General features: G+C 59.1%; 45 protein-coding genes and 2 pseudogenes (2 of these 47 running past the window's edge). 23 read left to right on the forward strand and 24 right to left on the reverse strand.

All coding sequences use genetic code 11. From position 1 onward, the window contains the following. From ACI77H_RS20330 to ACI77H_RS20360, 7 genes are all read right to left on the reverse strand, one after another. On the reverse strand, nt 1-1,296 hold the 5' portion of the coding sequence (locus ACI77H_RS20330; RefSeq protein ID WP_407013519.1) for a putative bifunctional diguanylate cyclase/phosphodiesterase. The gene continues 786 nt to the left of window position 1, outside the view; the window shows 1,296 of its 2,082 coding nt (coding positions 1-1,296); it begins with the start codon at nt 1,294-1,296; the stop codon falls past the left edge of the window. A 219-nt stretch (nt 1,297-1,515) separates the two neighbouring features. Beyond that, nucleotides 1,516-2,991: an efflux transporter outer membrane subunit gene (locus ACI77H_RS20335; RefSeq protein WP_407013520.1), complete on the reverse strand. Its 1,476-nt coding sequence runs from the start codon at nt 2,989-2,991 to the stop codon at nt 1,516-1,518. Further along, nucleotides 2,988-6,095 (reverse strand): efflux RND transporter permease subunit, encoded by a 3,108-nt coding sequence (locus ACI77H_RS20340; RefSeq protein ID WP_407013521.1) that lies wholly within the window; start codon nt 6,093-6,095, stop codon nt 2,988-2,990. The genes ACI77H_RS20335 and ACI77H_RS20340 overlap by 4 nt, the downstream gene beginning before the upstream one ends. After that, entirely contained in the window at nt 6,092-9,196 is a 3,105-nt protein-coding gene (locus ACI77H_RS20345) for an MdtB/MuxB family multidrug efflux RND transporter permease subunit (RefSeq protein WP_407013522.1), read from the reverse strand. The genes ACI77H_RS20340 and ACI77H_RS20345 overlap by 4 nt, the downstream gene beginning before the upstream one ends. After that, the gene (locus tag ACI77H_RS20350) at nt 9,193-10,509 is read right to left on the reverse strand and encodes an MdtA/MuxA family multidrug efflux RND transporter periplasmic adaptor subunit (protein ID WP_407013523.1); all 1,317 of its coding nucleotides are present in this window, start codon (nt 10,507-10,509) and stop codon (nt 9,193-9,195) included. The genes ACI77H_RS20345 and ACI77H_RS20350 overlap by 4 nt, the downstream gene beginning before the upstream one ends. 178 nt (nt 10,510-10,687) lie before the next feature. Beyond that, nucleotides 10,688-11,188 (reverse strand): thiol peroxidase, encoded by a 501-nt coding sequence (gene tpx, locus ACI77H_RS20355; RefSeq protein ID WP_008030203.1) that lies wholly within the window; start codon nt 11,186-11,188, stop codon nt 10,688-10,690. Nucleotides 11,189-11,546: 358 nt separating this feature from the next. Further along, on the reverse strand, nt 11,547-13,841 hold the full coding sequence (locus ACI77H_RS20360) for a hypothetical protein (RefSeq protein ID WP_407013524.1): 2,295 nt from the start codon (nt 13,839-13,841) through the stop codon (nt 11,547-11,549). 257 nt (nt 13,842-14,098) lie between these two features. Between ACI77H_RS20360 and ACI77H_RS20365 the strand changes: the two genes are divergently transcribed. Further along, nucleotides 14,099-14,524, forward strand: coding sequence for a YciI family protein (locus ACI77H_RS20365; RefSeq protein ID WP_407013525.1), 426 nt, complete (start codon nt 14,099-14,101; stop codon nt 14,522-14,524). Between the two features lie 375 nt (nt 14,525-14,899). On the opposite strand, the gene ACI77H_RS20370 is transcribed toward ACI77H_RS20365, so the two are convergent. Further along, nucleotides 14,900-15,865, reverse strand: coding sequence for a hypothetical protein (locus ACI77H_RS20370; protein WP_407013526.1), 966 nt, complete (start codon nt 15,863-15,865; stop codon nt 14,900-14,902). 332 nt (nt 15,866-16,197) lie between these two features. Between ACI77H_RS20370 and ACI77H_RS20375 the strand changes: the two are divergent. Further along, nucleotides 16,198-16,380: pseudogene (locus ACI77H_RS20375) on the forward strand (hypothetical protein); the annotation flags it as partial. Nucleotides 16,381-16,416: 36 nt separating this feature from the next. After that, a pseudogene (locus ACI77H_RS20380) lies at nt 16,417-16,634 on the forward strand (hypothetical protein); the annotation flags it as partial. A gap of 94 nt (nt 16,635-16,728) precedes the next feature. On the opposite strand, the gene ACI77H_RS20385 reads toward ACI77H_RS20380, so the two are convergent. Then, nucleotides 16,729-17,400 carry a DUF3313 domain-containing protein gene (locus ACI77H_RS20385; protein WP_407013725.1) on the reverse strand — a complete coding sequence of 224 codons (672 nt, stop codon included), beginning with the start codon at nt 17,398-17,400 and terminating at the stop codon, nt 16,729-16,731. Between the two features lie 214 nt (nt 17,401-17,614). Here ACI77H_RS20385 and ACI77H_RS20390 point away from each other — a divergent pair, with 214 nt between their 5' ends. Further along, a complete protein-coding gene (locus ACI77H_RS20390; RefSeq protein WP_407013527.1) occupies nt 17,615-19,966 on the forward strand; it encodes a tetratricopeptide repeat protein in 2,352 nt (783 codons plus the stop codon). A gap of 137 nt (nt 19,967-20,103) precedes the next feature. On the opposite strand, the gene ACI77H_RS20395 is transcribed toward ACI77H_RS20390, so the two are convergent. Both ACI77H_RS20395 and ACI77H_RS20400 read right to left on the reverse strand, forming a co-directional pair. Further along, nucleotides 20,104-20,583: a DUF934 domain-containing protein gene (locus ACI77H_RS20395; RefSeq protein WP_407013528.1), complete on the reverse strand. Its 480-nt coding sequence runs from the start codon at nt 20,581-20,583 to the stop codon at nt 20,104-20,106. Further along, complete coding sequence (locus ACI77H_RS20400; RefSeq protein ID WP_407013529.1) at nt 20,580-22,253, reverse strand: nitrite/sulfite reductase; 1,674 nt, start codon at nt 22,251-22,253, stop codon at nt 20,580-20,582. The genes ACI77H_RS20395 and ACI77H_RS20400 overlap by 4 nt, the downstream gene beginning before the upstream one ends. A gap of 263 nt (nt 22,254-22,516) precedes the next feature. Between ACI77H_RS20400 and ccoN the strand changes: the two genes are divergently transcribed. Together ccoN and ACI77H_RS20410 are read left to right on the forward strand one after the other, a co-directional pair. After that, on the forward strand, nt 22,517-23,944 hold the full coding sequence (gene ccoN / locus ACI77H_RS20405) for a cytochrome-c oxidase, cbb3-type subunit I (protein ID WP_407013530.1): 1,428 nt from the start codon (nt 22,517-22,519) through the stop codon (nt 23,942-23,944). Between the two features lie 15 nt (nt 23,945-23,959). Beyond that, entirely contained in the window at nt 23,960-24,181 is a 222-nt protein-coding gene (locus tag ACI77H_RS20410) for a cbb3-type cytochrome c oxidase subunit 3 (protein ID WP_407013531.1), read from the forward strand. 130 nt (nt 24,182-24,311) lie between these two features. Here ACI77H_RS20410 and ACI77H_RS20415 read toward each other — a convergent pair whose 3' ends face one another. Together ACI77H_RS20415 and ACI77H_RS20420 are read right to left on the reverse strand one after the other, a co-directional pair. Continuing rightward, complete coding sequence (locus ACI77H_RS20415) at nt 24,312-24,806, reverse strand: hypothetical protein (protein ID WP_407013532.1); 495 nt, start codon at nt 24,804-24,806, stop codon at nt 24,312-24,314. Nucleotides 24,807-24,876: 70 nt separating this feature from the next. After that, a complete protein-coding gene (locus ACI77H_RS20420; RefSeq protein ID WP_407013533.1) occupies nt 24,877-25,644 on the reverse strand; it encodes a helix-turn-helix domain-containing protein in 768 nt (255 codons plus the stop codon). Between the two features lie 78 nt (nt 25,645-25,722). Between ACI77H_RS20420 and ACI77H_RS20425 the strand changes: the two genes are divergently transcribed. After that, nucleotides 25,723-26,415: an aspartate/glutamate racemase family protein gene (locus tag ACI77H_RS20425; RefSeq protein ID WP_407013534.1), complete on the forward strand. Its 693-nt coding sequence runs from the start codon at nt 25,723-25,725 to the stop codon at nt 26,413-26,415. Nucleotide 26,416: 1 nt separating this feature from the next. Here ACI77H_RS20425 and ACI77H_RS20430 read toward each other — a convergent pair whose 3' ends face one another. The 3 genes from ACI77H_RS20430 to ACI77H_RS20440 form a co-directional block, all read right to left on the reverse strand. Further along, complete coding sequence (locus ACI77H_RS20430; RefSeq protein ID WP_407013535.1) at nt 26,417-26,938, reverse strand: GNAT family N-acetyltransferase; 522 nt, start codon at nt 26,936-26,938, stop codon at nt 26,417-26,419. Between the two features lie 91 nt (nt 26,939-27,029). After that, complete coding sequence (locus ACI77H_RS20435) at nt 27,030-28,010, reverse strand: LysR substrate-binding domain-containing protein (RefSeq protein ID WP_407013536.1); 981 nt, start codon at nt 28,008-28,010, stop codon at nt 27,030-27,032. Between the two features lie 75 nt (nt 28,011-28,085). Further along, nucleotides 28,086-28,526, reverse strand: a complete 441-nt coding sequence (locus ACI77H_RS20440; RefSeq protein ID WP_407013537.1) for a carboxymuconolactone decarboxylase family protein — start codon at nt 28,524-28,526, stop codon at nt 28,086-28,088. Between the two features lie 202 nt (nt 28,527-28,728). Between ACI77H_RS20440 and ACI77H_RS20445 the strand changes: the two genes are divergently transcribed. The 4 genes from ACI77H_RS20445 (at nt 28,729) to ACI77H_RS20460 (ending at nt 32,145) form a co-directional block, all read left to right on the forward strand. Further along, nucleotides 28,729-30,162 (forward strand): PLP-dependent aminotransferase family protein, encoded by a 1,434-nt coding sequence (locus ACI77H_RS20445; protein WP_407013538.1) that lies wholly within the window; start codon nt 28,729-28,731, stop codon nt 30,160-30,162. 123 nt (nt 30,163-30,285) lie between these two features. Beyond that, nucleotides 30,286-30,579 carry a putative quinol monooxygenase gene (locus tag ACI77H_RS20450; protein WP_407013539.1) on the forward strand — a complete coding sequence of 98 codons (294 nt, stop codon included), beginning with the start codon at nt 30,286-30,288 and terminating at the stop codon, nt 30,577-30,579. A 218-nt stretch (nt 30,580-30,797) separates the two neighbouring features. After that, nucleotides 30,798-31,208, forward strand: a complete 411-nt coding sequence (locus ACI77H_RS20455) for a cupin domain-containing protein (RefSeq protein WP_407013540.1) — start codon at nt 30,798-30,800, stop codon at nt 31,206-31,208. A gap of 226 nt (nt 31,209-31,434) precedes the next feature. Continuing rightward, nucleotides 31,435-32,145 (forward strand): ATPase, encoded by a 711-nt coding sequence (locus tag ACI77H_RS20460; RefSeq protein ID WP_407013541.1) that lies wholly within the window; start codon nt 31,435-31,437, stop codon nt 32,143-32,145. Nucleotides 32,146-32,328: 183 nt separating this feature from the next. Here ACI77H_RS20460 and ACI77H_RS20465 read toward each other — a convergent pair whose 3' ends face one another. Beyond that, nucleotides 32,329-37,233, reverse strand: a complete 4,905-nt coding sequence (locus ACI77H_RS20465) for an NAD-glutamate dehydrogenase (RefSeq protein ID WP_407013542.1) — start codon at nt 37,231-37,233, stop codon at nt 32,329-32,331. 503 nt (nt 37,234-37,736) lie between these two features. Between ACI77H_RS20465 and ACI77H_RS20470 the strand changes: the two genes are divergently transcribed. The 12 genes from ACI77H_RS20470 to ACI77H_RS20525 all read left to right on the forward strand — a co-directional run bounded on the left by ACI77H_RS20470 (nt 37,737) and on the right by ACI77H_RS20525 (nt 54,519). Continuing rightward, nucleotides 37,737-38,090 (forward strand): hypothetical protein, encoded by a 354-nt coding sequence (locus ACI77H_RS20470; protein WP_407013543.1) that lies wholly within the window; start codon nt 37,737-37,739, stop codon nt 38,088-38,090. Between the two features lie 726 nt (nt 38,091-38,816). Then, nucleotides 38,817-40,004, forward strand: coding sequence for a YcaO-like family protein (locus ACI77H_RS20475; protein ID WP_407013544.1), 1,188 nt, complete (start codon nt 38,817-38,819; stop codon nt 40,002-40,004). Between the two features lie 26 nt (nt 40,005-40,030). Further along, nucleotides 40,031-41,734 carry an ATP-binding cassette domain-containing protein gene (locus ACI77H_RS20480; protein ID WP_407013545.1) on the forward strand — a complete coding sequence of 568 codons (1,704 nt, stop codon included), beginning with the start codon at nt 40,031-40,033 and terminating at the stop codon, nt 41,732-41,734. Between the two features lie 169 nt (nt 41,735-41,903). Beyond that, nucleotides 41,904-42,863 (forward strand): MoxR family ATPase, encoded by a 960-nt coding sequence (locus tag ACI77H_RS20485; RefSeq protein ID WP_020800601.1) that lies wholly within the window; start codon nt 41,904-41,906, stop codon nt 42,861-42,863. Nucleotides 42,864-42,868: 5 nt separating this feature from the next. Continuing rightward, entirely contained in the window at nt 42,869-43,813 is a 945-nt protein-coding gene (locus ACI77H_RS20490; protein ID WP_407013546.1) for a DUF58 domain-containing protein, read from the forward strand. After that, nucleotides 43,810-44,304, forward strand: coding sequence for a DUF4381 domain-containing protein (locus ACI77H_RS20495; RefSeq protein WP_407013547.1), 495 nt, complete (start codon nt 43,810-43,812; stop codon nt 44,302-44,304). Before ACI77H_RS20490 ends, ACI77H_RS20495 begins: the two co-directional genes overlap by 4 nt. After that, entirely contained in the window at nt 44,297-45,376 is a 1,080-nt protein-coding gene (locus ACI77H_RS20500; RefSeq protein ID WP_407013548.1) for a vWA domain-containing protein, read from the forward strand. Before ACI77H_RS20495 ends, ACI77H_RS20500 begins: the two co-directional genes overlap by 8 nt. Further along, on the forward strand, nt 45,373-47,109 hold the full coding sequence (locus ACI77H_RS20505; protein WP_407013549.1) for a tetratricopeptide repeat protein: 1,737 nt from the start codon (nt 45,373-45,375) through the stop codon (nt 47,107-47,109). The genes ACI77H_RS20500 and ACI77H_RS20505 overlap by 4 nt, the downstream gene beginning before the upstream one ends. Then, nucleotides 47,106-48,746 carry a BatD family protein gene (locus tag ACI77H_RS20510; RefSeq protein WP_407013550.1) on the forward strand — a complete coding sequence of 547 codons (1,641 nt, stop codon included), beginning with the start codon at nt 47,106-47,108 and terminating at the stop codon, nt 48,744-48,746. Before ACI77H_RS20505 ends, ACI77H_RS20510 begins: the two co-directional genes overlap by 4 nt. 297 nt (nt 48,747-49,043) lie before the next feature. Next, nucleotides 49,044-50,288 carry an exonuclease SbcCD subunit D C-terminal domain-containing protein gene (locus ACI77H_RS20515; RefSeq protein ID WP_407013551.1) on the forward strand — a complete coding sequence of 415 codons (1,245 nt, stop codon included), beginning with the start codon at nt 49,044-49,046 and terminating at the stop codon, nt 50,286-50,288. Next, a complete protein-coding gene (locus tag ACI77H_RS20520) occupies nt 50,285-53,926 on the forward strand; it encodes an AAA family ATPase (RefSeq protein ID WP_407013552.1) in 3,642 nt (1,213 codons plus the stop codon). The genes ACI77H_RS20515 and ACI77H_RS20520 overlap by 4 nt, the downstream gene beginning before the upstream one ends. After that, nucleotides 53,923-54,519, forward strand: coding sequence for a glutathione S-transferase (locus ACI77H_RS20525; RefSeq protein ID WP_407013553.1), 597 nt, complete (start codon nt 53,923-53,925; stop codon nt 54,517-54,519). Before ACI77H_RS20520 ends, ACI77H_RS20525 begins: the two co-directional genes overlap by 4 nt. A gap of 66 nt (nt 54,520-54,585) precedes the next feature. Here the strand turns inward: ACI77H_RS20525 and ACI77H_RS20530 are convergent, their stop codons facing one another. The 7 genes from ACI77H_RS20530 to ACI77H_RS20560 form a co-directional block, all read right to left on the reverse strand. Continuing rightward, on the reverse strand, nt 54,586-54,843 hold the full coding sequence (locus tag ACI77H_RS20530) for a hypothetical protein (protein ID WP_407013554.1): 258 nt from the start codon (nt 54,841-54,843) through the stop codon (nt 54,586-54,588). Continuing rightward, a complete protein-coding gene (locus tag ACI77H_RS20535) occupies nt 54,840-55,052 on the reverse strand; it encodes a hypothetical protein (protein ID WP_407013555.1) in 213 nt (70 codons plus the stop codon). Before ACI77H_RS20535 ends, ACI77H_RS20530 begins: the two co-directional genes overlap by 4 nt. A 115-nt stretch (nt 55,053-55,167) precedes the next feature. Next, nucleotides 55,168-55,293 (reverse strand): hypothetical protein, encoded by a 126-nt coding sequence (locus ACI77H_RS20540; RefSeq protein WP_407013556.1) that lies wholly within the window; start codon nt 55,291-55,293, stop codon nt 55,168-55,170. A 212-nt stretch (nt 55,294-55,505) separates the two neighbouring features. Beyond that, the gene (locus ACI77H_RS20545) at nt 55,506-55,685 is read right to left on the reverse strand and encodes a hypothetical protein (protein ID WP_407013557.1); all 180 of its coding nucleotides are present in this window, start codon (nt 55,683-55,685) and stop codon (nt 55,506-55,508) included. 155 nt (nt 55,686-55,840) lie between these two features. After that, nucleotides 55,841-57,010 carry a lactonase family protein gene (locus ACI77H_RS20550; protein ID WP_407013558.1) on the reverse strand — a complete coding sequence of 390 codons (1,170 nt, stop codon included), beginning with the start codon at nt 57,008-57,010 and terminating at the stop codon, nt 55,841-55,843. Further along, a complete protein-coding gene (locus ACI77H_RS20555) occupies nt 57,003-57,299 on the reverse strand; it encodes a DUF5629 family protein (RefSeq protein ID WP_407013559.1) in 297 nt (98 codons plus the stop codon). The genes ACI77H_RS20550 and ACI77H_RS20555 overlap by 8 nt, the downstream gene beginning before the upstream one ends. A 200-nt stretch (nt 57,300-57,499) precedes the next feature. Beyond that, nucleotides 57,500-57,671, reverse strand: the 3' portion of a protein-coding gene (locus tag ACI77H_RS20560; protein WP_407013560.1) for an aldehyde dehydrogenase (NADP(+)). 1,409 nt of this gene lie beyond the right edge of the window; 172 of the gene's 1,581 nt are visible here — the last part of the coding sequence; its start codon lies off the right edge, out of view; it ends in the stop codon at nt 57,500-57,502.

Here is a 57,671-nt window from a genome sequence, read left to right on the forward strand (position 1 = left end):
GCGCGCGTTGCTGTTCATCGAGGCGTCAAAGAAGCTGTAACCGTTTTTGCCCGCACCCTTGGCGTGATACATCGCCGCGTCGGCATTCATCAGCAGTTCCTCGGCCGTTTGACCGTTACCCGGATAGAGGGCGATGCCGACACTGGCGGAAATCTGCAAATGATGTTCGGCGACGCGGAACGAGCGCGAAATCATTTCGACCTGACGGGCTGCCAGGTTCAAGGCGTCATGTTCGTCGCGCAGTTGCACCAGCAAGACAAATTCGTCGCCGCCGATTCGCGCCAGCGTGTCCTGGCTGCGCAGATCCTCGCGCAAGCGCAAGCCGACTTCCCGCAGCAGAAGGTCGCCCATGTGGTGGCCGAAGGCGTCATTGACCGGTTTGAAACCGTCCAGATCGATGAACATCAATGCAAAACAACCGCCCTGCTCCTCTACCTTCGACATAGCCTGATCGATACGGTCGGCCAGCAACACTCGATTCGGCAGGCCGGTCAGGGGGTCATGCAGCGCCAGTTGGGTGAGTTCACGATTGGCTTCGGTCAGCGAGTGGGCCAGATCGGCAGTGCGCGCCTCCAGGCGCGCATCGAGAATCGAGGTGAGCAAGGCAATGCTCAGCACCGCCATCGTGGTGATCAGTACCAGGCTGTCCAGGCCCTTGCCGTTCAAACCGCTGATCGCCGCGCCACAAAAACTGCCGTCTGGGAAACGCGCAGCGGCCATGGCGGTGTAGTGCATACCAACAATGGCAATGCCCATGATCACGGCGGCGCCGCCTCGAAGCAGGCCGACATAAGGCGTGTGCCGGCGCAGGCGAAAGGCGATCCATAACGCAGCACCCGACGCCCCGACGGCGATGAGCAGAGAGGCACTAAATAGTGTCGGGTCGTAATCGATACCCGGCTGCATGCGCATGGCGGCCATGCCGGTGTAGTGCATGGCACTGATACCAGCGCCCATCGCCAGTGCTCCAAACCCCAGTTGCCAGCCCGGCAGTTGTGGCTGGCTGACCAGCCACAGGGCAAAGCCGCAGGACAGAATCGCGGTCAGCAGCGACAGGGCCGTCAGGGTGATGTCGTAGCCGAGGTCAATGGGCAGTTCAAACGCGAGCATGCCGATGAAATGCATCGACCACACGCCGATGCCCATGGCAAAAGCCCCGCCCACCGTCCACAAATGCACAGCCCGACCTCTGGCGGTGGCAATGCGCCCGGTCATGTCGAGCGCGGTATAAGAGGCGAGAATCGCGACGCAGAGCGAAATGATAACCAGCGTGGGTGAATAGTTACCGATGAGCATTGGATTTCTCGCGACTACCCCGCCGTACTGCTTCCGTTCTCGGGGGGCGAATCGGGCGATTGTACTGACTGCGCAAAAGAACGCACTGAGAAAATTAGCAAAGGGCCATCAAGCCGATGAAACGCTTGTTTGATTGCTCGAAATATCTCTGAATAGTTGCTCCAGAGCCCCGCCTTCCCGTCGTCCCCCGCGCCCCTGCAGCAATAAGGAAATACGGGGTCAGTTGTCGAGTTCGAGCTGGCCGTCCCAGCCACCGCCCAACGCCGCGATCAATTGCACGCTGGCGATCAGTCGGCTCTGCAACAAATCCAGCATGGTCCGTTCATTGTTTAGCGCCGTGGCCTGCACCACCACCACATCCAGATAAGCAATCAACCCGGCCTTGTACTGGTTCTGGGTCAGGCGCAGGGACTCACGCGCCGCATCCAGTGCCTGTTGACGCACGGCGGATTCGTTTTCCAGGACCTTGAGCTGAACCAGATAGTTTTCCACCTCACGGAACCCGTCGAGCACGGTCTGGCGGTACTTGGCCACTGTCTCGTCATAGGCGGCTTCGCTGCGGTCAACTTCCGCCGAGCGCTGACCGCCGTCGAACAAGGTCATCGCCAGTTGCGGGCCGACCGACCAGAAGCGGTTCGGCACACTGATCCAGTTCGAAGTGGTGCTGCTGCTGTAACCGCCGTTCAAACTCAACGTGAGATCGGGATAGTAAGCCGCCTTGGCCACACCGATGTTCGCGTTGGCGGCCATGACCGAGCGCTCGGCCGAGGCGATGTCTGGGCGGCGTTCCAGCAATTGTGAAGGCAGGTTCAGCGGCACTTCGGGCAGCAGCGGGATGTCCGTCGCTTCCGCGAGGCTGAACTCGGCGGGCGGCAGTCCGATCAGCACGGCAATGGCGTTCTCGAACTGGGCGCGCTGCCAGATCAGATCGACCAACTCGGCCTCGGTGCTTTTGAGCTGAGTGGTGGCCTGAGCCACCGCGTCCTTGCCGGAAACGCCGGCGCGGTACTGGTTTTCGGTCATTTTCAGCGAGCGCTGATAGGCCTCGACCGTTGCTTGCAGCAAGCGCTTCTGCTCATCGATCACGCGCAATTGCAGGTAGTTCTGCACCAGTTCCGACTGCTGGCTCAGGCGCATCGCTGCCAGATCGGCAAAACTCGCCTCGGCGTTGGCGGTGTCGGCTTCCAGCCCACGGCGCAGCTTGCCCCAGACGTCGGCCTCCCAACTGACCCCGGCTTGGGCCGTGTAGGTGTTGCGAATACCGCTGGAGGAACTGCTCAGGCTCGAACTGCTGCTACCGGTGCCCTGGCTGGAACGGTTTTTCCCGACGGTCAGGTCCACGGTCGGAAAAAACGCACCGCGGGCACTGCGCACCAACGCCTGGGCCTGACGGTATTGGGCTTCGGACTGGGCAACCGTCTGGTTGGCGCTGTTGAGCTTCTCGATCAGCCCGTTCAATTGTTGATCACCATACAATTCCCACCAGGCACCGCGGGCCAGGGAATCGCTCGGGTTGGCCTGACGCCAACCGGCCGCTTCCTTGTACTGCACCGGCGCGGCAGCTTGCGGGCGCTGGTAATCCGGGCCGATGGCGCAGGCACTGAGCAGCGCCACGCACAGCGACAGGCTCAACAAACGCGAGCCTCGGGCCGTGATCAGCGGTGCAGACAGGTTGATAAGCGAACTGTCAGTCATAGCGGAGTTTCCAGAGCAGCATCGGTACGCACCCCACGCCATTTATTGAAACGATGGCGCAGTTTGTCGAGATAAAGGTAAACCACCGGGGTGGTGTAAAGGGTCAGCACCTGACTGAAGATCAGCCCGCCGATGATGGTCAGGCCCAGCGGCTGACGCATTTCTGCACCTTCAGCACGGCCCAGCAGCAGCGGCAACGCCCCGAGGATCGCCGCCAGCGTGGTCATCAGAATCGGCCGCAGACGTTGCAGGCAGGCGCTGCGGATCGACTCCAGCGGTTCCAGGCCCTGGTGCCGCTCGAGTTGCAATGCGAGGTCAATCATTAGAATGGCGTTCTTCTTCACCACCCCGATCAGCAAAAACAGCCCGAGCAACGAGATCAGGCTGAACTCACCGCCCAATGCATAGATCGACAGCAATGCGCCGACCCCGGCCGACGGCAACGTTGAGAGAATCGTCAGCGGGTGAATGTAGCTTTCATACAGCACGCCCAGCACCAGATACACCGCCACCAGCGCGCCAAGAATCATCCACGGCTGGCTCTTCTGCGTCGCGGCGAAAGCGTCGGCCGTCCCGGCCATTTTCACGATCACATCTTCCGGCATGCCAAGTTTGGCAATCGCCCGTTCGATGGCCGCGGTGCCCTGCTCCACCGTCACGCCTTCAGCCATATCGAAGGCAATGCTTTCGGAGGCGAACTGACCTTCGTGGCTGACGCGGTCGTCTTCAAGGCTGTTTTCGTAATGGGCGATGGTCGATAGCGGAATCCGCGCGCCATCGGCGGTGATCACCTGAACCTGCTTGAGGGTGATCGGGTCCTGGGCGTATTTAGGATTGACCTCCATGACTACCTGATATTGGTTGAGGCTGTCGTAGATCGTCGAAATCTGCCGCTGGCTGTAGGCGTTGTTCAGCACGGCGGTGACCATGTCCATATCGACGCCGAGGCGCTTGGCCTGATCGCGATCGACGATCAAGGTCACTTGTTGCGCGCCGCGTCCTTCACGGGCATCAATCGCGGTCAGCTCCGGCAACGCCTTGAGCGCGGTGACGACTTTCGGGTACCACTGGCGTAACTCGCCAAGGTCGGCGCTTTGCAGGATGTAGGAATACTGCGAGGAGGTCTGTTCACGACCACCGCCAAACTGCAGGTCCTGATCCGCCATGAGCATCAACTGGGCGCCGGCGACTTTGGGCATTTCCTTGCGCAGGCGCTCGATGACTTTTTGCGCAGATACGCCCCGCTCCTTGATTGGCTTCAGACGCACCAGCATGAAGGCGTTGTTGGTGCCGTTAGTGCCGCCGATGAACCCGGCGACGCTTTCCACCGCCTCGTCCTTGAGCACGGCACGGCGGAAGATTTCCATTTTTGGCTGCATCACGCTGAATGAAAGACCATCATCGCCGCGCACGAAACCGATCAGTTGGCCGGTGTCTTGCTGAGGTAAAAATGTTTTAGGAACAACCACATACAACGCAATGTTAACGCCAACTGTCACAATCAGGCTGAGCAACGTCAGACGACGGTGGCGCAGCACCCAGTCAAGGCTGGTGGCGTATTTGCCGACCATCCACTCGTTGGCGCGCTGACTCCAGCGCTGCAGACGGTTTTCCTGTCCTGGCGTATGTGGCTTGAGCCAGCGGGCGCACAGCATCGGCGTCAGGGTCAGCGAGACCACCAGCGAGACCACGATGGACGCGGCCAGCGTGATGGAAAACTCACGGAACAGGCTTTCGATGATGCCGCCCATGAACAGGATCGAGAGGAACACCGCCACCAGCGAGACGTTCATCGACAGCAGCGTAAAGCCGACTTCCTGAGCCCCGAGGTAGGCGGCCTTCATCGGCGGCACGCCTTCGTCGATGTGCCGGGTGATGTTCTCCAGCACCACGATGGCATCGTCCACCACCAGCCCGGTGGCCAGAATCAGTGCCATCAGCGACAGGTTATTCAGCGAAAACCCGTACAGGTACATCACCGCGAAGGTGCCGACCAGCGACACTGGCACCGCGAGGGTCGGAATCAGCGAGGCGCGGAAGTTACCGAGAAACAGAAACACCACCAGAATCACCAGCGCCACAGCGATCAGCAGGGTCATTTCCGCTTCGTGCAGGGTTGCCTTGATCACTGGCGAGCGGTCCATGGCCAGGTTCAGTTTGACGCTGGCCGGCAGCACGGCTTGCAACGCCGGGAGCTGGGCCTTGATCTCGTTGACCGTCTCGATGATGTTGGCGCCGGCCTGGCGGTTGATCACCAGCAGCACCGCCGCGTCGTCGTTGAAGAAACCGCTGTTGTAGCGGTCTTCGACGCCGTCGCTGACTTTGGCCACATCCTTCAGGCGCAGGGCTGCGCCGCCGTTGTAGTGAATGATCAGCGACTCGTAATCCTTGGCCTTTTCCAGTTGATCGTTGGCCTGAACCTGCCACAAGCGCTGGCCGTCTTCGACCGAGCCTTTCGGCCGGCGCACGTTGGCGTTGGCGATGGTGTTGCGCACATCGTCCAGCGCCACGCCGTACTGGTTGAGCGCTTGCGGTTCGAGTTCGATACGCACCGCCGGCAAGGAGCTGCCGCCGATCTGCACTTCACCGACGCCCTGCACCTGAGACAGGCTCTGCGACAGGATCGTCGAGGCCAAATCGTAGAGCTGGCCCTTTTCCAGCACGTCCGAGGTCAGCGACAGCACCATGATCGGCGCCTGGGACGGGTTGACCTTCTTGTACGTCGGCATGCTGCGCATCCCGCTTGGCAGCAGGTTACGCGAGGCATTGATCGCCGCTTGCACTTCCCGCGCCGCGCCGTTGATGTCGCGATCGAGGTCGAATTGCAGAATCACCCGGGTCGAGCCCTGGCTGGAGCGGCTGCTCATGGTGTTGACCCCGGCGATGGCGCCGAAGGAACGTTCGAGCGGCGTGGCCACGGTCGAGGCCATCACCTCGGGGCTCGCACCGGGCAGACTGGCCTGGACCACGATCACCGGGAAGTCCATTTGCGGTAGCGGCGACACCGGCAGCAAACCGAAGCTCACCCCGCCCAGCAGCATGATCGCCAGGCTCAGCAACAGGGTGGCGACCGGGCGCTTGATGAAAGGTCCGGAGAGGTTCATGGCTGTTCGACCACTTCCACGGGCTCGGACTGACGGCCCCAGCGCCGACCGAGGCGGTCGAAGTACAGGTAAATCACCGGTGTAGTGAACAGCGTCAGCACTTGACTCACCAACAAACCACCGACCATCACCAGACCCAAGGGTTGACGCAACTCAGCGCCGGAACCGGTGGCGAGCATCAACGGCACCGCGCCAAACAACGCCGCCAGCGTGGTCATCAGAATCGGCCGGAACCGCAGCAATGCCGCCTGATAGATCGCCGTCTCCGGGTCCATGCCCTGGTTACGCTCAGCGTCGAGGGCGAAGTCGATCATCATGATCGCGTTCTTCTTCACGATACCAATCAGCAGGATGATGCCGATGATCGCGATCATCCCCAGGTCATTGCCACTCAACAGCAACGCCAACAAGGCGCCGACCGCCGCCGAGGGCAAGGTCGAGAGAATGGTGATCGGGTGGATGTAGCTCTCATAGAGCACGCCGAGCACGATGTACATGGTCACCACCGCCGCCAGAATCAGCAGCAAGGTGCTCGACAACGACGCCTGGAACGCTTCGGCCGCCCCCTGGAACTGGGTCTGCACGCCAATCGGCATGCCGATGTCCTTTTGCACTTGCTCGATGATTTCCACCGCATGCCCCAGCGCCACGCCGGGCGCGAGGTTGAAGGACATCATCACCGCCGGGAACTGGCCGATGTGGGTAATCGCCAGCTGCGCCTGACGTTCCTCGATGTTCGCCAGGCTGGACAGGCGCACTTGCCCGCCATCGGTGGTCTTGACGTGAATCTGGTTCAGCGCGTCCGGGCCGATTTTCTCGCCGGACTGCGACTGCAGGACCACGCGGTACTGGCTGGCCTGGGTGTAAATGGTCGAAATCTGTCGTTGGCCGAAGGCGTCGTACAGCGCATCGGTGATGTTCGACACCGATACGCCGACCCGCGACGCGGCATCGCGGTCGATCACCAGATAGACCTGCAAGCCTTTGTCCTGAAGGTCGCTGGCGACATCGGTCAGCTCCGGTCGTTGCGCCAATGCTTCGACCAGGCGACCGCTCCACAGGCTGAGCAACTCTGAATCCGGTGAGGACATGCTGAATTGGTACTGCGTGCGGCTGACCCGGTCTTCGATGGTCAGATCCTGCACCGGCTGCATGAACAGACGGATACCGACCAGTTTGTCCAGCTCCGGTTGCAGGCGGGCGATGACCTCGGTCGCGCTCAAGTCACGATTGCTGTGGGATTTGAGGTTGATCAGCAAACGGCCGCTGTTCAACGTCGAGTTATCGCCATCGACGCCAATATAGGACGACAGACTCTCGACGGCCGGATCCGCCAGAATCACCTTCGCCAGTTCCTGCTGCCGCTCACTCATCGCCGCAAAGGAAATCGACTGCGGCGCCTCGGAAATGCCCTGAATCACCCCAGTGTCCTGCACCGGGAAGAAGCCCTTGGGCACGACCATATAAAGGAACACGGTCAACGCGAGGGTGCCGATCGCTACCAGCAACGTCAGCGGCTGATGCTTGAGAACCCACTTTAACTTGCGCCCGTAAGCCGCGATCATCCAATCAATTGTGGCGCCACTGGCCCGATAGAAACGGCCCTGTTCTTCTTCCTTGGGCTCACGCTTGAGCAGCCGTGCGCACATCATCGGCGTGAGGGTCAACGACACGACCAGGGAAATCAGGATCGCCACCGCCAACGTGATCGCAAACTCGCGGAACAGGCGCCCCACCACGTCGGCCATGAACAGCAGCGGGATCAGTACGGCGATCAGCGACAGCGTCAGGGAAATCAGGGTAAAGCCAATCTGCTTGGCGCCCTTGAGCGCCGCGTTCAACGGGCTGTCACCCTCTTCGATGAAGCGGGAAATGTTCTCCAGCATGACGATTGCATCGTCCACCACGAAACCGGTGGCGATGGTCAGCGCCATCAGGGTCAGGTTGTTTACCGAGAAACCGGCGAGGTACATCACGCCGAAAGTGCCGATCAACGACAGCGGCACGGCCACCGACGGAATGATCGTGGCGCTGGCCCGGCGCAAGAACAGGAACGTGACCATCACCACCAGCGCGATGGCGATCAGCAGTTCGTGTTGCACATCGGTGACGGAGGCGCGGATGGTCTGGGTGCGGTCGGTCAGCACCGTGACCTCGAGGCCCGCCGGCAGGTTGTCGGTGATGCTCGGCAGCAACGCCTTGATCCGGTCGACTACTTCGATGACGTTGGCGCCGGGCTGGCGCTGGATGTTCAGCAATACGGCCTGGTTTTCATTGGCCCACGCCGCCAGGCGTTCGTTCTCCGCGCCATCGACGATTTCGGCGACGTCCTTGAGCCGCAACGGCGCGCCGTTGGCGTAGGCCAGGATCAGGTTGGCGTAATCCTTGGGCGAGGTCAGTTGATCGTTGGCATCGAGCATCGAGACCCGGGTCGGGCCGTCGAAGTTGCCTTTGGGCTGGTTGACGTTGGACGCACCGATCAGAGTGCGCACGTCCGACAGGTTCAAACCGTTAGCCGCGAGGGCTTCGGGGTTGACCTTGATCCGCACCGCCTGACGTTGACCACCGGCAATGCTGACCATGCCGACGCCGCTGATCTGGGCAATTTTCTGCGCCATGCGCGTATCGACCAGGTCATTGAGCTTGGGCAGCAACATGGTTTTGGAGGTGATGGCCAGGGTCAGCACCGGGGTATCCGCCGGGTTGACCTTGTTGTACACCGGCGGCGCCGGCAGGTCCTTGGGTAGCAGATTGGTCGCGGCGTTGATCGCGGCTTGCACCTGCTGCTCGGCCACGTCCATGTTGATGTCGAGGCTGAACCGCAGGGTCAGCACCGAAGCGCCACCTGAACTGGTCGAGGCCATTTGGGTAAGGCCCGGCATTTGCCCGAACTGACGCTCGAGCGGTGCGGTGACGGCGCTGGTCATGACGTCCGGGCTGGCGCCTGGATAGAGGGTCATCACGCGAATGGTCGGGTAATCGACCTGCGGCAACGCCGACACCGGCAACAGCCGATAGGCGATCACGCCGGCCAGAATAATGGCCAGCATGCTCAGGGTCGTGGCGACCGGGCGAAGGATGAACAGCCGCGAGATGTTCATGCGCCGCCCTTTTTCGCCTTGTCGGTGGTCGCCGGTTCAGTCGCGTTGACCGCCGATTTGCCTTGCAGGTGCCCGGTCGGGGTGGTCGGCACATCCTGGGTGTCGTTGACCACTTCCACTTCGCTGCCTTCCTTCAGGCGGTCGGTGCCTTCCAGGACGACACGATCGCCGGCGGCCAGGCCTTCGGTGATCACGGTGTTGTCACCGTCGCTGGCGCCGACCTTCAACTGGCGGATCGTGACTTTCTTGTCACCATCCATCGCATAGACGAAGGTACCGTTGGTGCCGAATTGAATCGCTGCCGAAGGTGCGAGTATCACGCCCTTGAGGGTGTCCGCCAGCAGGTGGACGTTGACGAACTGATTGGGGAACAGCGCCTGGTCACGGTTATCGTAGCGCGCCTTGAACTTCAGGGTGCCAGTGGTGACGTCGATCTGGTTGTCGAGGCTCTGCAATACGCCGGTGGCCTGGATTTTGGTGTCGCCCCGGTCCCACGCTTCGGCGGGCAGTTTGGCGCCGCTACGATAGCGGGCCAGCACCACGTCGAGGCTGTTTTCCGGCAAGGTGAAAGCCACGCTGATCGGTTGGGTCTGGGTGATGATCGCCAGCGCCGTGGTGTCGTTGGCGGCCACCAGGTTGCCGACGTCAAGCTGACGCAGGCCCACACGACCGGTGATCGGCGCACGGATTTTGGTGAATTCGAGATTGAGCTTGGCGTCGTTGACCGCGGCCTGATTGGTCTTGACCGTGCCTTGGTACTGGCCGACCAGCGCTTCGGCGGTGTCCAGGGTTTGCTTGGCGATGCTGTCTTCGCGGTACAGACCGCGATAACGCTCGACATCGACCTGAGCGTTTTTCAGTTGCGCCTGATTCTGCAACAAGGTGCCTTCGGCCTGCAGCAAGGCATTCTGATAAGAACGCGGGTCGATTTCCGCCAGCAAGTCACCGGCCTTGACCATCTGCCCTTCTTCGAACGACACCTTGATCAGCTCGCCGCCCACCCGGCTGCGCACATTGATGGTGTTCAGCGCCGTCACGGTGCCCAGCGCCTTGTAATACAAAGGGAAATCCCCCTTGACCGCTGGCGCCACACGCACCGGAACCGGCCCGCTCGCCCCGCCAAAACCGGGACGCATCCCCCCTGCCTTGCCGGTGTGCCCGGCCACGGCTTTTTGCCCGGCGCCTTCTTTTGGCACAGCGCTGCCAGGCCAGAATTTCCAGCACAGGCCAGCGATGACCAACAGGACAAGCAGGCCGAACAGCCAGCGACGAGGACTACGGGAAGCGGAGGATTGCATTGAATGATCAACCATTGGGCGCGTGGGCTTCTTCTACGGGAGGCTGAACGATAAGCACTGGCGGGTATTTAGCAAAGCGCCTTTACCGGCAATTTACCTTCGGCTTACGTAACAGGAGATTTTTCTAAGACACTGAAGCACAAATGAAAACGGCCTGGACAGAGCCAGGCCGTTAACAATTGTAAAGGTATGCTTATTTCAGAACAGCGAGTGCCGCTTCGTAGTTCGGTTCTTCAGCGATTTCCTTGACCAGTTCGCTATGCAGCACGTTGTCGTTCTCGTCCAGCACCACCACGGCACGGGCGGTCAGGCCTTTGAGCGGACCATCGGCAATCGCCACGCCGTAGTTCTCGATGAACTCGGCACCGCGCAGAGTCGACAGGTTCTGCACGTTTTCCAGGCCTTCAGCGCCGCAGAAACGGGCCTGGGCGAACGGCAGGTCAGCGGAGATGCACAGCACCACGGTATTGGCGACGTCATTGGCCTGGGCGTTGAACTTGCGCACCGACGTGGCGCAGGTCGGGGTGTCGACACTTGGGAAGATGTTCAGCACTTTGCGCTTGCCGGCAAAGCTTGCCAGGGTCACGTCGGACAGGTTGCCGGCAACCAGGGAAAAGGCTGGCGCCTTGGAGCCGGCTTGTGGCAGTTGGCCGTTGACTTGAACCGGGTTGCCTTTAAGGGTGACTTGAGCCATGAACGGAGTCCTTCTGAACGTTGATGTGGAAAATTCGGCGAGGCAGAAGTTAACCATGGATTGCGCTGATGGCCTATGGGCGGATACAAATCGTGATAAGCCCGGGTAGGAACAACCTTGCTCGCGATAGCGGTAGAACCTTCAACGAGTAAGGGTGACTCATCACTGGAAGTCGGATCGCCGCACCGCGGCTCCTGCAACATGTTGCGATACCGTACCTTGAAAATTAATCGACTGCGTCGGCAAAGATTGCGACGGTTTGCAGTGCGCACCGGTAAAAAACCGCCCACGAGCGATGCTTGGCAAACCAGCGCATAGCTCGTGGACAACCCTGCAAACTAAACGTGCGCATCTTACATCAGACTTCCCCCCCTAACAGCGCACTATTATTTTGCTCAACTCGAATAACGATTTGATCGGCATAATCATTGAGGCCAGCAAACTTAAAGGTAAATAGGTTATCACCAGTGTACAGGTTCGGGTTTACGTCAAGTCTTATTGCTTTCGACGGACCGACAGTATAGTCAAGAGGCAAACTGGGTGAAACATGCATCATCCCGCCCCCAGCAATCTTTACTACATGCCCCACCGCCGAATCCGAAAATTGTGCAACAAAAATATGTGCCCCCTTATCATTTACTCTTGCCAAGCCAACCCCATCAACCAACTCAATGGATTGTCCAGCCACCGTGTACCAAATATCAATCTGCCTACAATCAATATATAATGAGCCACTCTGCAAAGGACAAGATACTTCAAGCCTGAACAACCCTTCGCCCAAACTTACGCAACCAACTTCCCACTCGCGACTGAGTACTTCAGAACCAAAGGCCGGAGTACTTTTTATAGTGCCGGGGGTAATTCCACTTACAATCTCACATTTCATCATTAATGGAAGCTTGTCGATCGGACTTGTAGATTTCGCCACTAACTGGATTTTTCTGGTCCTTTTCCTTAGGAAAGCGACTCCATTACCAGTAATATTTTGGCCATCAATTTTTATGTCAACCTCGTCAGCCAAGTTACTTGATAGCAATATGCAGGTCGGTAGCAGAAGAGACGTACTCATGCCTTGGGCAACCAGCTCGAGTTGGAACGTACCGCTCTTATCCGCAGGACCGGTGATGTTCCAGCTGTGGACTGTGGCGTAAGTGTCGAGGGCGGGCTCGCAAGTAAAGTCTTCGGCCCGTAGCCCCTCTCCTTTGATCCATTGCAACTTCAAAGGCAGGCGGCCTAGTGGACTGCCCGGTTTAGCAACCACTGTCAGCGTTTGGGCCTCGTTCCTGAAGAAGACTTGCCCGTCTTCCGGCTCCACGCCCCCGATCCGCACATCGGCTTCATCATTAAGATCAGTCGACAACAAGGCATTGACTGCCAGCGTGAGTGGCACGGCAATGCCCTGGCATGTAAATATCAGCTGGAAAGTACCACTGTTGTTAGATCCGATTACGTTCCAGCGATGATCCAAAGTGGGAAGTCCAAATGCATAACCGGACTTCAAATCTGCTGGATCAAGGCCGCTGGTGATCACATAGGTCAGCGTCACAGCAAGGCCTTCTATCACCGAACGGCCCTCTTTGGGCGCCAACGTAAAAAAGCGAGGCTGGCGGCGAAAGAAAAAATTGCTGTCCAACGCGACAGGTTCACCGCCAACCAGGACTTTCACTTCATCTGCGAAATTATCTGCAAGCACCCGACAGTCGTGATTCCAAGGCTGGATCACTTCCCGGCTTACAAAAACCAATGTGACTCGACCACTCTTCTCTTCGTTTGAGGTGATTTTCCATTTGAACTCTCCGGACACCGGGTCCGGTACATGCCACACATCATCTGCAGGTTCGGTATCGATGCTCAGCCCTTCATTGTTTACCAGCGTCAGCTTGAGTGTTCGAGCGATCTGCGGATCAACTTTCATAGTCACTTCATTCGCCTGTCCGCGGCGCAACACCAGAAGTGAACGCCACGCCACAGGTAGACCGTTGACTTTAAGTTCCGCTTGTTGCCAAGGACTATCGCGGTACACCTTGACTGGAAAATTGTGCTCAACCCAAGTGTCGTCATAGGGGCTAAACACCTTGGCTGTAATCGACTGCTCGCCGTCCGTTACGAAGGTGTGGCTGAACGTGCTCCAGCCCAAGTCGTTGGTGTTTCTGGTGCCTGCGGGTTCCCCACCGACGAACCACTGAACTTCGACATCTTGCAGTGATTTTTTGGTGTAGGCAGATACGACCTGAACCTCGGCAGTGACTTCATCACCGATCAATGGCGCGCCCAGCGGATTGCGTTTACCCAGGAATTCACGCAGATAATGCCCCAACCGCACCGCAATACTGCAGGGCACGGCGGTGAACTCTGTCTGTAGCCAGCAATCGAGGGCGATCTCTTCGCCGTCATCCGGGCAGTTGATCTTCCACTCAGATCCCTGCTCCGAAAAAACCTGGTAAACGCCAGGCGCGGGGACGGTCTGGAATGGAAGGGTTTGCCCGCTAGCGGGATTCACGCTGACGCCGTGCCCGACCCATGGACTGGTGGCTTCTCCAATTGCGGTGAACGTATGCCCACGTCCGCCCGAAGCGCCGTAACAAAAATAGACGGGAGATACGGGAGAGACGGGAGGAAGCTCGGCAGCTTCGATTTTAAGTTTCGAGGTCATGGCGCGTTGCCGATTGTTGGAAGTGAACAAAAAAACTGGCCACTCGACTATCGAGAAAAAGAGTTAGTGCGGGTACTGTCAGAAATGACAGCGCATAAGATCTATTTACAATAAATCTTCGGGAAAAACAGTTCCCTTGGAATAAGGGGTTTGAGCTGCTTCCGATGACAGGGCGATATCTTTGGGAAGCGCTGTCGATTTAAACGCCGGCCAAGCGACCATGCTGTGAGTCACTCACATCCCCTGGAGACACACCCATGCGATTCATGATCATTGTCAAAGCCAGCCCCGACTCCGAGGCCGGCGTGATGCCCAGCGAAGAACTGCTGACCGCGATGGGCAATTACAACGAGGAACTGGTCAAGGCCGGGATCATGCTCGCGGGAGAAGGCCTGCACCCAAGCAGTAAAGGTGCGCGTGTGCGTTTTTCCGGCGACACACGCTCGGTAGTCGACGGCCCGTTTATCGAGACCAACGAATTGATCGCCGGCTACTGGCTGTGGCAGGTGAAGTCGAAAGAGGAAGCGATCGAGTGGGTCAAGCGCTGCCCCAACCCCATGCCGGGGACCGAAGCCGAAATCGAGATTCGCCAGGTGTTCGAAGCAGAGGATTTCGGGGCCGAGTTCACGCCGCAGCTGCGGGAGCAGGAGGAGCGGCAGCGTGAGCAGTTGAACAAGCGTTGAGTACTTACGGCGGTTTTTGGGGCCCGGCGCCCTGAAAACCGTCAACTTGTATGCCGCGGCCACGAAACTGAATCAGGCGTTGTGATTGCCTGACACTCTGTTTTGCGCAGTGATTAACACTGCCTCTTGGCAGAACCACTTCAATCGAAACTTGCCGGTTTTTCCCGCAGCTCCCGTCAGGGTCCACTTATGGTTAGTCACTGCGAAAACAGCCGCAGGCTGACGGGTGACATCACCGTGGACCAGACCTTCCTCAAGCACAATGAACAACGCTACTTCCATCCCACTAATGGACCGCCAGGTTCACCGAGAGCACCCAGCCAGGAAGCCCTCAGACATTCGTTTCCTGTCAGCGACCAGAACAAAACCCAAGACTCAAACTTCAACGGTTTTTACTGAATGAGGCTGTCCACGCACATAGGTCTCCACTGAAACCGGTCCGTTAACCTGCCTCGCATCAAACTCCACGGAGCTGGCACCCAGGTTATTGGTGACGCCAGTCAAGAGCACGCCACCTCGCCAACTCCACTGGATAGCCACGCCGGGTACACGTCGGAATAGAGGAACCTGGGACAAAGTCGTCAGTGTTACTCGATTGCCTGCGGTCCCTTTGAGAATCGTCGCCAGATACAAAGCGAGATCGTGATTTCCTAACTCAAACGCTATCTCAAGACCGATTTCTGGGTCGTCCTCCAGATACACGATCATCGAAAACTTGCCATCTCGAGTGTTGCCACACACCAGATCCCAAGAAGCGCCTTCCGCTTCCAACTCTTGGGATTCGCCGGTCGATGGTTTGAGCGTCACCTCCAGTCCTTCGGGTTGGATTACCCAATCAACGACTGCGTTGAGATTGATGGATGGACTACCGGCCGCTGGTTGTATTCGGACTGGGTAACGGCTCCCTCGCACTGGATAAGCGCTACTGCGCGGATCATATTCGGCTCCGTTGAATAAGACCTTCACCTCATCCCACAGGTTAAGTGACATGACCCGGCACGGGAGTGACCAAGACTCGAGTACTTCCCTGCTCAAAAACACCAGGGTGACATGACCACTCTCGCCGTCGCTCGGGGTGAGCGTCCATTCGAACCGGCCATCGTCCGGATCTACCCAGTTTTGAAACGCAGGAGAGGCCCCGATGTTCAGCCCTCCATCTTCAGCCAGGCCCAAATAGAGCTGCTTGGCGATGGACGGCGGAGCTTCCACGCTCACCGTATTTTCCTGACCGCGGCGCAGGACGATGGCGCCGTTCCATTGCACCTCCTTGCCATTGATGATCAGTCGGACCTGTTTCCAGGGGCTTTCAACAGTGGATATGGCTTTGAATGCAACAGTCATGGCCTGGTCTCGACAATCGACGATGGGTTGAAATCCGCCCTGCAACTATCAGCAAAAAATGCTCCGCGCGGAACTGTCACAAATGACAGTTCGTTAAGGCCAATCCGAACTAAAAGGGGGGCTTTTTATGCGGATTCACACAATTGGCGGGTTTGTCGTTTCAGCGTTACGCAGCGCCAATGAATCAATCCATTCGACTGGATAACCCGCTATCAGCTGCTAACGTCCATCAGACGTGTCCTAAAGGCTTGATAGCAAAGAGATTACCAGTGACGGCCGCCAAGTGCTGAGTTGACCAATGAGCCACCAAGGAACCGGGGAATCATGTCGAATGGGCCTTCGATCTGAAAAACGGGACCCATTACATTCCGCTCGGTCTGGGTGCCGGCAAAGTCTGGAAATCCGGGCCCAATATTCTCAATGCCTTCATCGAACCGCAGTGAACTGTCGAGCACAATGCAGCCTTGCCACCGTCCACGCTGTTCGCCGGCCACAACGTTACCTTCGGCAAATAAGGACTCTCCCATGCACGGTGTACTGCGCGCAGCCGGTTACCGGCCCTGCTGGACTTGCGTGTCGCGCCACCGCTAATGAATGCCGATGCGGGATTCATCAGGCGGATGAATGCGCACCGGCAGCGCTTGATGCAATTTTATCGGGCGCGCCTGCATGCCTATGAGGGCGGCCGGGATGCGTGGGCAAGGGATATTTGCGAGGCAATGCGCCGGGATGGGGGAATCCCCATTACCGGTGGTTTGTCGGGGAGTGATGCAGATATTGTTGGTCCGCCATCGTCGGAGCGCCGCCCGGAGCGAACCGGCTCCTGGCGGCGCTCCGGCGAAGAGGCCATCAGCCCCGATACATCACTTGGATTTGAGCTTCAGATACGACTGATGCATATCCGAAGCCCAGCCATCGATCACGCCTTTCACGTCATCAGCTTTCATCACCTGCGAGTCATTTTCCAACGGTTTGCCGGTGCCTTTGCGCACCACCTGGGCCAAAACTTTATTGTTGCCGCCATCGAGAAATACTGCCTCTGTAGCCAGGTCTGTTTGCTGATCACGAATCCCGCTGGCGGTACTCACCGCCGCCGCGACCAGCGCAATCGGGATCACTTCATAAGGCTTCAGTCCTTCGGTCTTGCTGCTGACTGCAGTGATCGCCGCGCGCACCACTATCACACCCGGGCCAGGGCCGGCGGCCAGCGGCAGGGATTTGCCGATTTCACGTTTGAGCGCCTGATCGTAGTAACTGGTGATCCCGTTCAGGGTGGTCTGAGGAATTTTTAAGGTTGCCTGAGGCTTGGGGTACAGCTGCGTCGGCTCGATGTACACACTTTTGAATGTGCTGATGTCGAGCTTCGGATCGACCCAGCGCATCACCACCGCCCCGGAAGGTGATTTGGCTTCCTGGAGCTGGCTGTAATCCTTGAGGAAGCCCGAATACTGGTCCGGCTCGACCTTTTTGCTGGCGCAGCCAACTACGCCGATCGAGGCAATGCACAGTGTGTTCATCATTAATGCAAGCTTCATGCGGTAACTCCTGTAGGGCAGTCGACTACGGTTTGGAAGCGGATTTAACAGGTATAGCCAATGCAGCGCATCTTGTTGTGCAGAATCACAATATTCATCTATCGCTGCGCAGGGGCTCGCGACGGTCATTTGACAGACGTCCATCCTGCGACAAAGCTCCATCGAGCTTGTACGCGCGCCTGACGGCAACCGCACCCCGACGATGGAAGTCGCAATGCCGAAACATAAAAATAAAGCAGCAGCACCACGCCCTGATGCGCCACCGACCTCGATTTCCCGTTTTCTGTTTCCCTTCTTCATCAGCGTGTTGCTCCTGGCGATCGTCGGTATTGGCTGGTTTCTGTTCAGCAGCCAGCCGGCGCCGGTCACCTATGCGCCGCTGGTAACCACGCCGATCATCACACCTGAAAAACCCGTGGTCGCCGCACCGGCGAAGATGGTCGATGAGCAACAATGCCAGGGTTGCCATAGCGAGCAGGTGAAGGACTGGCAAGGCTCGCATCACCAACTGGCGATGCAGGAAGCCAGCGCCGGCACGATGCTCGGTGATTTCAACAACATCACCTTCAAGGCCGAAAACGAGACGACCCGATTCTCGCGCAAAAGCGACGAATTCTGGGTCAACACACCGGGCAATGATGGCAAGAATGCTGACTTCAAAGTTGCCTACACCTTTGGCGTCGCGCCGTTGCAGCAGTATTTGATTGAGGTCGGCGAAGGTCGGTTGCAAGCCTTGGGCGTCGCCTGGGATAGCGAGAAACACCGCTGGTTTCACCTCTATCCGGGGCAAGGTGTGACCTTCAAGAACCCGTTGCACTGGAGCAAGCCGAGCCAGAACGCCAACTTCATGTGCGTCGAGTGCCATACCACCGGCTACAAACGCAACTTCGACGCAGCGAAAAACACCTTTGACAGTCAGTGGAACAGCCTTGGCGTGGGTTGTCAGGCCTGCCACGGCCCCGCGTCCAGTCACCTGGAATGGACCGCGAAAAAGACTGATCTGATCCACGCCGGTTTCGCCGTCGACCTCAAGGACAACGACCCTACCGTCGAGATCGAAACCTGCGCCCGCTGCCACTCCCGGCGCGCGCCGCTGGGCGATGGTTTCACCGTTGGCAAGCGGCTGATGGACGACTACCTGCCCAGCCCCCTGACCCGCGAATTGTACGCGCTGGATGGCAAGATCAAGGACGAAGTGTTTGAACACGGCTCCTTCGCCCAGAGCAAAATGTTCGACAAGGGTGTGCGCTGCAGCAACTGCCACAACCCCCACAGCAACGAGCTCAAGGCTCCGGGCAACGGCGTCTGCCTGCAATGCCACAACAGCGCCGGCAAAACCTCGGTTGCAGGCGTCGAGGGCAAAGGCCTGCAAGCGAAAAACTACGACTCCATCGAGCACACTCGCCACGCCATCGGCCAACCGGGTTCGCAGTGCGTGGATTGCCACATGCCCGGCAAGTTCTACATGGGCAATGACTATCGGCATGACCACAGTTTCAGCATTCCCAACCCGGAGCGGGCGAAAAAACTCGGCACACCGGACGCCTGCCTGACCTGCCATCAAGGCAAGGCCGGTGACAAAATCAGCGATCAATTCAAGCTCTGGAACAGCGCCACCGCCGCCCAGGCACCGCGTTACGACGAAAGCCTGTGGTTGATTCGAACCGGCCAGCCCGGCGCGGCACAAGCCTTGTACGAACAGCTGCAACGCAGCAACCTGCCGGCGATCCAGCGCGCAACACTGCTGGCGGAGTTGTCGCTGTACCCCAGCGAACAGGCGTTGAAACTGGCGACCCAGGACTTGCGCAACCCCGCACCGCAAGTGCGTGAAAGCGCCGTCCGGGCGATCAGCGCGTTCCTCCCGCCGGCAGAGCGTGCGCCGCTGCTGACGCCGTTGCTGGGTGACCCGGTCAAAGCAGTGCGCATTGCTGCCGCACGGGATCTGCTCAGCGCCGCCCGCAATGGTTTAGGCAGCGCTCAGCCGAACTGGAACAGCGCCATCGCCGAGTATGAGTACGTGCAAAAGAGCCTGGCCGAACGCGCTGAAGCCAACCTCAACCTCGCCATGCTGTATCAGGCCAGCGGTCGTAGCGCTGAAGTTGAAGCGCTGCTGCGCACGGCGCTCCAGCGCGATCCGGACTTTTACCCGGCGCTGGTGACGCTGGTGCAGTGGCTGGAAGCCAGTGGGCGTGGTCAGGAAGCACAGGCGCTGCTGGAACAAGGCCTCAAGGACCATCCGCACGCGGCGTTGCTGCTGCATACCCAAGGGCTGTCGCTGATACGAGCGGGCAAAACTGCCCAGGCCATGCCGGTGCTGCGCAAAGCCGCCGAGCTGGAACCCCGGAGCGCGCAGTTCGGCTATGTGCTGGCGGTGGCACTGCATGACAGCGGCAAGGTTGATGAGGCCTGCGAGGAGCTGGAACGGTTGTTGAAAGTGCAACCGACGAATCGCAATGCTCGGTTGTCTTTGATCCAGTACTACCTGGAAAACGGACAGCAGCCCAAGGCCCAAGCGCTGTTGCAGGGCTGGAAGAAGATGAACATGGGGGATCCGGCGCTGAAGTGAACGGGGGGGATCCGAAGGCCCCAACGCCGGCAAGCCGGCTCCTACAGGTCCTATTTTTTGTCCGACACATCACCACTAGGAGCGAGCCTGATCGCGAAGGCGATTGAAGGCGACGGGCCCTGGATCTTTGAAATTTTCTAACGGCGCCGAAACAACGGTCGCGGCTCAATCACCGAACGCCCATACAACACGCTCATGCCAGCCAGGCCCTTGAGCGCATCGTCGGCGGACTTGTCTTCGCGCACCGCAAAGCTGTCGAAACCGCATTGGCGCATGTGGCTGAGTTGATCGCGCAGGACATCGCCGACCGCGCGCAATTCGCCGGTCCAGCCCAATCGTCTGCGCAGCAAATACGCCTGGCTGTAACCACGACCGTCGCGAAAACTCGGGAAATCCAGCGCAATCAGCGGCAGTTGCTCGAACCACGGCTTGAGGCTTTCCACCTCATCGTCCGGCCCCAGCCACACACCATGCTGCTTGGGCGCTTGCAACCAGCAAGCCAGCGGCACAATCGCCGGTCCCGAGGGCCATCCGACCGCAGGGTCCCTGACCAGGGTCCACGGATCGGCGCCATCGATCCGCGCCACACCGGCCTCCAGTCGCAGCAGATTGTTCATGCCGACACCTCCAGCAACTTCGGATAAACCGCTTCTTTGAAAGGCTCCAGACCGAGGCGCTGCAGGGTGTCGACGAACAGTTCTTCGCTCTCGCGGTAACGCACGAACGTGGCGATGATCTGCTCAATCACGCCGGGCACTTCGGCGGCACTGAAGGATGGGCCGATGACTTTGCCCAGCGCGCTGTGCTTGCCCTGAGCACCGCCGAGGGTGATCTGGTACCACTCGCTGCCGTTCTTGTCGACGCCCAGAATGCCGATATTGCCAATGTGGTGGTGGCCACAGGCGTTCATGCAACCGGAAATGTTGAGGCTGATATCGCCCAGATCATGCAGGTAATCCAGGTCGTCAAAACGCGCCTGAATGCCCTGCGCGATCGGAATCGACTTGGCGTTGGCCAACGCGCAGAAATCGCCACCGGGGCACGCGATGATGTCGGTCAGCAAGCCGACATTGGCACTGCCCAATCCGTGCTCGCAAGCCACACGCCAGAGCGTGAACAGCTCCGACTTCGGCACGTCCGGCAGGACGATGTTCTGTTCATGGGCAATGCGAATCTCGCCGAAACCGAACTGCTCGGACCAGTTGGCCACCGCATCCATTTGTTCGCCGGTGACATCCCCCGGCGGCGAAGCACTGCCCGGTTTGGTCGACAGCACCACACTGGCGTAGCCCGGCACCTTGTGCGGCTGGACATTGCGCGACACCCAGCGGGCGAACGCCGGGTTTTCCGTCAGGCGTGTGCCAAATTCCAGGTCGGTGCCGGGCAGCGAACGGTAATCCGGCGGCACAAAGGCACTGGCGACACGCTCATATTCGTCACCGGTCAATTGCGCCGGCCCGTCCTTGAGGTACTGCCACTCCTCCTCCACTTCCCGGGCAAAGGCTTCGATGCCGAGCGCCTTGACCAGAATTTTGATCCGCGCCTTGTACTTGTTGTCTCGCCGGCCGTGGCGGTTGTAGACCCGCAGCACCGCTTCGACATACGACAGCAGATGCTGCCACGGCAAGCCTTCACGAATCTGCAGACCAAGAATCGGCGTGCGCCCCAAACCACCGCCAACAATGACTCGCAGGAGCATTTGCCCGTCGGCGCCGGGGTAAAGATAGAGGCCGATGTCGTGCATCATGATCGCCGCGCGGTCCTGTACGGCCGAGCAGATGGCGATCTTGAACTTGCGTGGCAGGAACAGGAATTCCGGATTGATCGTCGACCATTGGCGCAAGATTTCCGCCAGCGGTCGCGGGTCAATCAACTCGTCGGCGGCCACCCCGGCGAAGGCTTCGGTGGTGATGTTGCGCACGCAGTTGCCAGACGTCTGGATCGCGTGCATTTCTACCTGGGCCAGGCGCTCCAGGATCTCTGGCACCTGGGCCAGTTCGATCCAGTTGAACTGCATGTTCTGCCGGGTGGTGAAGTGACCATAGCCGCGATCGTAATCCCGGGCGATGCTCGCCAGCGTACGCATCTGTTGCGCGCTGAGCGTGCCGTAAGGAATCGCCACGCGCAGCATGTAAGCGTGTTTTTGCATATACAGGCCGTTCTGCAAGCGCAACGGCAGGAATTCTTCTTCGCTCAACGCGCCTGCCGTGAAGCGTTCGACCTGATCGCGAAACTGCGCAACGCGCTCGAAGACCAGCGCCCGGTCATAGTCGTCGTACTGATACATGTGGCTACCTCATCAGAATGGGGCGGGCTCTGTGGCTCGTTTTCTGGGTGTGACTATGGACCTGCGGCGCAGTACGTTACAGATTCAGCTAAACGGTAAAAAACCGTATCAGAATGCGGGCAAGGACCGCAGGCAAGCGTTGTATCTGATCCGCATAAACTCGGTTTTTCTGAGTCTGTTTTGTTTACGCGCGGGTTTCTACAGTGGGTTGCATGCCAGTCCGGGTGGCCTGGCAAGACTTTGCAACCGTGGAAGCATTGACCATGAGCACAGCAATAATCGGACAGGCCTATAACTACAAGGTCGTCCGCCAATTCGTCGTGGCGACCATTTTCTGGGGCGTCGTGGGGATGGCGATGGGGGTGTGGATCGCCTCCCAACTGGTGTGGCCCGAGATGAACCTCGACCTGCCGTGGACCTCGTTCGGGCGTTTGCGTCCGCTGCACACCAGCCTGGTGATTTTCGGCTTTGCCGGCAGCGCCCAGTTCGCCGCCAGTTATTACGCGGTGCAGCGTACCTGCCAGGTACGGCTGTACTCGGACACCCTCGCCGCATTCACTTTCTGGGGTTGGCAATCGGTGATCGTGGTGATGCTGATCACCCTGCCGCTGGGCTACACCACCACCAAGGAATACGCCGAGATCGAATTCTCCGGTGCAGTGTGGATGACCGTGGTCTGGGTCGCATACGCCGTGGTGTTTTTCACAACGGTGGTGCGACGCAAGACCCGACATATTTACGTCGGCAACTGGTTTTTCGGCGCGTTCATCGTGGTGATCGCCATGTTGCACGTGGTCAATCACTTGTCGATTCCGGTGGACTGGTTCAAATCCTATCCGGTGTATTCCGGCGCCACCGACGCCATGGTGCAGTGGTGGTACGGGCACAACGCGGTGGGTTTCTTCCTGACCACCGGGTTCCTCGGGATGATGTATTACTTCGTGCCGAAACAGGTCGGGCGGCCGGTGTACTCCTATCGCTTGTCCATCGTGCATTTCTGGGCCCTGATCACCCTGTACATCTGGGCCGGCCCGCACCATTTGCACTACACCGCGTTGCCGGACTGGGCGCAGTCGCTCGGCATGGCGATGTCGCTGATCCTGCTGGCGCCGAGTTGGGGCGGCATGATCAACGGGATGATGACGCTCTCGGGCGCCTGGCATAAGTTGCGCACCGATCCGATTTTGCGCTTTCTGGTGCTGTCGCTGGCCTTCTACGGCATGTCGACCTTCGAGGGGCCGATGATGGCGATCAAAACCGTCAACGCCCTCTCCCACTACACGGACTGGACCATCGGCCACGTGCACGCCGGCGCGCTCGGCTGGGTGGCGATGATCACCTTCGGCGCGGTCTACCACATGATTCCGAAAGTCTTTGGCCGCGAACAGATGTACAGCACGCCGCTGATCAACCTGCATTTCTGGCTGGCGACCATCGGCACAGTGCTGTACATCGCCTCGATGTGGGTCAACGGCATCACCCAGGGCCTGATGTGGCGCGCGATCAACGACGACGGCACGCTGACCTACTCCTTCGTCGAGGCCCTGCAGGCCAGCCATCCGGGGTTTGTGGTGCGGTTTGCCGGCGGCGTGTTCTTCCTCAGCGGCATGCTGCTGATGGCGTACAACGCCTGGCGCACCGTGCGGGTCTCCGACGTGGCGATGGCTGAACGTGAAGCGCAGATTGCCTGAGGCGAGGAACTTGAGATGATCGAGACAGTGTTGAATGGCTTGGGCGTGGCGGGGCTTTGGCTGGCGGTCGAGTACTGCCTGAAGCAGCAGACGGAGCAGAGTCTGGAGGACGCGAGTCTGATCCCGTTTGCCGATGACCCGGAGGTGGCGCGGCGGGTGGAATTGGCGACGGGGAAAGTGGTGAAAGCGGTGGCGCCGGAAGAGCCGAAACCGGGATGGATAAACTTCGAAATCTGAATCACCGCCCATCACTGTGGGAGCGGGCTTGCCCGCGATAGCGGAATGTCAGTCAACGAGTGTGTTGAATGTGATGCCGTCATCGCGGGCAAGCCCGCTCCCACAGGGTTATGTGTCAGCCTCAGAGAATTCAACCCCGATCGCGGGGGATCAGGCTCTGCAACTGCTGCGCCAGAAAATTCGCATCGAAGGCGAAGGTGTCCGGGTCTTTCAAACCATTGGTCTTGCGCCACTGCCAGTTGTCGGACGGCGGCAGGCACACCAGCGAAATACTGCCGTACCGCGCAGCCGTCAGGCCCATCACCGCCAGAGAAATCTGCCCTCCGGTGCCCATCACGTCCGGCACGAACTCCACGGGTTTACCGGCGATCACGATGCCTAGTTTCTCGGTCTTGAACGTCGATGTCTCGACCGGAACGCTAGGCCCCGAGGCGACATACGCCTCACGGCTGACTTCCAGCAGGTTCGGCGCCTGGACCGGCTCCAGCCATTGCTGGATCTGATCGAACAGCTCGCCAATGCGCGTCGTCCACACGGCCGATTGCGACTCGAACAGTTGTTTTTTGTGCGCTTCGCTGTCTGCGTAGTGGCGAAGCATCTCGCCCAGTTGCTGTACGTCGTCCATTGCGGTGTTCCTTTGGTTGAAGCAGTGCTGCGGACTTTGAGCATGGCAGATGCGCGCGGCGGGCGTACGACTAAAAGCGTGAGCGGTATTGACTGGGGGTCATGGCGAGGAATTTGCGGAAGGCGCTGCCCATGTGCGACTGGTGGGAGAAACCGGCATCGAGGGCGATTTCCGCCAGGCTCAACCCGGTGTGCTCGATCATCCGCCGTGCGGCCTGGAGTCGCACTTCAACGAGATAAGCGTGCGGTGTGAGGCCGATGGCGCGAGAAAAGTCGCGGAGAAAGCGCAGCTCGTTCTGGCCGTAGGCTGCCGCCAGTTGTTGCAACGTGAGGGGCTGATGGAATTGTTCGGCGATCAGGTCCAGCACTTTGGCGAGGGCCACGGGTGCCGGCCGGTGAGCCCTTTCGATTTGCGGTTGCGCCAACGCCACGAATCCCAGGGCACATTGCTCCAGTGCCAGCAGGTCGGGGTGTGGCGCCAGTAACAACCGCCGCGCTTCGCGCGCCAGGCTCAGCGCCCGTCGATTGCCACAAGACTGCACGCGGTGGCCGACGGCGGGCAAATGCTCCTCGGCGAACGATGCGTCCAGCTGCATCAGCAAATATTCGCCGCCGCTGGCCGATTCGGAAAACACTTCGACGCCTACCGGCGTATACGCCAGAACACCGGGTAGCGTATCGAAATCCACCCGCCGATCCGAGTCAATCGCGTGCACGCCCTGCTGGCGTTCCAGCGTCACCCCAAGGGTTGGCGACTGCGCCGGATCGCGTGCGCTGTAAGCGGCACGGGGCAGGAGTTGCAGGCTGACTTTAGCGCCCGACAAGCGTTGGCTCAGCATGTGAAATTTCCTGATAGAAAGCCGCGAAGCGCCACGGGATACTCCTACACAAAGGGTTGCCATCAACAGGAGCACACCATGCGCACCATCGGCCTTATCGGCGGCATGAGCTGGGAGTCCAGCGCCGAGTATTACCGTCTCATCAACCAGCAGGTACGCGACCAACTCGGGCCGTTGCGTTCAGCAAAATTGCTAATGTACAGCGTCGACTTCGGGCCTGTCGAACAGGCGCAGCATGCCGGTCGCTGGGACGATGCGGCGTTGATTCTGGTGGATGCCGCGCGGCGGCTGGAAGCTGGCGGCGCCGATTGCGTAGTGCTGTGCACCAACACCATGCACAAGGTCGCCGGGCAGATTCAGGCGGCGATCAGTATTCCGTTCCTGCACATCGCCGATCCGGCCGGACAGGCGGCGGTCGATGCCGGTGCGCGGAACGTCGGGTTGCTGGGGACAGCGTTCACCATGGAACAGGACTTCCTCAAGGAACGCCTGACGTCGATGGGGCTGACCGTGCTGGTGCCGGATGCCGAAGAGCGTCAAGCCGTGCACCGGATCATCTATGACGAGTTGTGCGTCGGGGTGATCAGCGAGGCGTCACGCCGGGTTTATCAGCAGGTGATCGAATCCCTGGGTCAGCGTGGCGCCCAGGTCATCATTCTCGGCTGCACCGAAATCGGCCTGCTGATCAAACCCGAGCACAGCGCCCTGCCCCTGCTCGACACCACCGAACTGCATGCGCAGACGGCGGTGGCGTTCGCATTGGGCGAGTGAATCAACCGACCTTGGGCGTGCGCCGCAGACGCGCCATGCTCAAGGTGTCCACCAGCCTCCCGTCACGCACGGCGTAGTCGCGAAACAGGCCTTCGGTTTCAAAGCCAAACTTGCGGTACAGACCGATAGCCGCTTCGTTGTCGGCGTACACCGACAGCTCGACCCGTTGCAGATTCATCCAGTTGTCGGCGATGTCCAGCGCGGTGGCCAGCAACTTCGAACCAACGCCCTTGCCCTGCCACGCCGATAAAACGCCCATACCGAAGCTGCCGGCATGACTGCGACGGATCCGCGAAAACTGCTCCAGGCCAATGCTGCCGATCACCTGGCCCTGATGCAGCGCCACCAGTTTGATTTCGCGTTCGTTGTCCGACGCCAGGCGTTTGCGCCAGACCTCGATGGACTGAAACGGCATTTGCAGCACTTGCCGGGTAACCGCCGGCTCGTTGTAAAGCGCGGTAATGCCTTCGAGGTGGGATTCGTTGAAGCGTTCGAGGGTAATAACAGCGTCAGTGACGGACATGGGTGATTCATCCTTGAGACAGACATGGCCGCTCACTCTACAACGCCGACTTCAAACATGGCGAGAAGCTCGCTCCTTCAGTTGATAGTGCTCAGGCTTCAAACCACTCCCGGCGCTCTTCGAAAGTGTTCTGGATCAGTTCGACGATCATCTGCACCTGCGCCGCATCCTGCGACTGCGCATTCACCGCCATCCACACCTGACGCTGCATCGGCTGGCCAAACAACCCGGGCAGTGCAATGAGGCCACGGTCGAAACGGCTCATGTAGCCGGGCAGCAAACCGATGCAGGCGCTGCAACGAATCATCTCCAGCATCAGCTCATAGGCATGCAACTGCACCACCCCGGCCAGGCGCTGATCCACCAGCGCATTCCACGGCACAAAGCTCTCGACCTGAAGGTGAGGCTGCCATTGCACCAGCAGGAAATCGGCGAGGTCATCGAGGCTGTCCGGGCGCGACGCGGTGCGCGAATAACGCTTGGCAATGTGCGGCAGGTAGTCAAGCCGCGCCAGGCGTCGGGGCTCGCCGACGGCAAAACTCGGCCCCGGCAGCGACGAATCGGTGCCGCCCAGCCACACCACGACATCGGCGCTGACGGCGCGCAGGGCCAGTTCGCTGTCGAGGGAAATGATCTCCAGGCGCACGCTGGCGTTGCGTCGCAGCAAGGCCACCAGGTCGCGACCAAGAATGTCATGCAAGATAGATTCGGCGACGGCCAGGCGCACCAAGGGTTGTTCGATCACTGGCAAATCACGTTCATGGGCCAAGGCAATCAACTGCGCCTGAAGCTGCAAGCCTTCACGACTGAGGGTGACGCTATTGTCGCCATGGCTGAACAGCGAACACTGCAGTTGCGCTTCGAGTTGCGCCAACTGCTTGCGCAGCAAAGTCGCCTTGATGTTGAGACTGCGCGAAGCCTGCATGAAACAACCGCAGCGGGCACTGACCGTAAACGCTTGCGCCAGTTGCGGGTCGAGCGCGGCGACCTGCGCGCGCCAGGATGACGGGGTGTCTACAGGTGAACGGTATTCGTCAGGGCGTTGGCGCCCAGTGGTTTCCATGAATGACATCGATGACTCCCTGTCGATCTGTCTATTGGAGACCTCATCCTGCGCAACGTTCATGAACCTGATGTGACAGCGTCATCACTCGCTGGGGGTTTGACGAAAACTGACCGCCAGGCGATTCCAGCTGTTGATGGTGGTGACGGCGATGGTCAGGTCGACCATCTCGTTCTCGCTGAACTGTTCCCGGGCCTGGGCGTAGACGTCATCCGGGACATGGCTTTGCGAGAGCAAGGTGACCGCTTCGGTCCAGGCCAGTGCCGCACGCTCTCGCGGGTTGAAGAAACCGCTGTCACGCCAGACCACAATCGAATACAGACGCCGGTCGGTCTCGCCCAGGCGCCGTGCGTCCACCGAGTGCATGTCGGTGCAGAAGGCGCAGCCATTGAGCTGCGAGGCGCGGATCTTGACCAGGTGCAGCAGCGCCGGCGCGATGCTCAGGTTGCTGGTCAGCGCCTCCATGGCAATCATGGCTTTCATCGCCTTGGGCGACGCGCTGTAGTAATCCAGACGGGAAGTCATGGCGTGCCTCGTGGATCGATAGATGCTTTCACGGTAAGCGCGGATGCGTCAGCGTTACAGATCCAATTGCGCGAAATACCGGTGGACCACCCTGAAGCAGGCCAATCCGCGTTTTTTCCCCCACGCAACTTCTGCACGTCGGCGCTTGCGGGTAATCTGGCGCGACGCACACGCGCCTCAACCGCCCAGGAGCCCCGTCGGTATGGAACTTCATGTTGTCATCAACGGCCGCAAGGACCTGGCAGGCCAGTTGTACAACCAACTGCGCAGCGCCATCGAATCCGGCCGTCTGGCAGCCGGGACGCAACTGCCGCCCAGCCGTCTGCTGGCCGAACAGCTGGGCATCTCGCGCAAGACCATTTCCGACACCTATGCGCAACTGACGTATGAAAACTTCCTGACCGGGGTGATCGGCAAAGGCACCTACGTCAATGCCCGGGCTGCAAAAGCGCTGCCCAAGCAAAGCCATTCGCAGTTGGCGAGCGCCGAGGTCATCGAGTCATGGCGCAATTTGCCGGTGTTTTTGCGTCACCCGACGCTGGAAGGTTCGCTGCGTTATGACTTCATCGGTGGCGCCACCAGCAAGGGCCAGTTCCCGCAGGACGATTGGCGGCGCTGCACCTCTCACGCCTTGCGCCAGATGACCGGCTCAAAGGGTTTCTACAGCCTGCCCGAAGGTCTTCCGGCACTGCGCAACGCGATCGCCAGGCATATCGCATTTTCCCGTGGGGTAAATTGCCAGGACGAAGACGTGGTGGTGTGCAACGGCGCGCAACAGGCGCTGGACCTGATCTCCCGCGTGATGACCCGCCCCGGCAGCATCGTCGCCATGGAAGACCCTGGCTACCCGCCCGCGCGCCTGCTGTTCGGCAGCCACGGCGCCACGGTGATCGGCGTGCCGGTCGATGCTGAAGGCATTCAAGTCGACAAAATCCCCCTTGGCACCCGTCTGATTTACGTCACACCCTCCCACCAGTTCCCGCTCGGCATGCCGATGAGCCATGCACGACGGGTGGCGCTGCTGGAACGCGCCTACGAGCTGGGCGCGATCATTATCGAGGACGATTACGACAGCGAGTTCCGCTACGAAGGCCGGCCCACCGACTCGCTGCAAAGCATGGATGAACGCGGGATCGTCGCTTACGTCGGCACCTTTTCAAAAACCCTGCTGCCAGAACTGCGCCTCGGCTATGCGATCTTGCCGCCAGCAATTCTCGAAGCGGTGATCCGCGCCAAGCAGCTCACCGACCTGCACACCTCCACCCTTCCACAATGGGCGCTGGCCAAATTCATCGCCGAAGGCTGCCTGCTCAAGCACATTCGGCGCTGTCATACGATTTACGCCGGGCGGCGCGAACGCATCCTCACGCGCATCGCGGGCTACCTGTCACCCTGGTTCGAAGCGATCCCGAGCACGGCGGGTTTCCATATGGTGCTTATGTGCAAAGTGCCTATCGATATGCCACTGCTGATCGAACTGGCGAAAAAGGTCGAAGTCGGGTTGTATTCCATCGACGCGTTTTTCTACCAGCACGCGCCACAGGCAGGGCTTCTCATGGGATTTGGCGCCATCGAAACCCTGGATATCGACACCGCGCTGGATCGCTTGCGGGACATTTTGCAGCAGGTCGCCTGACCGATTGGACTGGGTTTTTATCCGGCGATTGGCTATTGGCGGTCCGTAAGTGCGGGCCTATCCTGCATAAGCGTTATCCCTCAATGAGCAGGATTCGTCCGGCCTGATTCAGGAGTGTGAGCAATGTCCAACGAAGTGATCAACACCGTAAAGGTGCAGGCCGCCGCCGGCCGCTCGGATGAGCTGGGTAAGCAACTGCAAAAGATTGTCGAAACCCTGCGCAAACAACCGGGCTGCGATTCCTATATGGTCGACCGCTGCCCCGAGGACAGCAACCGCTGGAACGTCAGCGCCCGCTGGCAATCGGAAGCGGCCATGCAGATGCATTTCAACTGCCCTGAAGTACAAGGCTTTATCGGTCTGATCGACAGTCGACTGGCCAACGCCGTCGACTTCAACAGCTTTCCGATCCATTGAATACCTCTGTAGGTGCCGGTTTGCTGGCGATCGGATCACCTTGGTGTACCTGATGCACCACAGTGATGCGATCGCCGACAAACCGGCTCCTACAGGTTTTGCCTGGCCTTGCGCAAATCCTGATTGGTCCCCTCGCCTTCTGCTGAATTGGCTGTTTGATTGCGCTCACTGGCGGATTAACGTTGTTTCTGACAACTAACCACCGCAGGTGATGAATCATGAAAGTTTTGCGTTTACTGGCCGCCCCGCTTGCTGTCCTCGCCTTAAGTGTTTCTGCCTCGGCATTCGCCCACGGCCCTTCAGAAAAAGTCACGATTCTGCAAGATGAAGCACTGAAGAACGTCCCTGGCAAAAAGGCGCTGATGATCGAAGTCGATTACAAGCCGGGCCAGTCCTCCATCGCCCACAAGCACGAAGGCACGGCAATGGCCTACGTGATTTCGGGCACGATCATTTCCCAGGTGAAAGGCGGCAAAGCGATCACCTACAAGGCCGGCGAATACTGGTACGAGCCCGCCGGCTCGGAACATCTGGTGTCGAAAAATGCCAGTGCGACCAAGCCTGCCAAACTCCTGGTGTTCATGGTGTTGTCGCCCGACGAGAAAGTGTTGATCCCCTTGGAAAACTGATGGCTGAACCTACAGCCATAAATAATCAGGCCCGAATCGCAAGTTCGGGCCTTTTTATTGCCCGACGCAATTAGCCGGCAAGTTTTAAACCAAACAATACTATCGGCCACCTGACAAGTGCATGAATTGGCTATTTCATTGAGCCGTTACAGGTTTAGTCTGAAGTGACTGCCGATATCGGCCACTTCAACTTTAAAACTCAAGTTATTTCACTGGAGAAACACCCATGAAACTTGCACTTGCCAGCACCTTGACGATCGTCACTGCTTTAACCGGCTGTTCAATTCCCACTGCGCCGACGGCGGTTTCTTCACTCGACGGTCTCTTCAGCGCGCCCGTCGGGCGCAGCAGCGCCAGCCATGTCGCCAGCGGCGGCGAGGTCTCGCTGGGCATCGTCTACAGCCGCAACACACAGACCAATCGCGCTTACCTGCAGGACTATCAGGCCAATGCCGGTACCGGTTTTGGCCAGAGCCTGCTGGTGCAACCGATTCATGATGCCTACGTCGCCACCTCCAAACCCGATCTGGCGGTGGATTGGGTCAAGGCCTCGTTGCAACGTCAGTTCGGCTCTGTGACGGTGTACCCGGACCTGCAAAGCCTCAAGTCGGCGAAACCGGATGTGGTCGCCATTGTCGACACCCGCAGCCAATTGATCACCTCGCGCAGTTCGGATATCAAGGCCGATGTGAGTGCGGACTTTTATGATGCCAACTTCAATTACATCGGGACTGCGCAAGGGCATGATGCCAAAGCATTGAGCCCGGTGTGGGCGGACTATAAACGCAGCGAAGAGATCGTTGCAGATATTAATGAACAGCAGAACGTGCAAGTTCGGGCATTGCAGAAGTTCGACCAATCGCTCAGTAATTTATTGACTGGGCCGACAGATAAAGTGTCGATGATTGATAATAAAACAGACAGGCAGTTGTATTGAAACCAATGACCCCATCGCGGGCAAGCCCGGCTCCCACAGGACTTGTGTTGGACACATAACATCACACGACACAAAACCTGTGGGAGCCGGGCTTGCCCGCGATGAGGCCCGACCAAAAACCAAAAAACCCAGGCAAAAAAAACCCCGCATCTTTCAATGCGGGGCTTTTCATTCAGCGACTGATCAGGCCGCCGGCTCCAGTTCTGCACTGGCGGTGGTGGCAGTAGCAGGCACTACCGCTTGCCCGCTCAATGCCAGATCCAGCAACTCACGGTTGGCTACCGCATACATCGCGTAGTCAGTGCCGCTCGCCGCACGGATTTCCACCAGCATGGCGCGCCAGCGTTCGATCATGCCTACGTGCTCTTCCATCCACAGCGCCAGGCGTGTTTCCACATCCTGAGAGCCGTCGCCCTGTTGCAGGACCGAGATGGTAATTGCACGTTGCTGCCAGTCGACGTCATCGCGGAACGCTTCACGGGCCAGGGCTTGCCAGTTGTTTTCAACCGGCAGAGCGCTGATCTGTTGCAGGTACCAGGTGATGTCCAGCGCACTGCCCACGGCGAAGTAGGCCTTGGCCACGTCCGCAGGGTTCTGGCCGGTCACGTCGGAGGCCTCGATGATCGGCAGCAGCGTGTACAGGTGCGACGTGCCAGCCACCATGCGTGCGAGCAACTCCGGCACACCGGCTTCGACATACGCCTCGTAGCGGGCCTGCCAGTTCTCGTGGATCTCGCCACTCAGCAGTTCGTCGAGCTTGAGACCCAACTCCTTCAGATGCGGACCGAAATGCGCGACGTCACGGGCAGCGTTCTGCTCGTTGCGACGGGCACGCAGGAACCAGCGCGTAGCGCGACGGCCCAGACGCATCAGCTCGTCCATCAGCTCCAGTTGCACGTCAGCGGATACCTGGTAGTCCAGGGCTTCGATCTGACGGAACCAGTGCGGGAGATGGAAGATGTCACGCACGATCACGTAAGCACCGGCCACGTTCGCCGGGCTCATGCCGGTCGACTCTTTGAGTCGTTGAACGAAGGTGATGCCCATGTGGTTGACCAGATCGTTGGCGATCTGGGTGCTGACGATCTCACGCTTCAGACGGTGACGGCGCATGGCTTCGGAGAACTTGCTCACCAGGCTTGGCGGGAAAGCGGTTTCCATGTCGCGCGTCAGGTAGTCGTCGTCCGGCACTCGGGAGTCCAGCAACTGCGCCTTGAGGTCGATCTTGCTGTAGGAGATCAGCACCGACAGCTCGGCACGGGTCAGGCCGTGGCCTTCCGCGAGGCGTTCGTTGATCGCTTCTTCCGACGGCAGGAACTCGATGGCGCGATCCAGCTTGCCGCGGCCTTCCAGATCGTTCATCAGACGCTTGTATTCGGCAATCCGCACGAAAGCACGGCGTGCCGCCAGGGACAGCGCTTGAGTCTGCTTGTAGTTGTTGCCCAGCACCAGGTTGCCGACTTCGTCGGTCATGCTCGCCAGCAACTGGTTACGTTGCTTGTCGGTCATGTCACCGGCCTGAACCACTTCGTTCAGCAGGATCTTGATGTTCACTTCGTGGTCGGAGCAGTCCACACCACCGGCGTTGTCGATGAAGTCGGTGTTGGAACCGCCGCCATTGAGACCGAATTCGACACGCCCCAGTTGGGTCATGCCGAGGTTACCGCCCTCGCCCACGACTTTGCAGCGCAGTTCGTTGCCGTTCACGCGCAGTGCATCGTTGGCCTTGTCGCCGACGTCGGCATGGCTTTCGCTGCTGGCCTTGACGTAGGTGCCGATGCCACCGTTCCACAACAGGTCGACCGGCGCCTTGAGCAAGGCATTGAGCAGTTCGGTCGGGGTCAGCTTGTCGGCCTGAATGGCGAAACGCTCTTTCATCTGCGGGGAAATCGCGATGCTTTTCGCGCTGCGGGAGAAGATCCCGCCGCCTTCGGACATGATGCTGGTGTCGTAATCCGACCATGCCGAACGTGGCAGATCGAACAGGCGCTGACGCTCGACGAAGCTGTTCGCCGGTTCAGGATTCGGATCGATGAAGATGTGCAGGTGGTTGAAGGCAGCGACCAGTTGCAGCTTGTCGGACATCAACAAGCCGTTACCGAACACGTCACCGGCCATGTCGCCGACGCCGACCACGGTGATGCTGTCTTCCTGAACATTGATGCCGCGCTCGCGGAAGTGGCGTTGCACGCCAACCCACGCGCCTTTGGCGGTGATGCCCATTTTCTTGTGGTCGTAACCGGCAGAACCGCCGGACGCGAACGCGTCACCCAGCCAGAAACCGTAGTCGATGGCGATGCCGTTGGCGATGTCGGAGAAGGTTGCAGTGCCCTTGTCCGCAGCGACCACCAGGTACGGGTCATCGTCGTCATGACGCACGACGTTGGCCGGCGGCACCAGTGCGCCGTCTTTCAGGTTGTCGGTGATGTCCAACAGGCCCGAAATGAAGATGCGGTAGCAAGCGATGCCCTCGGCCGCGATCTCGTCACGGCTGCCGCCCAGTGGCAGGCGACGCGGCAGGAAGCCGCCCTTCGCGCCGACGGGCACGATGACCGAGTTCTTCACTTGCTGGGCTTTTACCAGGCCCAGGACTTCGGTACGGAAGTCTTCTTCACGGTCAGACCAGCGCAGACCGCCACGAGCGACATTGCCGAAGCGCAGGTGCACGCCTTCGACGCGAGGCGAGTAAACGAAGATTTCGAACTTCGGAACCGGCTTCGGCAGCTCTGGAATCTGATGCGGGTTGAACTTGAAGCTGAAGTAGGACTTGTTCTGACCGTTGGCATCGGTCTGGTAGAAGTTGGTCCGTAAGGTCGCCTTGATCAGGTCGAGGTAGCGACGCAGGATGCGGTCTTCGTTCAACACCTGGACGTCGTCCAGTGCGCTGACGATGGCTTGTTCCAGACGTTGCTGCTTGTCTTCCAGGTCGTCGCTGGTCAGCTTGCGCGCCAGGTAGAAACGGGTCTTGAACAACCGGGTCAACTCGCGAGCGATGTCGGTGTGGTTGTTCAGGGTGCTGGCGATATAGCCGAGGTCGAAGCCCAGACGAATCTGCTTCATGTAGCGAGCGTAGGCACGCAGCAGCGCCACATCGCGCCATGGCAGGCCGGCGGTCAGCACCAGACGGTTGAACGCATCGTTCTCGGCATCGCCACGCACGATGTGGACGAAGGCGTCCTGCAGGGTGTCGTTGAGTTGCTGGATGTCGAGTTCCAGGCCTTCAGCGGCGGTGAACGCGAAATCGTGAATCCAGAACTCGCGGCCGTTGTTGTGACGCAGGCGATAAGGGAATTCACCCAGCACGCGCAGGCCGAGGTTTTCCAGGATCGGCAACACGTCGGACAGGGCCAGCGGGGTATCGGCGTGATACAGCTTGCAGTGCAACTCGCGCTGGCCGGAGACCTGACCCAGTGGCTGATAGAAGCTCATCACCAGAGGATTTTTTTCGTTCAGGTTCAGCAGATGCTGCATGTCGACCACAGCCGAATGCGCAGCGAAGCGCTCGCGGTAACCGGCCGGGAAGCCTTTCGGGAAGTCCGCCAGCACGTTGGTGCCGTGTGCTTCACCGAAGCTTTCCACGACCAGGCTGGCGTAGTCGTCCTGCCAGCTGCGGCAGGCTTGTACCACTTCTTTTTCCAGCAGGACCGGGTCGATGTCCAGACGGTTCTTCGGATCGACACGCAGGATCAATTGCACGCGGGCCAGTACGGACTCGGAGAAGAAGGTCCAGAACTCGCAGTCCGAGGCTTTCAGGCGATCCATCAGCACTTGCTGGATCTTCTGGCGCACTTCGGTGGAGTAGATGTCACGCGGCACGTAAGCCAGGCAGTAGCAGAAACGGCCGTACGGGTCTTTGCGCAGGAACACGCGAATCTTGTTGCGTTCCTGGATCTGCACGATCGACATCACGGTGCTGAACAGTTCGTCGACCGGGGTCTGGAACAGGTCATCACGCGGCAGTACTTCAACCACCTGCGCCAGTTCCTTGCCCAAGTGAGCCTTGGCCTGGAAGCCGGAACGGCGTTCGATTTCCTCGACCTTGCGGCGGATGTACGGGATGACCCGCACGCTCTCGCCATACACCGAAGAGGTGTACAGGCCCATGAAGCGGCATTCCTTGATGACCTTGCCGTCGGCGTCGATCTCGCGGATCGACACGTAGTCCGGGTAAGCCGGACGGTGTACACGGCTTGGGTGCGCAGCCTTGGCGAACGACAGCAGGGTCGGTTCGCGCAGGTAGTTCACGGCGTAGTCTTCGATGCGCAGGTCATCGTAGGTCAGGCCGGTGCGCAGCAGTTTGGTCAGGCCGAGGAAGGAATTCTGGTCGTAGACGATATGGCCGCCATCGACTTCATCCTGAACCACGAACTCTTCGTAGCCGAGGAAGGTGAAGTGGTTGCCCACCAGCCATTCCAGGAAACTTTTGATTTCGGCTTTTTCTTCGCTGTCGACAGCAAACTTGCTGTTGTCCAGACCGGTCAGGATTTCCTGGACCTTGGTTTTCATCGGCTCGAAATCGGCGACCGCGACGCGGACTTCACCGAGAACCTGTTCCAGTTCTTTGCTCAGAACATTCAGTTCAGCAGTGTTCGCGCAACGGTCAATTTCCAGGTACATCAGGGATTCTTGCAGGATCCCTTCGCCCTGAGTGCCTTTTGGCAGGATTTCCAGCAACTCGCCTTTGCTGCCGCGACGCACGCTCAGCACAGTGGTTTGCAGGGTATGAATGCTGTAGCCGCGACGGTTCAGCTCGGTGCGCACCGAGTCCACCAGGAATGGCAGGTCGTGGTGCAGCACTTCGACCGCGGTATGGGTCGACTGCCAGCCGTGGCGTTCGTAATCAGGGTTGTAGACGCGAACCTGCGGTTGCGCGTGATCGAAGCGCTCAAGCAGGCGCCACGCTGAAAGGGTGCAGCCAGCGAGGTCGGACAGCCGACGCTGGGTCAGCTCGTCAAGGGAAATGATGCCGAAGAATTGTTCAGCGAACAGCGCCACTTGTGGCAGTGCCTGTTCACTGATGTGCTGCGCCAGTGCCGCTTGCAGTTGGTGCTGGAAGTCGGCTTTGCTGGCTGCGGTGAAGAACGCCATCTGTGGTACTCCGCTTGGGCTTGTTATTGATGGAAGCGTCGCGTGCAAACCCCTTTCGGGGCGATCCGTCACCCTGTTCCTGATTCTCGGGCAGAGGAAACAGGGTGACAGGTGGGTGAAGCTGGACGAGACACTCAGGTCACATTCACCTTCCATGAATGGGCATCTGCAAAAACGACTCTGCGATCAATTGCACAATGTCTTTACAGGTATCCATTCGATGCGCAGCTTAACCAGTGCGGCAAGGCCCGTGCTTGCAGCGCTGCGACATATTCGGTCATCGGCACGCAGCGCGCGCCTTGCGCATCGGACAACACTAGCAGTCGTGTAGGAAATTGGGCGCTTTATGCCCGGATTTACGGCACCTTCGTACCAGAAATGACCAGTAGCGCCCCGAATGCTCACGACACATTCTCTGACAATCAGCCAAGCAGAAATTCCCGAGGGCTGGCAGAATCGCCTTTTGTTGTGTTCACAACGCTCGCCGAGCCAGGATTTTCCTCATGCAAATGACCACCTCCCTGTTGATCGTCAACCCGTGTGACGAGGAAGAAGACAACATGGCCATGCTCGCCTGCCACAGCGAACAGGGTGAAATGTTCCTGATGAGCCGCTACCCGGACGAGGACGAGCTGGAGATCACCCTTGATGGCGAGCCTTCGACGCTGGACGGCGTGAAAGTGACGCTCAGCCCTACCCGTTTGCTGATCGAGATTGCGGCGGCGGATACGGATGCGTTGAATGGGGATGATTCGCTGGAAATCATTCACAGCACGGATGCGAGTGATTTGGCGGAGGTTGAAGAAACGTTGCAGAACATTCTCAAGGGCACTGGCACCTACGTCAGCGAGCTTTAACCCTCAGAATCTCGAGTGATTGGACCGACCTCATCGCGAGGAGGTCCGAAAGAACATCATCAGCCTGTGCGCCTCACAAATCTCCAACCATTTCGCCGGCAGATGGGTGTGCGATTCAATACTTGTTGGAGTAAGCCTGCCCACGACGGCGTCACCGATATCGCCCTGACATCGTAGCAAAGCCGATTCCTTCGGTTTTTGCTCGACATCAACAGCATTCCAAGCCCTGTTATGTGCCGACCGTGATAACGACGAACAAATTCCCAGTCCGAAAACTCAGCATTCGGCGAGACCTTTAAACATCGCAAGCTATTGAAGGACTGGGGGAAATAAGCAAACTACAACAGAATCGCAAATTCTCCGACATCCATCCCACCCACATGTAAGAACAACCTTACAAGCGCATAGGATATTTCGCGGCACTACGCAATTGAAGCGCAAAGTCCTTGCTGTTATTAATAAGTCACTTGCGAAAACAAATTTCGCAAGCGCGGCACTTACTGACAAGTACCGCTCCATTGATAAAAAGGAGTTAACGTCATGGGTAAAAAACGCACCGAGATAACCCCCTGGGATGACTTGCCGCAAGCAATGAGCACGTCATATGGCTTCCTGGCAACTGAAGCAAACTTCTTTGCCTCGCTGACCAACTGAAACACGCTGATAACACATCAGTAAAATGCCGAAAGGGCCCTTTCGGCATTCTGAAACCTTGCGAGGCTATTTATGTCTGAGCGTGAACTCAATCCTGCGACAGCATTATCGAAAATTCAAAAAATCATTGACTCATTAAATTTTAATGTCGTCACACACCACACTGATTGCAACAAGCTTGTAGCCACAGCAAAACTTTTTGACAAAAACAACAATTTCATAGAATCCGGTGCAGGAAAAGGTCCCGACTCGCTCATCGGAGCTCTAGCCGAGAGCATCGAACACTTCAGCACTTTCCCGTTCAACACAGATGACTTGAGCATTCAGCCCTGCGAATTTATCGCCACTCAGAAAGCTGCCGAACACGATGGCTTTTTCACGAACCTGCTGTGCTCATCAGGATCAATGGAATGCTTGAGGCTCACAACACTCGATGAAACGAAAGAGCTTTTTGTTCCAAGCATTCTTCTTTGTCCGAAGGTGGCGACTGACTCATTGACCAGCGCAAGTGCAGGCATGCAATTTCTGTCTCGCTACTCTTCCAACTCGGGGATTGCCTTTGGTTGCACCAAAGCAGAGGCATTGCTTCACGGAACGCACGAGGTCATCGAAAGACACATTCTCTCCCGCTTTTTTATGGCAGTCTGTGCGATTGGCCCTGCCATGAAACTATATACGCCCTCTAAAGCCTTGCTTACCAAATCGCTCCAGGACAATTCTTATGCCCTAGCGCTTGCAGACAAGCTACAGATCATCATCATAAAGGATGTGATGAATGTTTATTTTTCTGTTGCGCTACCGAAAGCGGGCCCTGGGCATCTCCATTTATCAGCTATCGGCTCAGGCTGTTCGTTGGATATTTGCATTGCTATCCAAAGAGCAGTAACGGAGCAATTTCAAGTCAATGAACTGTATGACGATACGCAAGAGGCGACTGATAGAAAATCACTTGATTTTCTAGCAGGCTCAAACATGCTGAAATCCCTTATAGACTTCAAGCCTGTAAAAAACTTGAGTCTTCCGACACTTGACTTGTCACGAGAAGATTTTGCAAAAAGCGTCCCAGCACAGTTGGGATTATTAGAAAACATTCTGCTAACTACTCGCAGAGCTATTTACTTCAGAGTCGTTGCTCAATACTCCGATGACGGCATCGTATGTCAGTCTTACGTTCCAGGCCTTGAGCGCTTCAACCTAATTAGAAATGGGTATCTTGTTGCTCCGCAACGAATCCTGCGCCAAGCGTCAAAAACTGTTTAACTCTTGCTGACAGCAATAGGCTCCCAATGCAGACCCTCATTAGAACAGCCTGTAAAAAACATGCGATATTACTGATATCAACGATCACCACAATAATAACGTTAAAAATTATTGCTCTAGCACCACCTCTGTTATTAGGAAAAGTGATTGACACTCTGAATGACAATAATCAGGCAGCGCTCAACACCCTACTATTTCTAACTGCGGGCTTCACCTTGGCTGGGTGCATACAAGCGATCATTAACCCGTTGCAAATTTTCTTTCTATCCAAACTTGTACAGCAAGTAGTGTTGAATGCGTCCATTCACTGGGTTGCACAGCTGATGCGCAAAGAGTTTCTGCAGTTCAGTTCGTGGCGCATCGGTCACTTTATAAAATCGGTGGAGCGTGGGATTACTGCACACGAGCAATTGCTAACGTTCTTCGTCACCATTGGATTCCCGCTTTGCCTGGAATTCCTGATCGTTGGAAGCGCTTTTATATACATGGGCGGCACTGGCATTTTCTTTGTGGTGACCAGCCTTGGTATCGTCTATCTGTTAGTCGCCCACCGAATCATTAGATGGCGCAGAAAACATATTGATGCAGTCAACGAGCAAGAGGATGAACTCAGCGCCCTCCTCTTCAGCACCATGAACACGGGCAAATCGATAAAACTGGAAGGGGCCGAGTTCACGGCAACGCAACCGTTGAACCTTGCGTTCAAGCTCTACGCCAAGGCCGCGATCACCGTGGCCAGTTCCGGTGGCGTTTTGAGCGGGGCAAAAATTTTGTTTGTAAGCTTTTCTACGGGAGGATTACTCACTTGGGGAGTTCTCGATCAGTTGGCGAACGAGCCAAGCATCAGCATTGGACAAATGGTTGCCATTTTCTCCATTGCAGGAAGTTTTTTGCTCAATATCACTGCGCTGACCGAGGGCTATCGGATACTTGATCAGTTTCTCGCTGACCAGCGTCGGCTCCAACAGCTTTTGTCATTGCCGAACTTTGACGACAATCGACAAGCCGAAATCAAGCCCGGACATGAATCGATACTGGTTCTCGAGCCTTGCGTTGTGATCGACAACGGGATAACTCGCCTGTCTATAGAGGACTCCATTACGTTCACCCAAGGTCAATCGATCGCAATCACCGGCCCCAGTGGCGCGGGTAAATCGACATTTCTGGAAGCATTAGCCGGGTTGAATGCTCCTCTGAGAAGTCAGTTGAGCATCGACTGCATACCGATTTCAAGATTGAGCGCCCAAGCTCATTTGAACATCCTCAGGTATTGCCCTCAGTCCCCACAGTTTTTGGAGGGTACTTTTGAAAGCTCGGTTCTGTTCGGAATTGCTCCCTCGCCACATCTGAACCAGGCAATACAGCGACTTAACCTTGAAGATATTGTTTGCCATCGAAATATCACTGAAAGCGCATCCAACATTTCAGGTGGCGAAGCTAAACGCCTGTCACTGCTGCGCCTGATCAATAGGCCGGGTCGATTTAATCTGTTCGACGAGCCAAGCGCATCAATCGAACCAAAGCTGGCCTCCCCGGTCTGGGACCTGCTATTTGACACTTTTGCCGGCCGTGGACTGATTTGTGTGACGCATGATGTAAGTCACCTGCACCGCTTCGACCGAATCATCGTCATGCAAAACGGCGCGATCATTGACGATGGTCCGTGGTGCGATTTGGTTAACAGGACAGCAGTCAGGCTGCTACTGAGTGACCTCCAATCAGTTGAGTAGTACCAGAAGGATCATCACCATTTCCTGCGAAACGGTGAGGCCGAACTCAAATCCCCACACTTTGCACAAAATGCCGTTAGTCGCCGCCGCCCGCGATGCATTAAAGTAACGCCCCCAGCCGTGGCGTTATTCGAACGTCGTCGGTCACCCTTTCCAGGAACAGTCATCGATGGAACATCGTGAAGCGCTGCTCGCGCTGCGAACCTTTCTTTCAACGCAGATTCTCGGCCAGGAAAAACTCATCGAGCGCTTGCTCATCGCCCTGCTTGCCGACGGCCACATGCTGGTCGAGGGCGCTCCCGGCCTGGCCAAGACCAAGGCCATCAAAGAACTCGCCGAAGGCATCGAAGCCCAGTTCCATCGCATCCAGTTCACCCCTGACCTGTTGCCCGCCGACATCACCGGCACGGAAATCTATCGCCCGGAAACCGGCAGTTTCGTGTTCCAGCAAGGCCCGATCTTCCACAACCTGGTATTGGCGGACGAAATCAACCGGGCTCCGGCCAAGGTGCAATCGGCATTGCTCGAAGCCATGGCCGAGCGTCAGGTCAGCGTCGGGCGCAGCACCTACGAGTTGTCGCCGCTGTTCCTGGTGATGGCCACGCAAAACCCGATCGAGCAGGAAGGCACCTATCCGCTGCCCGAAGCCCAGCTCGACCGCTTCCTGATGCACGTGAAAATCGGCTTCCCGGACGCCGCCGTCGAACGCCGCATCCTGCAACAGGCTCGTGGCGAAGCCTTGAACGGCGAAACCAAACCGGAGCGCCGGGTCAGCCAGCAGGCAATATTCGCCGCTCGCAAGGAAATCCTCGGTCTGTACATGGCCGACGCGGTGGAGGAATACCTGGTGCAACTGGTCATGGCCACGCGCACGCCGGGCAAATTCGACCCGGAGATGGCCGAGTGGATCGCCTATGGCGCCAGCCCACGCGGCTCGATTGCCCTCGACCGCTGTGCCCGCGCCCACGCCTGGCTGGCCGGTCGCGACTTCGTCAGCCCGGAAGACATCCAGGCTGTGCTGTTTGACGTGTTGCGCCACCGCATCATCCTGTCCTTTGAAGCCGAAGCCGCTGGCATCGATCAGGACCGGGTAGTCCAGCGGATTCTCGACGTCGTAGCCGTCGCTTGACCCCGATGAACGCCAGCCTGCCGCCCGAGCCGGGCATCCGCGTCAGCCTCGCCGAGCTGATCGAGATGCGCCATCGCGTGCGTGAAGTGCAGCTGTTTTCGACGCCGAGCCAGCGCAGCCCGCTGATCGGCCTGCACCACTCCAAACTGCGCGGCCGTGGCGTGGACTTCGATCAGGTGCGGGTCTATCAGGCCGGCGATGACGTGCGCACCATCGACTGGCGCGTCACCGCTCGCACCCAGGAGCCGCACACCAAGCTGTTCCATGAAGAACGCGAGCGGCCGATCTTCATCATGGTTGAGCAAAGTCGTCGGCTGTTTTTCGGTTCCGGGCTGATGTTCAAATCGGTGCTCGCTGCGCAAGCGGCGAGCCTGATCGGCTGGGCCGCACTGGGCCACAACGATCGGGTCGGCGGGCTGGTGTTCGGTGATAACGAACACTACGAAATCAAGCCACGGCGCAGTAAGCAGAGTCTGTTGCAATTGCTCAACCGACTGGTGCGCGTCAATCAATCACTGCACACCGAAAGCGAAACGAACCGCGACGCCCTCAACCTGGCCCTGCGTCGCGCCCGGGAAGTCCTGCGTCCCGGCAGCCTGGTCATCGTGATCTGCGACGAACGCGCGTTGACTGAAGGCTCGGAGCAACAACTGAGCCTGCTGTCGCGCCATTGCGACTTGTTGCTGTTGCCGCTGTCCGATCCACTGGACCACGCCCTGCCCGCTGCGGGTTTGCTGCGTTTCGTCGAACGCGGTGCGCAACTGGAACTCGACACGTTGAATTTCGACCTGCGCCAGACCTACCGCGCCCAAGCCGAGGCACGCATCGCCCATTGGGAATTGCTCGCGCAAAAACTGCGGGTGTTGCTGATGCCCTTGAGCACCCAGAGCGAGATGGTCGAACAACTGCGCGAATACCTGAACCCACAGAAACCAGGGAAAGGTCGATGAGCAGCCTCGATCAACTGCAACCGCTGATTTTCCCGCCACCGATAGGCTTCTGGCCGCCGGCACTGGGCTGGTGGCTTTTGTTGTTGTTGCTGCCGCTGATCGGCGTCGGCCTGTGGCAGGCGCGGCGTTTCCTGCCGAACAAGCGCCCCATCGTACGCGCCGAACAACCGCTGGACCCGGTGCGCCTCGCCGCACTGGCCGAACTGGCGCTGATGCCCAAACCCTACGATGGCGCGCCGGCCGGTGCCTGGCTGCAGCAACTCAACGGTTTGCTCAAGCGCCTGTGCCGCAACCATTACCCCTACAGCCAGAGCCACACCCTCAATGGGCGCAAATGGCTGGCGTTTCTCGACAACCGCTGCCCGGCCGCCGGCCTGACGCGCTGGATGGTGCTGGTCGAAGGTGCCTACAAACCCGAATGCAAACTCGACGACAAGGCCATCGCCGGCCTGACCCAAGCCGTCGACACCTGGATTCGCAAACATGTTTGAGTTCGCCTGGCCGTGGATCTTCGCCCTGCTCCCCCTGCCCTGGTTGATGCGCATCGTGTTGCCAGTGGCCGATAGCGGCGAACCGGCGCTCAAAGTCAGCTTCCTCAGCGATCTCGAAGGCCTGGCCCGACGCCGTGCCCGGGCCAATCTGCCCGCCTGGCGACAACAAGCGCCGTTCATCCTGCTGTGGCTGTTTTTGCTGATCGCCGCCGCGCGCCCGCAATGGCTTGGCGAACCGTTGCCGATTGCCGCCAGTGGCCGTGATCTGCTGGTGGCGGTGGACGTTTCCGGTTCCATGGATTTCCCCGACATGCAGTGGCAGGACGACGAAGTCAGCCGCCTGACGCTGGTACAACATTTGCTCGGTGATTTTCTCGAGCGGCGCGAAGGCGACCGTGTCGGCCTGATCCTGTTCGGCAGCAAGGCGTACCTGCAAGCCCCGCTGACCTTCGACCGGCGCACCGTGCGCGTTTGGCTCCACGAAGCGCGCATCGGCATTGCCGGCAAGAACACCGCCATCGGCGACGCCATCGGCCTCGCGCTCAAGCGCCTGCGCCTGCGTCCGGCGCAAAGCCGCGTGTTGATTCTGGTCACTGACGGCGCTAACAACGGCGGCGAAATCGACCCGCTCACCGCCGCGCGGCTAGCGGCCAAGGAAGGCGTGAAAATCTACCCGATCGGCATCGGTGCCGACCCGGAACAAAGCGGTACCGCAGGATTTCTCGGTATCAACCCGAGCCTGGACCTCGACGAGCCTGCGCTGAAGGCCATCGCCGCCGCCACGGGTGGCCTGTATTTCCGTGCTCGCGACGGCAAGGAATTGCAAGCGATCAAGGAAACCCTCGATCAATTGGAACCGGTAACTCAACAACCGACCCAGGCCCGCCCGGCGCAGGCGTTGTATCACTGGCCGTTGGCGATGGCGCTGCTGTTGAGCCTGTTGCTGGTGGCTCGCGAACGCTGGCCGGATAACCCGTTGCAGCGTCTGTTTACCAAGGATCTGTTCTTGCAAACGCAACTGCCTGACTGGCGCCAGCGACTCAAACGCCTGCGCCTGCGGAGGCGCCGATGAGCGCGCTGTGGCCTTATTGGTTCCGCCCCTGGTGGCTGCTGCTGTTGCCACTGCTCGGCTGGTTGCTCTGGCAACTCTGGCATCGACAGAAGCGCGCCGGGCGCTGGCAGATGATTCTGCCGCCGGCCTTTCATTCCGCATTGCTCAGTGGCGGCAACGGTCGCGACAGCAAACTGCCGTGGGTTGCCCTCGGCGTGGCGTGGCTGTTGACGATACTGGCGTTGCTGGGGCCGAGCTGGGAGCGCGTCGAGCAAGCCAGTCAGAAACCGGCCGACCCGCTGGTGGTGATTCTTGAGCTAACCCCGGAAATGCTCGCCACCGATGTCACGCCAAACCGCTTGGAACAGGCCCGGCGCAAACTGTTTGACCTGCTGCAAAACCGCAGCGACGCCCAGACTGCCATCGTCGTCTACGCCGGCAGCGCGCATACGCTGGTGCCGCTGTCGGATGACCTGTTGACCAGTCGCAATCTGCTGGAGGCGCTCAAGCCCTCGCTGATGCCCCAGACCGGCCATCGCGCCGATCTCGCGGTAACCAAGGCCCTTGCGCTGCTGAATCAGGGCGCTTTGGGCGACGGCCGGATTCTGCTGATCGGTTCGTCCCTGACTGAACTGGAGCGCGAAGGCATTCAACAGGCGCTGGATGGCAAGTCGACGCAGCTTTTGATGCTCGGCATCGGCACCGCCGAAGGCGCACCGATCACTCAGGAGGATGGCAGTTTCCTCAAGGATGACCAAGGCGCGATTCTGGTACCCCACCTGGACGAGCCGAACCTGAAAGCGTTCGTCAACGGCCTCGATGGACGGTATCGCCACGCGCGCCTGGACGATGCCGACCTGCGCGCCCTCGGCTTGCTCGATGGCCCGCGCAACTTGCGCAATGACGGCCAGACCCTGCGCCTCGATACCTGGGCCGATCAGGGTTACTGGCTGTTGTTGCCGCTGTTGCTGCTGGCGGCCTGCGCCGGTCGTCGCGGCTGGTTGTTCTGTCTGCCGCTGCTGTTCCTGTTGCCGCAATCGAGCTACGCCTTCGACTTCGAGGACTTGTGGCTGCGTCCTGACCAGCAAGGCCTGCATCTGTTGAAGAAGAAGCGTCCGGCCGAGGCCGCGAAACATTTCCAGGATCGGCAATGGCAAGGCGTGGCGCTCTATGAGGCCGGCGACTACAGTGGCGCCGCCCAGCGGTTCGCCGAGGGCAATGACGCCCACGCCCACTACAATCGTGGCAACGCCCTGGCCAAAAGCGGCGAGTTGGAAGCCGCGCTGGATGCTTACGAACAGGCACTGGAGCTGCAACCGGATCTGCGTCCGGCGCTGACCAACAAGGCCTTGGTGGAAAATCTGCTCAAACAGAAAAACACACCGCCGCCGGTTGAGTTGGACAAAACCGAAGGCGATGAGACCGGTTCAACGCAAGAACCTTCGCCCGGTGCTGCGACCCAAGCGTCGAGCAACGGAGATCCGCAATCCGACACCCAGACGCCTACACCCGATGCGGAGCAGTCAGATACGACACCCGCGCGGCCCGGCACCAATGAGGTGCCCGGCAGTGAGTTAGGTGACGAACAAAGCACCACCCCGCCGTTGCGGCCGGCCAGTGACGCCATCGATGGCGAACAGCGTCAGGCGCTGGAGCAATGGCTGCGCAAGATCCCGGACGATCCGGGCGAATTGCTCAGGCGCAAATTCTGGTACGAACAGCAGCAACATCAGGATCAGGAAGAAACTCGATGACCCGCTTCACCGCTTTCATGCTTGCACTGTTGATCTGGACCATTCAGGCCCAGGCTGCGGAGCTGGTCGCCAGTGTCGACCGCAGTCGCCTGAACTCCGGCGAAACGGTCGAGCTGACCCTGGAATCCAACGATGTCACCCAATTCGGCAAGCCCGACCTGACGGCGCTGGAGCCGCTGTTTGAAGTGCGCGGCACCCGTCAGGTCAACCAGTTGACGACCCTTAACGGCGGCAATGGCGCCACTACCCGCTGGATCATTACCCTGCTGCCTCGGCAGAACGGCAGCGTGGTCATTCCGTCGCTGCAACTGGGCGACGTGCAGAGCCAGCCGATCACCCTGCAAGTGGTCGAGAGCGAAACCCAGGACAGTACGCAAAAACGGGCCCCGGTGTTCATCGACGCCAGCCTCGATCAAAACAGCGTGTACGTTCAGGCCCAGGCGATCCTGACCTTGCGCATCTACCATTCCGTGTCGCTGTACGACGACAGCAGCCTGACGCCGTTGCAGATTCCCGATGCGCGAATTGAGCAGTTGGGTGAGTCGCGCACTTACGAAAAAGACATCAACGGCCTGCGCCACGGCGTGATCGAATTGCGCTACGCGATCTACCCGCAACACAGCGGCCAGGTCACCATTCCGGCGCAGATTTTCAGCGCCACGCTGGTCGACGCGCAACCGGCCAAGGACGTCGAATCCCAGGTGCCGAAATCCGGCAAACTGATGCGCGTCAGCTCGGTCGAACTGCCGCTGACCGTCAAGCCGAAACCCGCCACTTACCCGGCTGACGTGCCTTGGCTCCCGGCCCGCAGCCTGACGCTGAGCGAGAGCTGGAATCCGGAACCGGATCACGCCCAAGTGGGTGATTCGCTGACGCGCAGCCTGATGTTGAAAGCCGAAGGTTTGGCCAGTTCACAACTTCCACCGTTGCCGGCCACCGACGTCAACGGCTTGCGGCGCTATCCGGATCAGCCGGTGCTGGCCAATCAGAATAGCGAGCGTGGCCTGATTGGCAGTCGCGAGGACCGTGAGGCACTGGTGCCGGTCCAACGGGGTGACGTCGAGTTGCCGGCGGTGGACGTGGTCTGGTGGAACACCTTCGAAGATCATCTGGAGCACAGCAGCCTGCCGGCACGGACGCTGCAAGTGGTGAACAATCCGGGTTTGATGGTCGATACCCCGACCGGCACGTCACCGGTCATTTCCGCTGCCGACAATGAAGCGCTCTGGTGGTGGAAACTCAGCACCGTAATACTTGCCTGCACCACCCTGCTGGGCTTCGGCCTCTGGTGGCGCGCCCGCTGGCAACCGGCGATCCTGCGCGCAGCCCAGACCGGCCCGAGCCCGCGCACCGTGCTCGACGACCTCAAGCGCGCCTGCCAGGCCAACGACTCCCACGCCACCCGCCAGGCCCTCGACGCCTGGGCCCGACAACAACCGGAAACCCTGGCCGACATGGCAGCGCGATTCGTACCGTTGTCCGATGCGCTGGATGGCTTGAACGGGGCGCTGTACAGCGAAACCGGCCAGCATTGGCAGGGCGAGGAATTGTGGCGCGCGATCAAGGCGATCCCGATTGCCGAGCGTATTCAAGACCCGGTCGGCGACAGTGGCCTGCCGCCGCTGTATCCAAAATAACCGCAATTCTGTAGGAGCTGGCTTGCCGGCGAAACGGTCCTGAGTTCCGCGTCGTTCTCAAGGCCGTCATCGCTGGCAAGCCAGCTCCTACAGGTTCGGGAGTTACCCAGAAAATGGCAATGACACAAACCCAGTAGGAGTCGGCTTGCCGGCGAAACAATCCTGATTTTCACGCCGGCCTCAAGTCTGCCCCAGTGGCGACGGTAGGTGTACTCACCTCTTTACCCGTAAACTCTCTCCCCTTTCGCCGCTGTCAATTTCCTCGCGGCCACTACCTTATTTCCTACGGAGCTCGCCTTGCGTCTGTTTCACACCTCCGATTGGCACCTTGGGCAGAACCTTCACGGCCAGGAACGCGATTTCGAGCACGGCTGTTTCCTCGAATGGCTGCTGCGCCAGCTAAAGCTGGACCAGCCCGATGTGCTGTTGATCGCCGGCGATATCTTCGACACGGTCAATCCACCGGTCAAAGCCCAGGAACGCCTCTACGACTTCATCGTCAGCGCCCACGAACAACAGCCGAAGCTGACGATCGTGATGATCGCCGGCAACCACGATTCCGGCTCGCGGATCGAGCTGCCGGCGCCGTTGATGCGCCGTTTGCGCACGCATGCGCTGGGTCGGGTGTTGTGGCTGGATGACGGGCAACTCGACGCCGAGCGTCTGCTGCTGCCGCTGCCGGGCGCCAAAGGCAAAACGGTGGCCTGGTGCCTGGCGCTGCCGTTCCTGCGACCGGCCGAAGTGACCGGCGCGCACCTGGGCGACAACTACCTGCGCGGGATCGGCCAGGTTCACGAATGGCTGATCGAAGCCGCCAATGCCAAACGCAAGAAGGGCCAGGCGCTGATTGCCATCAGCCATGCGCACATGGCTGGCGGTTCAGTGTCGGAAGACTCCGAGCGCAGCCTGATCATCGGTAATGCCGAAGCGCTGCCCGCCAGTCTGTTCGGCCCGAGCATCAGTTACGTTGCCCTCGGGCATTTGCACAAACCGCAGAAGGTCAACGGTGAAGAGCGCATTCGCTACAGCGGCTCGCCGATTCCGTTGTCGTTCTCCGAAATCGGTTATCAGCACCAGATTCTCGACGTCCAGCTCGACGGCGAAACCCTGGTCAGCGTCGAACCGAAGCTGATTCCCCGCGCCGTCAACCTGCAACGTATCGGCCCGGCGCCTTTGGCCGACATCCTGCTACAACTCGCCGACCTGCCAAACATCGATTTGCTCGCCGACATTCAGCGTCAGCCGTGGCTGGAAGTGCGGGTGCGCCTCGATGAGCCGCAACCCGACTTGCGCCATCAGGTCGAAACTGCCCTGCAAGGCAAAGCCGTGCGCCTGGTGCGGATCGCTGCTGAATACGCCGGCAACGGCAACCGTGATGGCCTCGATGACGGTGCGACCCTGGTTGAACTGGACCAGCTCACGCCCCAGGAATTGTTCAGCCGCGCCTGGCAGGACAACTACGGCAGCGAGGTCGATGAGCAAACGTTGAAGGACTTTGCCGAGTTGTTGCAAGACGTGCAGATGGAGAGCGAACAACCATGAAGATTCTCGCGATCCGCCTGAAAAACCTCGCTTCCCTTGCCGGGCCGTTTGAAATCGACTTCACCGCCGAGCCCCTGGCCAGTGCCGGTTTGTTCGCGATTACCGGGCCGACCGGTGCCGGTAAAAGCACCCTGCTCGATGCCTTGTGCCTGGCACTGTTCGGCGCCGTGCCTCGACTGAGCAACGCTCAAGTGTCGGCCAAAGCGCCGGATGCCGACGGCGAAATCAGCACCGGCGACCCGCGTACGCTGCTGCGTCGCGGCACGGGCGAAGGCTATGCCGAAGTCGACTTCGTCGGCATCGATGGCCGTCGCTATCGCGCGCGCTGGGAGGCCAATCGCGCTCGGGAGAAGGCCGGTGGCAAGCTGCAAGCCAGCCGTCAGAGCTTGCGTGACATCGATCTGGATCAACTGCTGGCCAGTCAGAAAGTTGAATTCAAGGTCCAGCTGGAAGCTGTCCTCGGCCTGAACTTCGAGCAGTTCACCCGTGCCGTGTTGCTCGCCCAGAGCGAGTTCAGTGCGTTCCTCAAGGCCAACGACAACGAACGCAGCGAACTGCTGGAAAAACTCACCGACACCGCGCTCTACACGCGTCTGGGCCGTCGCGCCTTCGACAAGACCAAAGAGGCCCGTGAAGCGCACAAGCTGTTGCAGGATCAAGCCACCGGCGTCACGCCACTGGCGCCCGAAGACCGTGCACAACTGGATGAGCGCTTCAACGGAGCACAGCAGCAACTCAAAACCCTGCAAGCGCAATTCAAGCAGCTTGAATTGCAGAGCACCTGGCTAAAAGAACTGCGCCAATGGCAGGACGAGCAGCTCAGCGCCACCGAACAACTGACCAGCGCCCGGCAGGATTGGCAAAGTCTGACCGGTGAACGCTTGAAGTTGACCCGCCTGGAGCAACTGGCGCCACAACGGCACCAGTTCGCCCGCAAGACCGAACTGAGTGCCTTGCTCACGCCGCTGGCCGCGCAGATTCAGCAGCACACGCAGCAACAACAAGCGCTGCACGAGCGCCAGACTGAACTCGAACAAAGCCTGAGCGCCGCGCAAACGGCGTTGGTCGAGGCTCAACACCAACACAGCGAAAACGTACCGCTGCTGCGTCAGGCCTTTGAAGCGCAAAGCACCCTCGCCCGTTTGAACAAGGACGCCGGGCACAGTGCCGAGCTCAAGCAGCATGCGGAACTGGCCTGCACTCACGGCCAAGGCACGATTCAAGGGTTGCTTGAGCAACAAAGGCAAGTGGCCGAGCGTCTGCTAAAAATCGCCGGAGAACTGGAGCAAAGCGCTCATCTGGCCCCGCTCAGCGACGCCTGGAACGCCTACCGCGACCGCCTGCAACAATTGATGCTGATCGGCAATCGCCTGAACAAGGGTGAAGTTGAACTGCAGGCGCTGGAGCAGAGCGCCAGCCGTGCCGCCGCAGAACTGGTTGCACAAAAGCAGCATCTGGAAGTGCTCTACAAAGAGGCCGGTGCCGAGCCTGAAGCGGTCGCCGAACAGATCCAGTTGCTCGGCAATCTGTTGCAAGACAACCGCAAGCATCTGCGCAACTTTGAAGAGCTGACGCGCCTGTGGGCCAGTCAACAGGCGCTGGACAAGCGCGTCGCCGAGTTGCAGCAACGCCAGTCCGTCGCTCAGCAAGAACGTGACCGTCTGACTCAGGACGGGGTGAAAAGCAAAAACGAGCTGAGCGTCGCCGAGCAGACCCTGACGGTCACCCGCGAACTGCTGGAACGTCAGCGTCTGGCCCGCAGTGCCAGCGTCGAAGAACTGCGCGAGCAGTTGCAGGATGATCAGCCCTGCCCGGTCTGCGGCAGCCCGGACCACCCCTATCATCAACCGGAAGCCTTGCTGCAAAGCCTCGGTCGCCATGACGAAAGCGAACAGGCCAACGCACAGAAAACGGTGGATTTACTCAAGGAAAAACTGACCGACTTGCGCACCGAAGTCGGTGGCGTGATCGCCCAGCAAAAAGAATTGCTGCAACAACAGGAACACCTCGTCGCTCAACAACAGAGCCTGACACCGAACCTCGACGCACACCCCTTGTCTGCGCAGTTGTTGGCCCAGGACGCCGCCAAACGCGATGCCTGGCTGGCCCAGCAAAACAGCCAATTGAACCAAAGCATCACACAGGATGAACAGCGGCAAACCGCCCTGCTCATCCTGCAACAGGATGCTGCGCGTCTTCAGCAACAACTTCGCGGCGCCGAAAACGCGAGCCAGCAAGCGACCCAGCATCTGGCCAACCAGCAACGCGAGCTGAACAGTGATCGCCAGCGCCTGGAAGAAGAACTGACCGCGTTCAGCCCCCTGCTCCCGGCCGACACCCTGCAAGCCTTGCGCAACGAACCGGCTGCAACCTTCATGCAACTGGACCGCCAGATCGCCGAGCGCCTGCAACAACTCGAGCAGCAACGCGATGAGCTGGATGAACAGCTGCAACGCCAGCAAACGCTGGAGAAAGAACAGGACCGCCAACTGACACGCGTCCAGCAGCTAGAAACCGCCCAGCAGCAATTCGCCGCCCTCGCCGAACAGCAGCAGGCATGCCAGCAACAACTGGCTCAACTGTTGGGCCAGCACACCAGCGCCGAGCAGTGGCAGCAACAACTGGATCAAGCGGTGGAACAGGCGCGCAATGCCGAAACGGCGGCGCATCAGGAACTGCAAACCGTGCGCACGCGCCTGGTAGAACTGGCGGCGGAGCTCAAAGCGAAGCAGGAACGTCTGTTGGCGCTGGAGACAGAAGACCGCGAGCTGAGCGCGAAGATTGCCGACTGGCGCGCCTTGCATCCAGAACTGGATGACGCTGGCCTGGAAGACCTGCTGAGCGTCGACGACCCGCATGTCAGCGCGCTACGCCAACGGTTGCAGCAAAACGAAAAAGCCATCGAGCAGGCCGAGGTGTTGTTGCAGGAACGGGACAAGCACCTGGCCAGTCACCAGGCGCAACACAACGGCAACCTCGATGCCGGGCAGCTCGCTGCAGCGCTGACGGAGTTGCAAAGTCTGTTCGCGGCCGCCGAACACCTGTGCGCCGAATTGCGCGCCCAGCAGGCTGAGGACCAGCGTCGGCAAAACGCCAATCAGGCCCTGGCGCAACAGATCGCCGACGCTTACAGCGAATACCAGCGCTGGGCGCGTTTGAACGCATTGATCGGCTCCGCCACCGGCGACACCTTCCGCAAGATCGCCCAGGCCTACAACCTCGACCTGCTGGTGCATCATGCCAACGTGCAGTTGCGGCAACTGGTGCGACGCTATCGCCTCAAACGCGGCGGCAGCATGCTGGGCTTGCTGGTGATGGACACCGAGATGGGCGACGAACTGCGCTCGGTGCATTCGTTGTCCGGCGGCGAGACGTTCCTGGTGTCGTTGGCCCTGGCATTGGGCCTGGCATCAATGGCATCGAGCACGCTGAAAATCGAATCGCTGTTCATCGACGAAGGCTTCGGCAGCCTCGATCCGGAATCCCTGCAACTGGCGATGGACGCCCTCGACGGTTTGCAGGCTCAGGGCCGCAAGGTCGCGGTGATTTCCCACGTCCAGGAAATGCACGAGCGGATTCCGGTGCAGATTCAGGTCCACCGCCAGGGCAACGGCCTGAGTACCCTGGAGGTGAAATGACCACGCTGTATTCCTTCCGCCGCTGCCCGTACGCCATGCGGGCGCGGATGGCCCTGCGTTACTCGGACGTTGCGGTGAACATCGTCGAGGTCAGCCTGAAGGCCAAGCCTGCCGAGATGCTCGCGCTGTCGAGCAAAGGCACGGTGCCGGTGCTGAGCGTCGACGGCCAGGTGATTGATGAAAGCCTGGCGATCATGCACTGGGCATTGGCACAGAACGATCCGCAGGATTGGCTGCTCAAGGATGATCCTGCGGGGCAAGCGCAGATCGCCGCGCTGATCGAAGAGAACGATCAGGTGTTCAAGGTGCATCTGAATCGCTACAAGTATGCCGAGCGCTATCCCGAGCAGCCGATGGCATTTTATCGGGCCGAAGGCGAGGTGTTTTTGCGCAAGCTGGATGGGTTGCTTGAAGGACGTGATTATTTGTTGGCCGAGCATCCGACCCTGGCGGATGTGGCACTGATGCCGTTTATTCGGCAGTTCGCGCATGTGGATCGTGAGTGGTTCGGGCAGTCGCGTTACGTGCGGTTGCAGGCGTGGTTGCAGCGTTTTTTAGAGTCAGACCTGTTCACATCAATCATGAAGAAGTAACCGGTCCTCTGTAGGAGCCGGGTTGCTGCGGGCGGTTCCTACAGGGGGTGGTGACGTATCGAAGATTCAGGCAAACACTTCACACATCTTCAGCACCGAGCAATCGACCTGGAACGGACCGAAGAAATCGCCTTGGCGTTTCACCGGCGGATTGCCGGCCAGCAAGCCCATGGCCTTGTCCGTTTCGATGCTGCGAGCAAGGTTGTGATTCGCTTCGATCGACCGCGCTACAGAGCCTGCCGAGGCTTGTCCGATGCCCAACAGGGAAGCGCCATTGGTCATGAACGCCAGGAAGGCGATGACCCAGAGTTTGCCCCCTTTCATGCCCCTGCCACTCCCGCCACGTCTGCGTGATCGATCACGGCGTTTTGAGCGCGGTGTTCGAACTGGATTCCGGGATAAGCGACCTGAATCGGCGCGTCGATTTCGTGTTGCGATTGCGCGGTAATGCTGACAACCAACACCAGCGCCACGTAAAGACCGATGGCCAGGTAGGCGCCGTATTTGGCAGAAGTGAGGATTGCGCTGGCCATGGTGTTCTCCGTGGGCATGTTTCAGAGCCCACAGAATCGATCATAAAAGCAGTGATAACCACTCAGGGTTATCCATAGTCACCATCAGCTTCGTTGATCATTAAGCCAGTCTATTTCAGCCTTCAATAAAACTCATCAAGCGCTCTCGAGCGGCGTCAGGCTCACCTGGAACGGGGGTTGCAGCCGATAAAATGGGCGTTGAATAGAGGAACAGGAGTATCACGGCCAGACGCATCGCCATGCTGTCGATCCTTTTTTATTAGAGAAGGAGTCAATAAATCAGCGTCAAATTTAAACTCATGGCTATGTGATATCAAGCGTGACGTTGATAGCAATATGATGCTGTCGTAAACGCGTTATGCAGGAGCGACGTCACTCAGGCTTTCTCAAAGCTTTTCAGCTTGATCCACGCAAGTGACTTCGCTCCTGCATAAAGGGTGCAGGGCGGGAATTTCAGGCTTGGGTTTTGTGATCCAGGGCCGCGTAGAAGTGGGCGCTCTGTTGCAGGTATTTCTGGGTGTAGCTCTGGGTGTGGGATTTTTTGTCGCTGATTTCAACGTTGGCGCTGGCTGGCAGAGCAACAGTGGCAGAGATGGCGGATGCGGCGATGACAGAGAAGAGATTGAAGTTCATGGCGGTATTCCTCGGATTCAGTTGGCTTGCTTGCCCGGTGGGGCCGTGAAGCAAACTTAACCTTCGAGGTTGGCGCCTTGAAATCTTTTGTAGCATTAGCAGATATCAGCGTCATTAATAGAAGGATGCAGGCCCCATCAACCGGGGCCTGCGGCCTATTGACGCAGTATGAACTTGAGATCGCTCGGGGCATCCATCGGCAGTTTCTGCACGGTTTTACCCAGCAGACCGCTCTTGGCATCGCGTTCGACGACGACAATCTGGTTGCTCTTCTGATTGGCGATCAGCACAAACCTGCCACTCGGATCGAGGCTGAACTCGCGCGGGTGATCCCCTTCCACCGAACGGCGTTGCAGCTCCTTGAGGTGGCCGGTGGCGGGGTCGATGGCAAACACCAGCAACTGATTGGCGGTGCCACGGTTGCTGACGTAGAGGAACTTGCCATCCTTTGATGCATGCAACGCTGCGGCGGCTTTGTCCGACGTCGGTTGCCCGGCTGCCAGGTCGACCATCTGCGTTTGTTCAAGCGTGCCGTTGCGGTAATCGAACACCGCGACCTGCGCGCTCATTTCCATGGTCAGCCACGCGTGTTTGCCATCGGCGCTGAACAGCAAATGCCGCGGCCCGCTGCCGGGCGGCAACTGGACCGACGCGGGTGTCGCCACGGTCAACGGCAAGTCCGGGTTGGCCTTCGGATCGAAGCGATAGACGAAGATCTTGTCCGCACCCAAATCATTGGAGAACACAAACTTGCCATCCGGCGAGGACACCGTTGAATGCACATGCGCCGACATCTGCCGCTCGGGGTTGACCCGGCTGGACGGATGACTGCTCATTTGCACCACGTTTTTGAGCGTGCCATCGGCGCCGACCGGCAACACCGCCAGCGTGCCGCCCGGGTCTTGTGCCACTGAATAATTGCTGACGAACAAGTGGCTGGCATCGCCACTGAGGCTCGAATGGGTCGGTTCGTTGCCCAGGCTTTGCACCTGATTGATCAGGCTCAGTGCATGGGTTTTGGCGTCGATTGCATAGCTGCTGACACGTCCGACCGGATCTTTCTGTCCAGGCCCGTTTTCGTTGACCACGAACACGTGACGCTGATCCTTGGACAGGCTCAGCCAGGACGGATTTTCACTGTTGACCACTTGCAGGGGTTTGGCGTCGATCAGCCCTGTGCCGCTGTCGAAATTCAGGCGATAAAGGCCTTGGCTTTGCCCTGCGGTGTAGGAGCCCACGAGCAATTGATAGTTGTCGGCGCAGGCGGCCTGAACACCCAGTGCGCCAATGCTGCCGGCGATCAACAGCGGCCAGAGGTTACGCATCCTCTTGCTCGTCGTCTTCGTTGTCGCCGCTGACGCCGTCGCCAAGGCAGACCAAGCGGTGTTCGCCGCGGTTGTCCTTGATCAGCCAACTCTGCAAAGTCGGGTCGAAGGTTGCCGCTTGAATCTGCGCGGGGGTGAATTCCCAATGCAGCGCATTTCTACCATCGATGCATTCGATATGCAGATTGTCATCCTCATCGAGGGCGAATTCGAAGGCATGCAACCCGTCGATTTCCACCATTCCGCAGTGTTCGAGGGCGTTGAGCAAGGTGTCGGTTACGGCAGTCATGGCAGTCAATCTTTGAAGGGGAAAGACGTAATGATAGCGCAATGAGCGCGCGATCCAGTGCCGGTCACATAACTTGCTGACGGCACTGAACACTGTGGGAGCGGGCGTGCCCGCGATAGCGATCTGTCTGACACATCGTTGGTGCTTGGGCCGCCGTCATCGCGGGCTAGCCCGCTCCCACAGCTATCGGTGTTCAGCCGTTAGAGGGCGTCACGCGAAGGCTGTCCGTCCACCAGCCGCTGAATGCGCAGCGGATTGCCATTCTTCAACGCCTCCGGCAGCAAACTGTCCGGGTAATTCTGGAAGCACACCGGGCGCAGGAATCGGTCAATCGCCAGCGTCCCCACCGACGTGCCACGCGCATCGGACGTC

The organism is Pseudomonas sp. O230, from assembly GCF_045447035.1.
GTDB lineage: Bacteria > Pseudomonadota > Gammaproteobacteria > Pseudomonadales > Pseudomonadaceae > Aquipseudomonas.

Coding starts and splice junctions, on each gene's coding strand:
- ACI77H_RS20335 (WP_407013520.1), bottom strand. CDS start 2,991: ATGACTGACAGTTCGCTTATCAACCTGTCTGCACCGCTGATCACGGCC.
- ACI77H_RS20340 (WP_407013521.1), bottom strand. CDS start 6,095: ATGAACCTCTCCGGACCTTTCATCAAGCGCCCGGTCGCCACCCTGTTG.
- ACI77H_RS20345 (WP_407013522.1), bottom strand. CDS start 9,196: ATGAACATCTCGCGGCTGTTCATCCTTCGCCCGGTCGCCACGACCCTG.
- ACI77H_RS20350 (WP_407013523.1), bottom strand. CDS start 10,509: ATGGTTGATCATTCAATGCAATCCTCCGCTTCCCGTAGTCCTCGTCGC.
- tpx (WP_008030203.1), bottom strand. CDS start 11,188: ATGGCTCAAGTCACCCTTAAAGGCAACCCGGTTCAAGTCAACGGCCAA.
- ACI77H_RS20360 (WP_407013524.1), bottom strand. CDS start 13,841: ATGACCTCGAAACTTAAAATCGAAGCTGCCGAGCTTCCTCCCGTCTCT.
- ACI77H_RS20365 (WP_407013525.1), top strand. CDS start 14,099: ATGCGATTCATGATCATTGTCAAAGCCAGCCCCGACTCCGAGGCCGGC.
- ACI77H_RS20370 (WP_407013526.1), bottom strand. CDS start 15,865: ATGACTGTTGCATTCAAAGCCATATCCACTGTTGAAAGCCCCTGGAAA.
- ACI77H_RS20385 (WP_407013725.1), bottom strand. CDS start 17,400: ATGAAGCTTGCATTAATGATGAACACACTGTGCATTGCCTCGATCGGC.
- ACI77H_RS20390 (WP_407013527.1), top strand. CDS start 17,615: ATGCCGAAACATAAAAATAAAGCAGCAGCACCACGCCCTGATGCGCCA.
- ACI77H_RS20395 (WP_407013528.1), bottom strand. CDS start 20,583: ATGAACAATCTGCTGCGACTGGAGGCCGGTGTGGCGCGGATCGATGGC.
- ACI77H_RS20400 (WP_407013529.1), bottom strand. CDS start 22,253: ATGTATCAGTACGACGACTATGACCGGGCGCTGGTCTTCGAGCGCGTT.
- ccoN (WP_407013530.1), top strand. CDS start 22,517: ATGAGCACAGCAATAATCGGACAGGCCTATAACTACAAGGTCGTCCGC.
- ACI77H_RS20410 (WP_407013531.1), top strand. CDS start 23,960: ATGATCGAGACAGTGTTGAATGGCTTGGGCGTGGCGGGGCTTTGGCTG.
- ACI77H_RS20415 (WP_407013532.1), bottom strand. CDS start 24,806: ATGGACGACGTACAGCAACTGGGCGAGATGCTTCGCCACTACGCAGAC.
- ACI77H_RS20420 (WP_407013533.1), bottom strand. CDS start 25,644: ATGCTGAGCCAACGCTTGTCGGGCGCTAAAGTCAGCCTGCAACTCCTG.
- ACI77H_RS20425 (WP_407013534.1), top strand. CDS start 25,723: ATGCGCACCATCGGCCTTATCGGCGGCATGAGCTGGGAGTCCAGCGCC.
- ACI77H_RS20430 (WP_407013535.1), bottom strand. CDS start 26,938: ATGTCCGTCACTGACGCTGTTATTACCCTCGAACGCTTCAACGAATCC.
- ACI77H_RS20435 (WP_407013536.1), bottom strand. CDS start 28,010: ATGTCATTCATGGAAACCACTGGGCGCCAACGCCCTGACGAATACCGT.
- ACI77H_RS20440 (WP_407013537.1), bottom strand. CDS start 28,526: ATGACTTCCCGTCTGGATTACTACAGCGCGTCGCCCAAGGCGATGAAA.
- ACI77H_RS20445 (WP_407013538.1), top strand. CDS start 28,729: ATGGAACTTCATGTTGTCATCAACGGCCGCAAGGACCTGGCAGGCCAG.
- ACI77H_RS20450 (WP_407013539.1), top strand. CDS start 30,286: ATGTCCAACGAAGTGATCAACACCGTAAAGGTGCAGGCCGCCGCCGGC.
- ACI77H_RS20455 (WP_407013540.1), top strand. CDS start 30,798: ATGAAAGTTTTGCGTTTACTGGCCGCCCCGCTTGCTGTCCTCGCCTTA.
- ACI77H_RS20460 (WP_407013541.1), top strand. CDS start 31,435: ATGAAACTTGCACTTGCCAGCACCTTGACGATCGTCACTGCTTTAACC.
- ACI77H_RS20465 (WP_407013542.1), bottom strand. CDS start 37,233: ATGGCGTTCTTCACCGCAGCCAGCAAAGCCGACTTCCAGCACCAACTG.
- ACI77H_RS20470 (WP_407013543.1), top strand. CDS start 37,737: ATGCAAATGACCACCTCCCTGTTGATCGTCAACCCGTGTGACGAGGAA.
- ACI77H_RS20475 (WP_407013544.1), top strand. CDS start 38,817: ATGTCTGAGCGTGAACTCAATCCTGCGACAGCATTATCGAAAATTCAA.
- ACI77H_RS20480 (WP_407013545.1), top strand. CDS start 40,031: ATGCAGACCCTCATTAGAACAGCCTGTAAAAAACATGCGATATTACTG.
- ACI77H_RS20485 (WP_020800601.1), top strand. CDS start 41,904: ATGGAACATCGTGAAGCGCTGCTCGCGCTGCGAACCTTTCTTTCAACG.
- ACI77H_RS20490 (WP_407013546.1), top strand. CDS start 42,869: ATGAACGCCAGCCTGCCGCCCGAGCCGGGCATCCGCGTCAGCCTCGCC.
- ACI77H_RS20495 (WP_407013547.1), top strand. CDS start 43,810: ATGAGCAGCCTCGATCAACTGCAACCGCTGATTTTCCCGCCACCGATA.
- ACI77H_RS20500 (WP_407013548.1), top strand. CDS start 44,297: ATGTTTGAGTTCGCCTGGCCGTGGATCTTCGCCCTGCTCCCCCTGCCC.
- ACI77H_RS20505 (WP_407013549.1), top strand. CDS start 45,373: ATGAGCGCGCTGTGGCCTTATTGGTTCCGCCCCTGGTGGCTGCTGCTG.
- ACI77H_RS20510 (WP_407013550.1), top strand. CDS start 47,106: ATGACCCGCTTCACCGCTTTCATGCTTGCACTGTTGATCTGGACCATT.
- ACI77H_RS20520 (WP_407013552.1), top strand. CDS start 50,285: ATGAAGATTCTCGCGATCCGCCTGAAAAACCTCGCTTCCCTTGCCGGG.
- ACI77H_RS20525 (WP_407013553.1), top strand. CDS start 53,923: ATGACCACGCTGTATTCCTTCCGCCGCTGCCCGTACGCCATGCGGGCG.
- ACI77H_RS20530 (WP_407013554.1), bottom strand. CDS start 54,843: ATGAAAGGGGGCAAACTCTGGGTCATCGCCTTCCTGGCGTTCATGACC.
- ACI77H_RS20535 (WP_407013555.1), bottom strand. CDS start 55,052: ATGGCCAGCGCAATCCTCACTTCTGCCAAATACGGCGCCTACCTGGCC.
- ACI77H_RS20540 (WP_407013556.1), bottom strand. CDS start 55,293: ATGGCGATGCGTCTGGCCGTGATACTCCTGTTCCTCTATTCAACGCCC.
- ACI77H_RS20545 (WP_407013557.1), bottom strand. CDS start 55,685: ATGAACTTCAATCTCTTCTCTGTCATCGCCGCATCCGCCATCTCTGCC.
- ACI77H_RS20550 (WP_407013558.1), bottom strand. CDS start 57,010: ATGCGTAACCTCTGGCCGCTGTTGATCGCCGGCAGCATTGGCGCACTG.
- ACI77H_RS20555 (WP_407013559.1), bottom strand. CDS start 57,299: ATGACTGCCGTAACCGACACCTTGCTCAACGCCCTCGAACACTGCGGA.